Raw genomic sequence first — 57,671 nt, forward strand, 5'->3', positions numbered from 1 at the left:
GCCGCATCCACCACCTCATCAAAACCTTCCACTGCGGGCCCGGCGGCTGGACCGAGAGCCAACACCCCGACGGCACCATCACCCTCACCGCCCCCACCGGCCGCACCTACACCACCACACCCGGCGGCCGCCTGTTCTTCCCGCAACTCGGCACCGCGACCGCCGAACTCCCCACCATCGACATGCCACCACCGAACCCACACCGAACACTGGCCGCCCCCAGACGATCTCGCACCCGGGCCCAGAACCGCGCCTACCGCATAGCCCACGAACGCGCACTCAACCGAGCCCACATCGACGCCGACCCACCGCCCTTCTAGGTGGGCGGAGGATCGGCAGCTGACGGGGCGACGGTTCAGCGGCGCGGCGCGGGCATCCGGGTCGCGACGTTGAAGCGGTTCCAGGCATTGATGGTCACGGCCATCGCGATCACCTGGGCCAGTTCCTTCTCGTCGAACACGGCGGCCGCCTTGGCGTACACCTCGTCGGACACGTGACCGTGGTGCAGCTCGGTGATCGCCTCGGTCAGTTCCAGGGCGGCCCGCTCGCGATCGGTGAACAGATCGCCGGCCTCCTCCCACGCCGCAACCAGGGCCAGGCGCTGCTCGGTCTCGCCCTGCTTGCGCGCGTCGGCGACGTGCATGTCGAGGCAGAACGCGCAGTGGTTGATCTGCGAGGCTCGAATCTTGATCAGCTCGCCGATCGTCGGGTCGACGTCCTTGGCGGAAGCGTTGGACAGCTTCATCATGCCGTCGTAGATCTCCGGCGACACCTTGTAGATGTTGAGTCGGTCGATGGCATGTCGGTTGTTCAGTGTCTGCGTCATGCCGATAACGCTAGGCCGCAAAAGGCCCACAAACATGGTTCAATCCAGAAGTGACTTCATGGGCCAATACAGGTGCCCGGGACCTTCATCTGGACTTGCGCACAACCATTGCGCCCGGCACCCGCGGCGCCCGCGAGGCGCTGGTCAACGCCCTGCGTGACACCATCCGGTCCGGCCGCCTCACTCCCGGCGCCATGCTCCCACCGTCCCGGACCCTCGCCGCCGACCTCGGATTGGCCCGTAACACTGTCGCCGAGGCCTACGCAGATCTGGTCGCCGAGGGCTGGCTGGCCTCCCGCCAGGGCGCGGGCACCTGGGTGGTCAACTCCCCCGCTGCGGGCCCGCCGCCGCGGCCGCGCGGGATACCCGGCACCCCCACCCACAATCTGATGCCGGGTTCCGGCGATGTCGCGCAGTTCCCGCGCAGCGCCTGGCTCGCCTCGACCCGCCGCGCCCTGACCGGCGCCCCCACCGAAGCCCTGCGGATGGGTGACCCGGCCGGCCGCATCGAACTGCGCGAGGCTCTCACCGAATATCTCGGGCGGGTCCGCGGTGTGCGCACCACCCCGGACGAAATCGTCGTCTGCGCCGGCACCCGGCACGGCGTCGAGATCCTCACCCGCGTCCTGGGCGGACCGATCGCCGTCGAGGCATACGGCCTCTTCCTGTTCCGGGATGCCATCGCCGCCAACGGCGCGACCACCGTCCCGATCAACGTCGACGACGACGGCGCGGTGATCGGAGAACTGGACGCCACCGACGCGACCGCCGTATTGCTGACCCCGGCCCACCACTTCCCGCACGGGGTGCCGCTGCACCCGAGCCGGCGCACCGAGGTGGTGGACTGGGCCCACCGCACCGGCGGCTATCTACTCGAGGACGACTACGACGGCGAGTTCCGATATGACCGCCAACCCGTCGGATCGGTACAGGGCCTGGACCCGGACCGGGTCGTCTACCTCGGCTCGGCCAGCAAGAGCCTGTCTCCGGTGCTGCGCCTGGGCTGGATGGTGCTACCGGCCGAGCTGGTCGACCGGGCGCACGATGCGCTCGGCGGCCAACAGTTCTACGTCAACGCCCTGCTGCAACTCACCATGGCCGACTTCATCACCTCCGGCGCCTACGACAAACACATCCGCCGGATGCGGATGGCCTACCGGCGCCGCCGTGATCTGCTCGCCGCGGCACTGGAACCGTTCGACGTCGGCATCCGCGGACTGTCGGCGGGCCTGCACCTGCAGCTGACCCTGCCGCCGGGCACCGAGGCCGAGGTGATGCGGCGTGCCGGCGAGGCAGGCATCGGGCTCTCGGGACTGCGCGTGCTGCGCCACCCGGACGCCGGTCCCGACGTACCCGACGCCGACGGCATCGTCGTCAGCTTCGGCACCCCGGCCGAACACGCCTTCCCCGCGGCCGTCGACGCGTTGTGTCGTGTGCTCGGCGGCCTCATCCGGTGAGGGTGGCGAGCTCCGACTCCAGATTCCGGCGGGCCGCGGCTTCCCACAACCGGCGGCCCTGCGCGGTGCGATACAGCGACGGCGCCGCCAGCAACGCGGCGATGATGCGGGCTCGCCCGGCCCGGAAGTCGGCATCGGTGACATGGCCGTACTCGGCGCGCACCTTGGCCGTGTTGCTGCGATAGGCCGCCGGTTCCACGGCCAGCACCGCGAGATCGGCGTCGGAGAGCACCTGCCCGTTGCGATCGTCGGGCGCCGGATCGTGGTCGACGGTCATCCGGACCAGCCGGGCCACCTCGGCGACCAGGCCGGCATCCACGCCCAGGGCGGTGAGCTCGGCGGCGGCAAGCTGCGCGCTGTTCTCCTCGTCATCGGCAGCCCCGGCGTAGACCGCGTCGTGGAACCAGGCCGCCAGCCGTACGGCGTCGACATCGACATCGGCGGCATCGGTGCCGTCGGTCAATTCGTCGACCGCCTCGAGCACGCCCTGCAGGTGCACCCGATCGTGGTAGCGCCGGTGCGGCTCCGACCAGCGGGCCAGCAGCGCCGAGCCCGCCGCGTCCACGTCCGGCGAGGCGGTGTGGCGCCCGAGCAGCGTGCGCCACTGGAGGAGCAGATCGATCACGTCCCTATTGTTGCCCGTAAGCTGCCCGCGTGACCGCGACCCCGGACGATGCACCCTTGAGCCTGCGGGTCCAGGCGACGCGATTCATCCTCACCGGCGGCCTGTCGGCGATCGTCGACTTCGGTCTGTACGTGCTGCTGTTGGAATTCGGCCTGCACGTGAACCTGGCCAAGACGCTCAGCTTCATCGCGGGCACCACCACGGCGTATCTGATCAACCGGCGGTGGACGTTCCGGGCCGAACCCAGCAAGGCGCGCTTCATCGCGGTGATGGTGCTCTACGCGCTGACCTACGCCGTCCAGGTCGGCATCAACTATGTCTTCTACCTGCAGTTCGATGGCCGCCCCTGGCAGGTGCCGGTGGCCTTCGTAATCGCTCAGGGGACCGCCACGGTGATCAATTTCGTGGTGCAGCGCACGGTGATATTCCGGCTGAGGTGAATCTGCTCCGGTGGCCCGACCGGTATCGTCTGCCACTGACATGACTACCGAACTCCCCCTCGTTCCGCGCGCCCTCACCGGCTTCGGCCGCACCGCGCCGAGCGTGGCCCACGTGCTGTCGACCCCCGATGTCGACGTCATCGCCGACGCCGTCAAACGCGTCGCGGACGCCTCGGCGACGGATCCCTCGTACTTCAAACGCGGCATCGTCGCCCGTGGCCTGGGCCGCTCCTACGGTGACCACGCCTGCAACGGCGGCGGCATCGTCGTCGACATGACGCCGCTGAACCGCATCCACTCGATCTCGGCAGAGACCGCGATCGCCGATGTGGACGGCGGTGTCAGCCTGGACCAGCTGATGAAGGCCGCGCTGCCGTTCGGTCTGTGGGTCCCGGTGCTGCCGGGTACCCGGCAGGTCACCGTCGGCGGGGCGATCGGGTCCGACATCCACGGCAAGAACCACCACAGCGCGGGCAGCTTCGGCAACCATGTGCAGTCGCTCGATCTGCTGATGGCCGACGGCGAGGTGCGCACGCTCACCCCCGATGGCCCGAGTGCCGAACTGTTCTGGGCGACCATCGGCGGAAACGGGCTCACCGGCATCGTAGTCCGCGCCCGGATCGCCATGACCCGCACCGAAACCGCCTATTTCATCGCCGACGGCGTAGCCACCGGCGATCTCGACGAGACGATCGCCGTGCACACCGACGGCTCCGAGGACAACTACACCTACTCCAGCGCCTGGTTCGATTTGATCAGCCCGCCGCCGAAACTGGGCCGCGCCGCCGTCAGCCGTGGCAGCCTGGCCAAGCTGGATCAGTTGCCGCCGAAACTGGCGAAGAATCCGCTGAAATTCGATGCGCCGCAACTGTTGAAGGTGCCCGACATCTTCCCGGTCAGCGCGATGAACAAGCTGTCCTTCACCGCGATCGGCGAGGTGTACTACCGCCTGGGCGGCACCTACAGCGGCAAGATCATGAATCTGTCGCAGTTCTACCACATGCTCGACCTGGTCAGTGGCTGGAACAATGCCTACGGACCAAAGGGTTTCGCCCAGCACCAGTTCCTGGTGCCACCCGATGCCCTCGACGAGTTCAAGGCCATCATCCGGTGGATCCAGACCAGCGGCCAGTACTCGGCGCTGAACGTGTTCAAACTGTTCGGCCCCGGTAACCGGGCGCCGCTGAGCTTCCCGATGGCCGGCTGGAATGTCGCGATGGACTTCCCCATCAAATCGGGCGTTAACGAGTTCCTGAACGAACTCGACGACCGCGCAATGGAATTCGGCGGCCGGGTGTACACCGCCAAGGATTCCCGGGTGAGCGCGGAGAAGTTCCACCGGATGTACCCGCGCATCGACGAATGGATCACCACCCGCCGCACGGCGGATCCGCACGGCGTGTTCGCCTCCGACATGGCCCGCCGCCTCGAGTTGCTCTAGCTCCGCAGAAAGGTTCTACCCCTCCATGATTGACGCGACCGGTAACCCTCAGACGATCCTGCTGCTGGGCGGAACTTCCGAGATCGGCCTGGCGATCGTCGAACGCTACCTGCGCGACGCCAAGGCCAGGGTGATACTGGCCGATCTGCCCGGCTCGCCGCGCAAGGCGGCCGCGATCGCGCAGCTGGAAGCGGCCGGCGCGAAGTCGGTGCAGTACCTGGACTTCGACGCGTTGGACACCGCCGCCCATCCCGCGGTGATCGAGGCCGCCTGGGCCGACGGCGATGTCGACGTGGCGATCGTCGCGTTCGGCATCCTCGGCGATGCCGAGGAGCTGTGGCAGAACCAGGCCAAGGCCGTGCTGACCGCCCAGATCAACTACACCGCCGCGGTGTCGGTCGGGGTGCTGATCGGCGAGCGGATGCGCGCGCAGGGCTTCGGCCAGATCATCGCGATGTCCTCCGTCGCCGGTGAGCGGGTGCGCCGCTCCAACTTCGTCTACGGCTCCACCAAGGCCGGCCTGGACGGGTTCTACCTCGGCCTCGGCGAGGCGCTGCGCGAACACGGTGTGCACGTCCTGGTCATCCGCCCGGGACAGGTGCGCACCACCACCACCCTGGAGCACTGGAAGGCCACCGGCGCCAAGGAGGCGCCCTTCACCGTCGACAAGGAGGACGTCGCCGAACTGGCGGTCGCCTCGGCGGCCAAGGGCAAGGAACTGGTCTGGGCGCCGGGACCGGTGAAGTATCTGATGGCCGTCATCAGGCACATCCCGCGGCCGGTCTTCCGCAAGCTGCCGCTCTGATGACCCTGGCGGCCAGGACGGCCGGCCAGATGCTGGCCGCGGCCGGCACCGCTGCGGTCCTGACCGTGATCGCCCTGTTGGCGATCGCCCGCGTCGAATGGCCGGCCTACAACTCGTCGAACCAACTGCACGCGCTCACCACGGTCGGCCAGTTCTTCTGCCTGGCAGGAGTTTTCGCCTCCGGAGTGTTATGGCGCCGTGAACGCCGGCTGCTGGCGCGCATCGTGTCGGTGGTGTTCCTGTCGGCCTTCTCGGTGGTGACGCTCGCCATGCCACTGGGCGCCACCCGGCTCTACCTGTTCGGCATCTCGGTGGACCAGCAGTTCCGCACCGAGTACCTGACCCGGCTGGCCGACAGTGCGGCCCTGCACGACATGACCTATATCGGCCTGCCGCCGTTCTATCCCGCCGGGTGGTTCTGGATCGGCGGCCGGCTGGCCGACGTGACCGGGATACCGGCCTGGGAGATGTTCAAGCCCTGGGCCATCATCTCGATCACCGCAGCGGTCGCCGTCGCGCTGGTGCTGTGGACGGCGCTGGTGCGCTTCGAGATCGCGCTGGCCGTCACCACCGCGACCACCGCGGTCACGCTGGCCTACACCTCCGCCGAGCCGTACGCCGCCGTCATCACCGTGCTGCTCCCGCCGGTGTTCGTGCTGGCCTGGTCCGGGCTCAAACGCGCCGGCAACCAGGGCTGGGCAGCCGTCGTCGGCGTCGGGCTGTTCCTCGGGCTGGCCGCGCTGTTCTACACCCTGCTGCTGGCCTATGCCGCCTTCACCATCACCCTGATGGCGCTGCTGCTCGCGATGACCACTCGCAGCATCGCCCCGCTGATCCGGTTGGCGGTCATCGCCGTGATCGCCGGCGCGCTGGCGCTGTTGACCTGGGCGCCCTACCTGCTGGCGGCGCTGCGCGGCACGCCCGCGGACTCCGGCACCGCGCAGCACTACCTGCCGATCGACGGTGCCGAGCTGACGTTCCCGATGCTGGACTTCACCCTGCTGGGTGCGCTGTGCATGCTCGGCACCATCTGGCTGGTGGTGCACGCCCGCAGCGGGACCAGAGCAGGTGCGTTGGCCGTCGGGGTGCTGGCCGTCTACGCCTGGTCGCTGCTGTCGATGCTCACCACCCTGGTCGGAACCACCCTGCTGTCCTTCCGGCTGCAGCCGACGCTGTCGGTGCTGCTGGCCGCCGCGGGCACCTTCGGGTTCATCTGGCTGACCCAGGTGGCCGTCGCCCGCTACCAGCACCCGGGCCGGCACGTCGTCGCCGTCGCGGCCACCATCGGCCTGATCGGCGGGCTGACGTTCAGTCAGGACATCCCCGATGTCCTGCGCACCGATATCAACGTGGCCTACACCGACACCGACGGATACGGCGAGCGCGCCGACCGCCGCCCGCCCGGCGCCGAGCAGTACTACCGGGCGCTCGACGAGCGCATCCGGGAGGTCACCGGCCGTCCCCCGCACGAGACCGTGGTGCTGACCGCCGACTACAGCTTCCTGTCCTTCTACCCCTATTACGGGTTCCAGGGACTGACCTCGCATTACGCAAACCCGTTGGCGCAGTTCGAGGCCCGCTCGGCGGCCATCGAGAGCTGGGCGCTGCTGACCACACCCGACCAGTTCGCCACCGCGCTCGACCAACTGCCCTGGCCGGCCCCCACGGTGTTCCTGATGCGCCGCGGCGGACCGGACAGCTACACCCTGCGACTGGCCGCCGACGTCTACCCCAACCAGCCGAACGTGCGCCGCTACCAGGTGTCGCTGGACCCGGCGATCTTCGACGACGGGCGCTGGGATGTCTCGACCGAGGGACCGTTCGTGCTGGCCATCCGGAAACCACAGGCCGGTGGTTGATGGCCGGACAACTACCATCTAGCTCCGTGAACGACACGGCGACCAATCACCGCACCGTCCGTCTGGTCGCCATCATCGCCGGGCTGCTGGGCACCGTCCTGGCGATCGCCACCCCGTTCCTGCCGGTCACCCAGACCACGGCCACTCTGAACTGGCCGCAGAACAACACGCTCGACAGCGTCGACGCGCCGCTGATCGGGTATGTCGCCACCGATCTGGACATCACCATCCCGTGCAGCACCGCCGCCGGCCTGACCGGCGCCCGCAATGTCCTGTTGTCCACCGTGCCCAAGCAGGCTCCCAAGGCCGTCGATCGCGGCCTGCTGATCGAGCGTGTCAACAATGAGTTGCTGGTCATCGTGCGCAATACGCCCGTGGTCAGCGCACCCCTGATCGACGTGCTCAGCCCGGACTGCCAGGAGCTCAGATTCACCGCGCACGCCGACAAGGTGACCGGTGAATTCGTCGGGCTGGTCCAGGGGCCGGAGGATTCCGACCCGGGTGAACCGCTGCGCGGCGAGCGCGGGGGCTATGACTTCCGGCCACAGATCGTGGGCGTGTTCACCGATCTGACCGGGCCCGCGCCGCCGGGCCTGGAGTTCTCGGCCACCATCGACACCCGCTACAGCAGCTCACCCACCCCGCTCAAGACCCTGGTGATGGTGCTCGGCGTGCTGATGACGATCGCCTCGCTGATCGCCCTGCACCGCCTCGACGTCGCCGACGGCATGCGGCACCGCCGCTTCCTGCCACAGCGCTGGTGGTCGGTCACCCGGCTGGACGCACTGGTCACCGCGCTGCTGGTGTGGTGGCACTTCGTCGGCTCCAACACCGCCGACGACGGCTACATCCTGACCATGGCCCGGGTCTCCGAGCACGCCGGGTACATGGCCAACTACTACCGCTGGTTCGGCACCCCGGAGGCGCCGTTCGGCTGGTACTACGACCTGCTGGCGCTGTGGGCGCACGTCTCGACCGCCAGCATCTGGCTGCGGCTACCCACCCTGCTGATGGGCCTGGCCTGCTGGTGGGTGATCAGCCGCGAGGTGATCCCCCGCCTCGGGGCGGCGGTCAAACACAGCACGGCCGCCGCATGGACCGCGGCGGCCATGTTCCTGGCCTTCTGGCTGCCGCTGAACAACGGTCTGCGTCCGGAGCCGATCATCGCGCTGGGCATCCTGCTGACCTGGTGCTCGGTGGAGCGCGGGGTGGCCACCAGCCGACTGCTGCCGGTGGCGGTCGCCGTCATCATCGGTGCGCTGACCCTGTTCTCCGGCCCGACCGGGATCGCCGCCGTCGGCGCCCTGCTGGTCGCCATCGGACCGCTCAAGACCATCGTGGCCGCCCACGTCTCGCGCTTCGGCTACTGGGCGCTGCTGGCCCCGGTCGCCGCCGCCGGCACCGTCACGCTGTTCCTCATCTTCCGCGACCAGACCCTGGTCGGTGAGCTGCAGGCCAGCTCCTTCAAGTCCACCGTCGGCCCCAGCCTGGCCTGGTTCGACGAACACATCCGGTACTCGCGGTTGTTCACCACCAGCCCGGACGGCTCGGTGGCGCGCCGCTTCGCGGTGCTGACCCTGCTTCTCGCACTTGCCATCTCGATCGCCATGACGCTGCGCAAGGGGCGCATCCCGGGCACCGCGATCGGGCCTGCGCAACGGATGATCGGCATCACCGTCATCTCGTTCCTGTCGCTGATGTTCACCCCCACCAAGTGGACGCACCACTTCGGGGTGTTCGCCGGCCTCGCCGGATCCATCGGCGCGCTGGCCGCGGTGGCCATCGCCGCGGCGGCGATGCGCTCCAAGCGCAACCGGACCATCGTCACCGCGGTGATCCTGTTCATGACCGCCCTGTCATTCGCCACCGTCAACGGCTGGTGGTACGTGTCGAACTTCGGCGTCCCCTGGTCGAATGCGTTCCCGGCGTTCAGCTTCGGGTTCACCACCATCCTGCTCGGATTCTCCGCACTCGCCCTGCTGGTGGCCGCGTACCTGCACTTCTCCGGCCGCCCGGCGCGGGCGCGGCCGTGGACCCGATTCACCGGTGCGCCACTGGCCGTGGTCGCCTGGGCGGTGGTGCTGTTCCAGGTGGTCTCGCTGACGATGGCCGTGGTGATCCAGTACCCGGCGTGGACGGTGGGTCGCTCCAACCTCGAGGCGCTGACCGGTAAGACCTGCGGGCTGGCCACCGACGTGATGGTCGAACAGGACCCCAACGTCGGCATGCTCACCCCGGTCGACGAGCCCGTCGGCGAGGCACTGGGGGCGGTGACCGCCGACGGCTTCCGCCCCAACGGCATTCCCGCCGACATCGAGGCCGATCCGGTGATGAACCAGCCCGGGGACAGCAACTTCGCCGACTCGCAAGACAGCGACGAGACCGGCAGCGAACCCGGCACCGAGGGCGGTACCACCGCCGCGGCCGGCGTCAACGGCTCACAGGCGCGGCTACCGTACAACCTGGATCCGGCCCGCACGCCGGTGCTGGGCAGTTGGCGGGCCGGCCCGCAGCAACCGGCCAGACTGCGGTCGGCCTGGTACCGGCTGCCACCGCGCGACGAGCGCGGCCCACTGCTGGCGATCGCCGCCGCCGGCCGGTTCGACGCGGGCGAGGTACTGGTGCAGTGGGCGACCGACGAGCAGGCGCGTAACGAGCAGGCCGGTGGCACAATCGGTTTCGCCGATGTCGGCGCGGTGCCCGCCTGGCGCAACCTGCGTGCCCCGATGTCGGCGATCCCGGACGAGGCCACCCAGGTGCGGCTCGTGGCCACCGACGACGACCTCTCACCGCAACACTGGATCGCCGTCACCCCACCCCGGATCCCGGAGTTGAGCACGCTGCAGGATGTCGTCGGCTCGGACGATCCGGTGATGCTGGACTGGCTGGTCGGGTTGGCGTTCCCCTGCCAGCGGCCGTTCTTCCACAACAACGGCGTCACCGAGGTGCCCAAATGGCGCATCCTGCCGGATCGCTTCGGTGCCGAGGCGAACTCGCCGGTGATGGATTACCTGGGCGGCGGTCCGCTCGGCATCACCGAGCTGTTGCTGCGGGCCACCCCGGTGCCGACCTACCTGCGCGACGACTGGTTCCGCGACTGGGGTTCGCTGCAGCAGCTGCGCCAGTTCTATCCGGACGCCAAACCCGCCGAACTGGAACTGGGCACCGCCACCCGCAGTGGGTTGTGGAGCCCGGCACCGCTGCGTCCGTCCTAGCGCGCGGCCGAGCTGATCAGAACTGGCTCGCACCGCCGTCCACGTAGACCTCGGACCCGGTCATGAACGTGCTGGCCTCCGACGCCAGGAAGGTGATCACCCGACCGATCTCCTCCGGGCTGGCCCGCCGCTTCATCGGGACCGTGGCGGTGAGGTCGTCCAGGGCGTCGTCGGCGCCGACGAACAGGCCGGCCAGCCCCGGCGTCTGGGTCAGGCCCGGCGCCACGACGTTGACGCGGATTTCGCGGTCGACCAGTTCGGCGGCCCAGCTGCGGGCCAGGGAGCGGATCGCGGTCTTGGACGCGGCGTAGACACTCGTCCCCGGTGATGCCTTCACATCACCGGCGGACCCGCACAGGATCACCGAGGCACCGGCGTCGAGCAGCGGCAGCGCGGCCTGCACCGTCAGGATGATCCCACCGACGTTGGTGTTGAAGGTGTCGGCGTAGTGCTTCCAGGTGATGTCGCCGAGCGGGGCAACCTCGGCGATTCCGGCATTCGCGAACACGATGTCGAGCCGGCGGCCGCCGGCCTCGATGGTCGAGACCACCCGGCCCAGATCGGCCGCGTCGGTGACATCGGCGCGGATGACGGTGGCGTGAGCTGCGCCGATGCCCTCGGCAGCGGCGTCGAGTGCGTCCTGGCGGCGGCCCACCAGGAACACGTGAGCGCCCTCCCGGGCCAGGGCCTGGGCCGCGGCCAACCCGATTCCCGAGGTGGCGCCCGTGACGAGTGCGGTCTTTCCGGTCAGTTCCGGCATGTCGCTCCTGTTTTGTACCGATCAGTTAGGAACTGGACCATACCAGTTCTGTACCGATCGGTAGAGTCGGGCCGGCGCGATTCGACGCGAGGCTAGGATCGCGTCCATGGGCGCAGAACAACGCAACCCCGGCGGTCGTCCGCGCGGGTTCGACGAGGACCACGCCCTCGCCGCGGCCACCGAGGTGTTCTGGCGCCTGGGCTATGAGGGTGCCTCGATGACCGAACTGACCCAGGCGATGGGTATCAACAAACCGAGCCTGTACGCGACCTTCGGGAGCAAGGAAGAACTCTTCGTCCGCGCCCTGGAGCGTTACCGGCGCAGCTACTTCGAGGAACTGGGCACGATCCTGCGACACCCCACCGCCTACGGTGTGCTCGAGTCCTATCTGCGCTCCACCGCCGGGGCCGTCCTGGCCCGCGACGTCCCGGGCTGCCTGTCCATCCAGGGCGGTCTGGCCTGCGGACCGGCCAACGCACGCATACCCCTGCTGCTCGCCGAGTACCGCCGGGGGATCGAAGATGCTGTGGCCGAGGCACTTTCGGAGACCGAGATCGCCGGGGCGCCCGGCGTCGACGCCGCAGGCCTGGCCAGGTTCGCGGTGACGATCGGACAGGGCCTCGCGGTCGACGCCGCCGCCGGGGTACCGCAGACACGGTTGGACGCCACGGTCGATGTGGCGCTGGCCGGGCTGGCCGGCCTGCTGGGCCGCGCGAGTTAGCGCCTGCCCTGCAGGATCGCCTCGATGTTGCGTTCGGCCAGCGCGGTGATCGACATGTACGGATTGCAACCGATGTAACCGGGCACCAGTGACGCGTCGTTGACGTAGAGGTTCTCATACCCGTTGACCCGGCCGAAGGCGTCGGTCGCAACCCCGCGGACGCAGCCGCCCAGCGGGTGAACGGTGTTGGGCGCGAACGCCTTTCCTTCGAAGAGATCATCGCGGTAGTCGACGCCGTTGGCCTGGGTGACGCGGTCGAACACCAGCCGGGCACGCTCGATGAGGTGGTCGGTGTGACTCTGCGGCCAGTCGATCGAGATGGCATCGGCGGTGCGGTCGTAGCTGATCACCGCGCGGTCGCCGGTGCGCACCATGGCGTAGTAGCCCAGCGCATTGGTCTCGATGGGCAGCGGCAGCGAGAACATGCTGGCGTACACCGGATTGTCCGGATCGGCCCGGCCGTCCAGGTTGATCATGCCCAGCAGCGACTGCTGGGTGCCCACCGGGTTGGCCTCGGCGGTGTTGTGCGCCACCATGATGTCGCCGTTGTTGCCGTACCCGTTGCCCACCTCATCGGAGAGGTCGGCCAGGTCACCGTTCTCCCGGGCACGCAGCAGCAACTCCGCCGTCCCCAGCACGCCGGCGGCCAGATACAGCTGCTCGCAGCCGATCTCACCGCGGGAGAGCTCCTTGCCCCACCGGTCGATCTCGCGGGTCGCGACCACGTACTCACCCGAGGGCTCGCGGCGGATGCCGGTCACCTCGGTCAGCGATCGGAGGGTCACCTTGCCGGTGGCCAGCGCCGCGGCGATGTAGGTCTGGTCCACGCTGCCGAACCGGCCGTGGTTGTTGCCGTACTGGCACTCCCAGTCCAGCGCCGACAGCGGCACCTGACCGGCCGCTTCCTGCATCATGTAATCGAACGAGTAGGCGCTGCCGTTGTAGTCCACGCCGTACCCGGCGGCCTCGGCGTAGCTGCGCCCGACGCGGGCGTACTGGAAGTACGGGGTCTGCTCGAACCAGCCCATGTCGCGGTAGCTGATCTTGAGTGTCGCCTTGGCCCGCTCGACGTAGGTGCCCAGGAACTCGGTGGGATCGATGTCCGGGAAGGCCACCCGGACCTGATCGGGGGTCGGGATGGCGGCGATGGCCGCGTTCACCATCGAGCCACCGCCGACGGCGATGCCCCGGAACACGTCGTGCGCGCCGTAGGTCACCTTGTCGCAGATGCCCGCCTGCATGGGCTGCGCGCCCGGGTTCTGGGCGGCGACGGCGTTCACCGAGACCCCGCGGAAAGACGGCACCAGGCTCGGCGGCACATCGCGGAACCAACCCGCCCGGGTGTCGGCGGGCAACATCTTGGAGAACCGCTTGCCGTCCTCGTCCGGGGTGTCCCACAGCCGACCGCGTTCCAGGATCAGCGTGTCGACGCCGGCCTCCCCCAGACGCAGCGCGCTGACCCCGCCGCCGTACCCGCTGCCGACCACGATGGCCTGGTGAAACGGCCGGTCGGGGGGTGGGTTGGCCGGATCGGATCGCTGGCAGGCCGCGACTGCGCCCGCGCCGGCCGCCACACCCAGTGCGGCGCCCAGGAACCGTCGTCGTGTCAGCAATGTCCCGCCAGCCTCACAGCAAAATCCTCATTCGTTATGGCTCCGTGTTTGCACAGCTCTCAGAACCAGGTTAAATAGGCGTTTGTAACCGGTTCATCCCCCAGCTTGCAAGGATACGAAGTGCTCGACCCAAAGACCGGCGCAACGCCCAGGTGGCGAGATGCAAAGCGGTATTTGTGGTTATTGGGTGCCGTCGTCCCGGGCCTGGTCGGACTCGCCTGGATCCTGGTGCAGCTGACTGGTACGCCGGCGTTCTTCTGGATCGGCCCGATGATGGCCTTCATCGTGGTTCCCATCCTTGACCAGCTAATTGGCACCGACGACGGTTATCTCTGCGAAAGCACACTGGAACAGCTGGAGAACGACCCGTTCTACCGTTGGGCCAACTTCCTCTACCTGCCCGGCCAGTATTTGTCGCTGATCTTCGCCTGCTGGCTGTGGGCGGGCGGCGGGTGGCTCACGATGAGCGTCACCGACAAGATCGGCCTGATGATCACCGTCGGCATCGTCGGCGGTATCGCCATCAACGCCGCCCACGAGTTGGGCCACCGGCGCGCCACGCTGGAGCGGCGGCTGAGCAAGATCGCCCTTGCGCAAACCGGATACGGACACTTCTTCGTCGAGCACAACCGCGGCCACCACCTGCGGGTGGCGACACCGGAAGATCCGGCCAGCGCACGATTCGGCGAGAGCATCTTCGGCTTCATTCCGCGCTCGGTGCTCGGCGGTCTGCGCTCGGCCTGGCAACTGGAGGCCGTCCGGCTGGCCAGGGCCGGCAAGTCGACCTGGTCACCGGCCAACGACATCCTCAACGCCTGGCTGATGACGGCGGCCCTGTTCGCCGGGCTCATCGTCTGGTTCGGCTGGATGATCACGCCGTATCTGGTCGGTCAGGCGGTCATCGGCATCTGCCTTCTTGAGACCGTCAACTACCTGGAGCACTACGGCCTGCGCCGGCAGCGCACCGAGGACGGTCGCTACGAGCGCGTCGGTCAGCGGCACAGCTGGAACAGCAACACCCTGATGGCCAATGTGTTCCTCTACCACCTGCAGCGGCACTCGGATCATCACGCCAACCCGCACAAGCGCTATCAGACGCTGCTGCCGTCGGACCAGGCCCCGCAGCTGCCGACCGGGTACGGCAGCATGCTGGTGCTCGCCTGGTGCACCCCGTTGTGGCGCCGGGTGATGGATCCGCGGGTGTTGGCGCACTACGGCGGTGACGAACGTCTCGTCGCCGTCGAACCCGATTGATCCGCACGCGGGTCACGGGGCGGGACACCTAGGCTCGTCGCTTACTGTTGAACCTCGTGCCCAGTAGGTCTATCCGCTTCCTAGCCATCATCGCGGGCCTCGTCGGCATGGTGCTCTGCGCGCTCGCGCCGCTGCTGCCGGTCCGGCAGAGCACGGCGACCATCCAATGGCCCCAGGCGGCCGGAGCCGACGGGTTCGTCGGTGACGTGACCGCACCGCTGGTGTCGGGGGCGCCGCGCTCGCTGGATGTGACGATCCCCTGCCAGGCGATCGCGTCGCTGCCCGAAGACGGTGGTCTGGTGTTCTCCACGATCCCGCCGGGCGGGATCGACGCCGGTCGCAACGGTCTGTTCGTCAACGCCAACGCCGACGTCGTCTACGTCGCCTTCCGTGACACGGTCGCCGCCGTCGCCCCGCGCGACGCGGTGAACTCCGGCGCCTGCGGGGCGCTGCGCATCTGGGCCGACGTCAACGCCGTCGGCGCCGATTTCGTCGGGATCGACGGCGCGGCGGGCACCCTGCCGGTCGACAAACGTCCACAGGTGGCGGGGGTGTTCACCGATCTGCGGGTGGCACCGGACTCCGGGGTGCAGGCCCGCATCGACATCGACACCCGCTTCATCACCAGCCCTACCGCGCTGAAGCTGGCCGTCATGGTGCTCGGCATCGCCGCCGTCCTCGGCTCGCTGGTCGCGCTGGCGCTGCTGGACCGCACCGCAGGCCGGCACGTGCCCAAGCTGAACCGCCGACGCACCGGCTGGGCCACCTGGCTGACCGATGCCGGGGTGATCGGGTCACTGCTGATCTGGCACATCGTCGGACCCCAGACCACCGATGACGGCTACAACCTGACCATCGCGCGGGTCTCCGGCGAGGCCGGCTACCTCACCAACTACTACCGGTACTTCGGGGCCAGCGAGGCGCCGTTCGACTGGTACCAGAGTGTCCTGGCCCATTTGGCCACGATCAGCACCGCGAGTGTCTGGATGCGGTTGCCCGCCACCCTGGCCGCGATCGGCACCTGGCTGATCCTCAGTCATTTCGTGCTGCCCCGCCTCGGCGCCCGGTTGGCCCGCAACCGGGTCGCGGTGTGGACCGGCGGTGCGGTCTTCCTGGCCGCCTGGTTCCCGTTCAACAACGGACTGCGCCCGGAGCCGCTGATCGCCTTCGGTGTGCTGCTGGTGTGGATGCTGGTGGAGATCTCGGTTACCAGGCGCACCCTGCTGCCCACCGCGCTGGCCATCGTGGTCGCGGTGTTCAGCGTGACGCTGGCGCCGCAGGGCCTGATCGCGCTGGCACCGCTGCTCGTCGGGGCGCGCGCCATCACCCGGGTCGTCGCCGAGCGCCGGCCCGCGCAGGGGTTGGCGGCCCAGCTCGCGCCGCTCGGTGCCGCCGCGGCGGTGCTGTTCGTCGTCGTGTTCCGCGATCAGACGCTGGCCACCGTCGCCGAGTCCGCGCGCATCAAGTACACCGTCGGCCCGACCATCGCCTGGTACCAGGAATTCCTGCGGTACTACTTCCTGACCGTCGAGGACAGCGTCGACGGGTCGATGACCCGCCGGTTCACCGTGCTGATCCTGCTGCTGTGCCTGTTCGGTCTGCTGATGGTGATGCTGCGCCGCGGCACCGTGCCCGGCGCGGTGAACGGTCCGGTGTGGCGGCTGATCGGCACGACCGGCATCGGCCTGCTGCTGCTGACCTTCACCCCGACCAAATGGGCCATTCAATTCGGCGCCTTCGCCGGCCTGGCCGGGGCGCTCGGTGCGGTGACGGCCTTTGCCCTGGCCCGGGTCGGCTTGCACAGCAGACGCAATCTCGCGCTGTATGTGACCGCGCTGCTGTTCGTGCTGGCGTGGGCGACCTCGGGACTCAACGGCTGGTTCTACACCGGGAACTACGGGGTGCCGTGGTTCGACAAGCAGCCGGTGATCGTCGGCTATCCGGTCACCACGATCTTCCTGGTGCTCGCGATCGCGGGCGGATTGCTCACCGCCTGGCTGCACTTCCGCATCGACTACGCCGGGCACACCGAGGTCGCCGACACCGGCCGCAACCGAGCGCTGGCCTCGACCCCGCTGCTGGTGGTCGCCGTGATCATGGTGGTGCTCGAACTCGGCTCGATGGTCAAGGCCACCGTCGGGCGCTACCCGGTCTACACCACCGGGTCGGCCAACCTGTCGGCACTGCGCTCGGGCCTGTCGGCCGACAGCTGCGCGATGGCCGATGCCGTCCTGGTCGAGGCGGACACCAATGCCGGCCTGCTGCAACCGGTTCAGGGTCAGCGGTTCGGCCGGTACGGGCCGCTCGGCGGTGAGAAGCCGGTCGGCTTCACCCCGAACGGTGTCAGTGACTCACTGGACCCGCCCGAACCGGTGGCCGCCAATCCCGGCACCCCGAACTCCGACGGCCCGGTCGACAAGCCCAACGTCGGCGTCGGCTATGCCGCCGGCACCGGCGGCGGGTACGGCCCCGAGGGCATCAACGGTTCGCGGGTGTTCCTGCCGTTCGGTCTGGACCCGGCCACCACCCCGGTGATGGGCAGCTTCGACGAGAACACCGTTGCGGCCAAGGCCACCTCGGCCTGGTACCAGCTGCCGCCGCGTACCCCGGACCGGCCGCTGGTGACGGTCGCCGCGGCCGGTGCGATCTGGTGGTACGAGGAGGACGGGTCGTTCAATTACGGCCAGTCACTCAAGCTGCAGTGGGGTGTGCACCGACCCGACGGGTCCTATGAGGCGCTCTCCGAGGTGCAGCCGATCGACACCTTCATGCAGAACGCCTGGCGCAACCTGCGTTTCCCGCTGGACTGGGCACCACCGGAGGCCAACGTCGCACGCATCGTCGCCGATGATCCCAATCTCTCCGAGGACCAGTGGTTCGCCTTCACCCCGCCGCGGGTGCCGGTGCTGCAGACCGCGCAGGAGTACCTCGGTACCGACACCCCGGTGCTGATGGACATCGCGACGGCGTCGAACTTCCCGTGCCAGCGGCCGTTCGCCGAGCATCTCGGGGTGGCGGAGCTGCCGGAATACCGGATCCTGCCGAATTTCAAGCAGATGGTGGTGTCGTCGAACCAGTGGCAGTCCGCCCAGGACGGCGGACCGTTCCTGTTCATCCAGGCGCTGCTGAGGACGTCGACGGTGCCGACCTATCTGCGTGACGACTGGTATCGCGACTGGGGCTCCATCGAGCGCTATCTGCGGGTGGTGCCCGCCGAGGATGCGCCCGACGCGGTCATCGAGGAAGGGACGCGAAACGTGTACGGCTGGAACCGCGGCGGACCGATCAGGGCGCTGCCGTGAGCGAGCGGGCGAGCGAACCGAAGAGCACGAGCGAGAATGCGCGTGACGTGAAGATCGCCCGCTGGGTGGCCATCATCGCGGGCCTGCTGGGCACCGTGATGGCCATCGCGGTCCCGCTGCTACCGGTCACCCAGACCACGGCGACGCTGAACTGGCCGCAGAACGGTCAGCTGAACAACGTGACTGCACCGTTGATCTCGCAGGCGCCGGTGAGCCTGACCGCGACGGTGCCCTGCTCGGTGATCGAGGGCATGCCTGCCGACGGCGGCCTGGTGCTGGGTACCGCGCCCGCCGAGGGCCGTGACGCGGCGCTGAACGCCATGCTGGTCAACGTCTCGGAGGACCGCGTCGACGTCATCGTCCGCAATGTGGTGGTGGCCAGTGTCGAACGTGACCGGATCGGTGGTTGTTCGTCGATCGAGATCACCTCGAATCACGATGGCACCTACGCCGATTTCGTCGGACTCACCCAGGATTCCGGGGATGACGTGGGCGCACCCCAGCGCACCGGTTACCCCGATCCGAACCTGCGGCCGGCCATCGTCGGGGTGTTCACCGACCTGACCGGGCCCGCGCCGCCGGGACTGTCGCTGTCCGCCGAGATCGATTCGCGCTTCACCACCCAGCCCACCGCGCTCAAGCTGGCGGCGATCGTGCTGGCCATCCTGTCGACCTTCATTGCGCTGCTGGCACTCTGGCGACTGGACCGCCTCGACGGCCGCCGGATGCAACGACTCATCCCGACCCGCTGGCGGACCATCACCGCCGTCGACGCGGTGGTGGTGGGCGCGTTCGCGCTCTGGTACGTCATCGGCACGAACTCCTCCGACGACGGCTACATCCTGCAGATGGCCCGGGTGGCCGAACATGCCGGCTACATGTCGAACTACTTCCGCTGGTTCGGCAGCCCCGAGGACCCGTTCGGCTGGTACTACAACGTGCTGGCGCTGATGTCGCAGGTGAGCACCGCGAGCATCTGGATGCGGCTGCCCGATCTGATCTGCGCGCTGGTGTGCTGGCTGCTGCTGTCGCGAGAGGTGTTGCCGCGCCTCGGCCCTGCCGTGATCGCCAGCCGTCCGGCGCTGTGGGCCGCGGGCCTGGTGCTGCTGGGCGCCTGGATGCCGTTCAACAACGGGCTGCGTCCCGAGGGCCAGATCGCCACCGGCGCCCTGATCACCTACGTGCTGATCGAACGCGCCGTCACCTCCGGCCGGCTGACCCCGGCCGCACTGGCCATCATCTCGGCCGCGTTCACCCTCGGTATCCAGCCGACCGGGCTGATCGCGGTCGCCGCTCTGGTCGCCGGCGGCCGGCCCATCCTGCGCATCATCATGCGCAGGCGCCGTATCGTCGGCACCTGGCCGCTGCTGGCCCCGCTGCTGGCCGCCGGCACGGTCATCCTGGCCGTGGTGATGGCCGACCAGACGCTGGCAACGGTGTTGGAAGCCACCAGGATCCGCACCGCGATCGGCCCCAGCCAGGAGTGGTACACCGAGAACCTGCGCTACTACTACCTGGTCCTGCCGACGGTCGACGGTGCGATCTCACGCCGGTTCGCCTTCCTGTTCACCGCGATGTGTCTGTTCCCGGCGCTGTTCATGATGTTGCGGCGCAAGCGCATCGCCGGTATCGCACGCGGGCCGGCCTGGCGACTGATGGGCATCATCTTCGCGACCATCTTCTTCCTGATGTTCACGCCCACCAAGTGGATTCACCACTTCGGCCTGTTCGCGGCCGTCGGCGGCGCCATGGCGGCCCTGACCACCGTGATGGTGTCCCGCACGGTGCTGCGCTCGGCCCGCAACCGGATGGCGTTCCTGGCGCTGGTGCTGTTCGTGCTGGCGTTGTGCTTCGCATCGGTCAACGGCTGGTGGTACGTCTCCAACTTCGGTGTGCCGTTCAACAATGCGGTACCCGCGTTGGGCGGGGTGTCGGTCAGCACGGTGTTCTTCGCGCTGTTCGCGATCGCCGCGCTGTGGGCCTTCTGGCTGCACGTGTCCGGTACCGGGGAGTCCACGCTCGTCGACCGGCTGACCGCGGCGCCCATCCCGTTGGCCGCGGGCTTCATGGTGCTGGTCTTCATCGCCTCGATGGCCATCGGTGTGGTCCGCCAGTACCCGACCTACTCCAACGGCTGGGCCAATATCCGCGCCTTCGCCGGTGGCTGCGGGATGGCCGACGACGTACTGGTCGAACCGGATTCCAACGACGGTTTCCTGCGGGCGCTGCCCGGTGACTACGGACCGCTCGGCCCGCTCGGCGGGACCGATCCCAGCGGCTTCACCCCCGACGGGGTCCCGGAGCGCATCATCGCCGAGGCGATCCGGCTGAACTTCTCCCAACCGGGCACCGACTACGACTGGTTGCAGCCCGAGCGATTGACCCGGCCGGGGATCAACGGATCCCGGGTTCCGTTGCCCTACGGCCTCGATCCGGCACGGGTGCCGGTCGCCGGCACCTACGCCACCGGTGTGCAGCAGGAGAGCCGGCTGGCCTCGGCGTGGTACGAGCTGCCCGCCGCTGATGATGCCCATCCGCTGGTGGTCGTCACCGCCGCGGGCACCATCACCGGCACCAGCGTGGCCGAGGGTCTGACCACCGGGCAGACCGTCGAACTGGAGTACGCCACGGCGGGTCCGGACGGTGCACCGGTGCCGGCGGGCCGCGTCGCTCCCTATGACATCGGCCCGACCCCGTCCTGGCGCAACCTGCGCTACCCACGGGCCCAGATCCCGGCCGATGCGGTCGCGGTGCGGGTGGTCGCCGAGGATCTGTCACTGGGCCAGGGCGATTGGGTCGCGGTGACCCCGCCGCGGGTGCCCGAGCTGCGCTCGGTACAGGAGTACGTCGGTTCCACCCAACCGGTGCTGATGGACTGGGCCGTCGGCCTGGCGTTCCCGTGCCAGCAGCCGATGCTGCATGCCAACGGGGTGACCGAGGTACCCAAGTTCCGCATCTCGCCCGACTATTTCGCCAAGTTGCAGAGCACCGACACCTGGCAGAACGGTCTGGAGGGCGGTCTGCTGGGGGTCACCGACCTGCTGTTGCGGGCGTCGGTGATGTCGACCTATCTGTCCCAGGACTGGGGCCAGGATTGGGGATCGCTGCGCCGCTTCGACACCATCGTCGACGCGCAGCCCGCGCAGATCGAACTGGGCACCAGTACGCACTCGGGTCTGTACTCGCCCGGAGAGATCCGCATCGGGCCGTGAGCGTGCGCCTGGGCCGGGCCGTCGTGAACCGGGTGGTGGAGACGTCGTTCTCACCCCGGTTCGCGATGTTCGGCGACACCCCCGCGGGCGCCTGGGCCGAGAACGCCGACCTGTTGGTACCGACGTTCGCCGACCTGGATGCGGGCACCTGGCGGGTGGCCATCCAGACCTGGGTGCTCGATGTCGACGGGTTGCGAATCCTGATCGACACCGGGGTGGGCAACGGTAAGCGCCGCCCCGCGATCCCGGTGCTCGACGGTCTGGATACCGGGTTCCTGGACGCGCTGGCATCCGCCGGTGTGCATCCCGACAGCGTCGATGTCGTCGTGAACACCCATCTGCACAGCGATCACGTCGGCTGGAACACCCGCGCCGCCGGTACGGGCTGGGTGCCCACCTTCCCGAACGCGCGATACCTGTTGCCGGAGGCGGACTTCCGGTTCTTCGGGCCCGACGGGCCGGGCTGCGACGCGGCCGCCCGGATCGTCTTCGACGACAGCGTGGCCCCGGTGTACGAGGCCGGCCAGGCCGAATTGTTCAGCGGTGAGCATCAATTGAGCGAATCGGTGTGGCTACGCCCGGCCGCCGGACACACGCCCGGCTCCGCGGTGCTGTGGTGCGACGCCGGCGCCCCCGCGGTGTTCGTCGGCGACCTGACCCACTGCGCCATCCAGATCCCGCGCCCGGGTGACGCCTGCGCCTTCGACTGTGATGCCGCGCAGGCCACCGCCACCCGCCGGCGGGTGTTCACCGAGGCGGCACGCCACCGGGCCACCGTCATCCCCGCGCACTACCCGGGCCACGGCGGCGCCACCCTGGTGGCCCGCGGTGATGCGTTCTGCGTGGACGACTGGCTGGACATCGAACCGATCTAGGATTCAGCCGCCGTCAGAGGTGCCCGGCGGCGTCCTCGTAGGACCCGGTGGGCGCCGCGTCGTCGAGGGTGTAGACGCTGTGCACCACACCGGTCCGGAATGCGGTCGAGCTCAGCAGTTTCAGCGGTAGCGCGTCCCCGTCGCGGAACAGCCGGTCACCGGTGCCCACCACGATGGGGTGGACCAGCAGATGCAGCTCGTCGAGCAGGCCGGCGGCCAGCAGCTCGCGGACCATCGACACCGATCCGGCGATGGCGATGTCACCCCCCGGCTGCGCCTTCAGCGCCCGCACCCCGGTGATCAGATCCCCGTGTAGCTGTTCGGAATTGCGCCAGTCATACCCAGTCCCGGGCCCGAAGTGCAGCTCCCGGCGGGACACCACGATCTTGCGGGTGTCGCCGAGCTTCTTGGCGAACTCGGCATCCTCACCGCCGTCGGCCTCACGCTGCGGCCAAGCGCCGATGAAGCTATCGTAGGTGCCCCGGCCGAGCAGGATGGTCTCCGCCGAGCCCAGCTGGGCATCGACGGCTGCGCCCATCTCATCGTTGAAATACGGGAAGTGCCATCGGTCTGGCGCATCCACCACTCCGTCGACGGAGATGAACAGGCCCGCAGTCAAACGTGTCATGCCGGTTCAGACCGGCGGGCGCGGGAAAACTCATCGCGTCGCGGTACCCCCTCGCGAGCGACCGCGAACTGCCCACGGGCAACGGCGTGTCGTGTGCAGACACGGTCGCTCGCGGGGTCGCTACAGCGGGGTCAGGCCGTGCTTGCGGAGCACCTTCTTGACGGGCTGCTTGTCGCGCAGCAGCCGCAGCGACTTGCGGATCAACAACCGCGTCTCGTGGGGTTCGATGACGCCGTCGATATAGCCGCGTTCGGCCGCGGTCCACGGCGTCGCCAGGTTCAGGTTGTAGCCCTCGATGAAGTCGGCGCGGATCTTCTGCACCTCGGGCGCAGTGGGATCGGGGAACCGCTTCACCAGCAGCTGCGCTGCGCCCTCGGCGCCGATCACCGCGATGCGCGCGGTCGGCCAGGCGAAGTTCAGATCCGCCGAGAGCTGCTTGGATCCCATCACCGCGTAGCCGCCGCCGTAGGCCTTGCGGACGATGATCGTCACCTTGGGCACGTCGGCCTCGACGATGGCGTTGAAGAACCGGCCACCGCGCTTGATGATCCCGCCCTCTTCCTCGGCGACGCCGGGCATGGCGCCCGGGGTGTCGACGACGAAGACCAGCGGCAGGTTGAACGAGTCGCAGAACCGGATGAAACCGGCCGCCTTGTCGGATGCCTCGTTGCCGACCGCGCCGGACATGTGCATCGGCTGGTTGGCGATCACGCCGACGGGGCGGCCGTCCACCCGCGCAAACGCGGTGATCATCGACGGGCTGCGCTGATCGGAGATTTCGAAGACGTCGCCGTCGTCGAAGATCCGCAGCAGGATCTCGTGCATGTCGTAACCCATGTTGTCCGAGTCCGGCACGATGGTGTCGAGTTCCAGGTCGTGCGCGGTGATCTCGGGCTCCAGGCCCGGGTTGACGATCGGTGCGTCGTCGAAGTGGTTGGCCGGCAGGAAGCTCAGGTAATCCCGGACGTACTGGTACGCCGCGGCCTCGGATTCGACGACCTTGTGGATGTTGCCGCGCCGGGCCTGTACATCGGCGCCACCGAGCTCGTCGAAGGTGACGTCCTCACCGGTGACGTCCTTGATGACGTCGGGGCCGGTGATGAACATGTAGCCCTGATCACGCACCGCCACAACGAGATCGGTCTGGATCGGTGAGTACACCGCGCCACCGGCGCATTTGCCGAAGATCAGCGAGATCTCGGGCACCAGGCCGCGCAGCATCTCGTGGCGGCGGCCCAGTTCGGCGTACCAGGCCAGTGAGGTCGCGGTGTCCTGGATACGGGCGCCGGCCGAGTCGTTGATGCCGATGATCGGGCAGCCGACCATGGCGACCCACTCCATCAGCTTGGCGACCTTGCGGCCGAACATCTCACCGACCGACCCCTGGAACACCGTCTGGTCGTGGCTGAACACCCCGACCGGGCGACCGTCGATGGTGCCGTGCCCGGTCACCACACCGTCACCGTAGAACGCGTTCGGGTCACCGGGCGTGCGGGCCAGGGCGCCGATCTCCAGGAAGCTGCCCGGGTCCAGCAGCGCGTGGATGCGCGCGCGGGCGCTCGGGATGCCCTTCTTGTCGCGGCGGGCCTTGGCCTTGTCGTCACCGGGATCCTTGGCCAGCTCCAGCTTTTCGCGCAGCTCGGCCAGCTTCTCCGCGGTGGTCGCGGTCTTCGGCTGTACGGGAGTTTCCGTCACTGGTTCCCCTTCTGGCTCGCTTCGATGCGGTTGATGGCCTCGCTCAGGTGAGCGCCGACCTTGGCGATGATCGGCTCGTCGATGGCCTGGATGTGCTCGCCGCCGATCTGCACGACCTCCAGATCGGAGACGGCCTCACCCCAGCCGCCGTCGGGCTGGCGGGTGGCGTACGCCGGCTCGAAGACGATGGCGTCATCGTGGTACCGGTCGGCCATGTAGAGCGTGACGTGCCCGTCGTAGGGCTGCAGCTCGATGGTGTCCAGCGCGCGGTTGTCCAGATACGAGGTGCGCTGGTGCTCGATGATGCCGCCGGGGATCTGCACCCCGCTCTCGGCGACGATGTCCAGCACGTACTTGACCTGGCCCTCGTCGTCGAGCTTCTCCAGCTCCTCGTACGGGATCTCCGGGATCTCGACGTTGAAGGTGCGCTCGGCGAACCGGGCGTAGCGGTCCCAGCGGGCCCGCATGCCCTCCTGGCTCTGGTCGATCGGCACGCCGGGGCGCACGCAGTCGATCAGGCCGACGAACCGGACATCGGCACCGGAGCGCTTGAGTCCGATCGCGCAGGCATACGCCAGCGCGCCACCCAGCGACCAGCCCGCCAGCACGAACGGGCCCTTGTGCAGCTCAAGGAGCTTGGGCACGTATTCGGCGGCGCGCTCCTCGATGGAGCCCTCGACGCGTTCGATGCCGTACACCGGGATGTCGGCGGGCAGCCGCTTGATCAACGGCTCGTAGACCACCGTCGACCCACCGGCGGGGTGGAACACGAAGAGCGGCACCGCGCTCGAGCCCTCGGTCGGCGGACGCAGGGTCCGGACGAACCCGTCGACCAGGCCGTCCTCGAGCTGATCGCGAACGTGGGTGGCCAACTCCTCGATGGTCTTGGCCGCGCGCACCTGATCGACGCTGATCGGGCCTTCGGCCCGCTCGGACAGCCGGGTCGCCAGCTTGACCGCGGTCGCCTCGTCCACGGCGGGCAACTCGTTGAAGATGCCGCCGGGTGATTTCCCGGTGACGATCGCCCACGTCGCGAAGGTGACCCGCTCGGCGGCATCACGCGGGGGCACATCGGCGCCGAGCGCCTCGGTGACGGCCTCCTGGGTGAGCACCTTGGCGGCGGCCGCTGCGGCCGTTGCCTTGGCCGGCTCGGCCGAATCAGCAACAGCCGGTGCGGCCGTGGCCGGTCCGCTCGGATCGGTTGGTGGCGGCGGGATCTCGATACCCACCTCGGCAAGGGACTCGGTGGTCTCGTCGGCCTTGTCCGCGAGCGGATGACCGGCCTCGGCCAATTTGGCTTCAAGCTCGGCAACCGTCGTGGCACCGCCCATGAGCTCCGCCTGCGCGGCGGCGATCTCCTCGGCGGACTGACCCTTCTGCGCCTCGGCCAGCTCGCCGACCTCGTCACGGTGCTCGATCGCGTATTGGATCAGCTTCTCCACCGCGTAGAGGTTGGCGTCGCGCACCGCGGTCAGCTGGATCGGCGGCAGATCGAAGTCGTACTCGACCCGGTTCTTGATGCGCACCGCCATCAGCGAATCCAGGCCCAGCTCGATCAGCGGCACCTCCCACGGCAGATCCTCGGGCTCGTAGCCCATGGCGCTGCCGACGATGGTGCCCAGTCGCTGCGCGACGGTCTCACCGGACTCCGGGTTCCACTTGGCGAAGTCCGAGCCGAGATTGGCACCCGCGGTCAGGTTGTCGGCCTCGAAGGCGGGGGCGTCCTCGGGCTGCTCTTCGACCGGTGCCGGTGCGGCTGTGGAGATCTCGGCGACGGTCCCGGCGCCGACGGCGGCCGGCAGGGCGCTCTGCTGACCACCACGGGTGACGATCGCGTCGTAGACCAGCGTGAACGACTCGTCGATACGGGCGTGCACCTGCACCGACGCACCGCCGGGGTGGCGCGTCAGCGTGGTCACCAGCCGGGACTTGTCCGCGGGCACCGCACGCTGCTCGGCGGCCGTCAGCACGGCGTCGGGAAGCACCTGCGCCGCAGCGGCTTTCACCAGTCCGGCCAGATCAGCCGGGCCGTTGGGTGCGTACTCCCAGACGTGCCTGCCGTCCGGGGTGGCCACATGGGTGCCCGGCGCGACGACCGAGCTGTCCCCGGTGAAGCGGGCGTCGAGCCAGTGCTCCTTGCGCTTGAACCGGGTCAGCGGGATGTCGGCGAAGTCCAGCGCGCCGGCCAGGCCACGGTTGCGGCGCGGGAACAGCGAGCGCGGGTCCAGGTCGTGGCCGTGGACATACAGGTGCGCCATGGCCGTGGTCATCGAATCGACTTCGTCCTGCTTGCGCGCCAGCGTGGCGATCAGCTGCGCATCATGGAGCCCAGCGCTGGCCGTCGTGAGCCCGACCTGCATGAGCGCCACCGGGTTCGGGGCCAGCTCGAGGAAGGTGGTGTGCCCGTTGTCGACGGCGTTGCGGATGCCGTGGGTGAAGTAGACGCTGTGCCGCAGTCCCTTCTTCCAGTACTCGACATCGTGGATCGGCTCGGCGCCGGCCCGGATGAAGGTGCCCTCGTGGACGGTGGAGAAATAGCCGGTCTGCAGCGGCTGCGCCTGGATACCCTGGATCTCGGCGGACAGCTCGCCGAGCAGCGGGTCCATCTGCTGAGTGTGGCTGGCGCCCTTGGTCTGCAGCTTGCGCGCGAACTTGCCCTCGGACTCGGCGCGCGCGACGATCGCGTCGATCTGCTCCGGCGGCCCACCGATCACGGTCTGGGTCGGGGCGGCGTAGACGCACACCTCCAGGCCGGGGTAATCGGAGAAGACGGTCTTGATCTCGTCGGCCGAGTACTCGACCAGCGCCATCAGCCGGATGTACTCACCGAACAGCATGGCCTCGCCCTCACCCATGAGGTGGGCGCGCGAGCAGATGGTGCGGGTGGCGTCGGCCAGCGACAGCCCACCGGAGAAGTAGGCCGCGGCGGCCTCGCCGAGCGACTGCCCCACCACCGCACCGGGTGTGGCGCCGTGGTGGCGCAGCAGTTCACCGAGCCCGATCTGCAGCGCGAAGATGACCGTCTGCACGACCTCGATGGGGTACTCACAGGTTTCGCTGGTGTAGTCGATCGCGTCGTCGAGGATCAGCTCGACCACCGAGTAGCCACGCTCGTCCTGGATGTGCGCGTCGACCTTGTTGATCCACTCGGCGAACACCTCGTCGCGCAGATAGAGGTCCTTGCCCATCTTGCGGTGCTGGGCACCGAATCCGGCGAACACCCACACCGGGCCGTTCGTGACGGGGCCGTCGGCGGCCAGCACCAGCGGGCTCTGCTTCCCCTCGGCCAGCGCGCGCAGGCCCTTGACGGCCTCGTCGTGGTCGTGGGCCAGCACCACCGCGCGGGAGCGGCCGTGGTTGCGTCGCGACAGCGAACGGCCGATCGACTCCAGCGAGGAGGCACGGCCGGCCTCGCTGTCGACCCAGTCGGCGAGCTCGGCGGCGGCGGTGCGCTTGCGCGAGGTCAGGAAACCCGAGACGAACAGCGGGACAAGCGGTTTCGCCGGCTCGGCGGCGGCGAGGGCGGCGCGGCCCTCCTCGATGAGACGCTGGGCCTCCTCGGTCAGGCCCGGCAGTTCGTAGTTGTCCTCGTCGTAGGCCGGGTACTCGGGTTCGTCTTCGACGAACTCGCCGTACTCATCCATCCGCCGGCCCGACGGCTGCACGGTTTCGGTCTCGGCCTCGGCGGGCTGCTCCTCTGCGACAGGGGCTTCGGGCTCGACCAGATCGGTGGCGAGCACCTCGCGCAGCACCAGGTGGGCGTTGGCGCCACCGAAGCCGAAGCCGGACACACCGGCGATGGCGTGTCCGCTGTAGCGCGGCCAGTCGGTGACGGTGTCGTTGACCTTGAGGTGTTCCTTGTCGAAGTCGATGTAGGGGTTGGGACCGGCGTAGTTGATCGACGGCGGCAGCTTGTCATGCTGCAGCGACAGTGCCATTTTGGCCAGGCTGGCCGCGCCGGCAGCCGACTCCAGGTGTCCCACATTGGATTTGACCGCACCGAGCAGGGCGGGCTTGTCATCGGCACGGCCCCGGCCGACGACCCGGCCCAGCGCATCGGCCTCGATCGGGTCACCCAGGATGGTGCCGGTGCCGTGCGCCTCGATGTAGTCGACGTCGCGGGGGTTGATCCCGGCGTCCTTGTAGGCCTTGCGCAGCACGGCTTCCTGGGCGTCCGGGTTGGGGGCCAGCATGCCGTTGGAGCGACCGTCGTGGTTGACCGCGCTGCCGGCGATGACGGCGATGATCTCGTCACCGTCGCGGCGGGCGTCGGAGACCCGCTTGAGCACCAGCATGCCGCCACCCTCGGAGCGGGCGTAGCCGTTGGCGTCCGAGGAGAACGACTTGCAGCGGCCGTCCGGGGCCAGCACGCCGCCGACCTCGTCGAACCCGATGGTGACCAGCGGGGTCACCATGGCGTTCACGCCGCCAACGATGGCGACGTCGATTTCACCGGAGCGCAGTGCCCGCACACCCTGGTGGGTGGCGACCAGCGAGGAGGAACACGCGGTGTCGATGGACTCCGACGGCCCGCGGAAGTCGTAGAAGTAGGACACCCGGTTGGCGATGATGGAGCTGGTGGTGCCGGTGATCGCATAGGGGTGCGCGGTCGTCGGGTCCGCGACGGCCAGGAACATGTAGTCGTTGTTCGAACTGCCCACGTACACACCGACATCGCCGCCGCGCAGGCTCGACGCCGGGATACGGGCGTGCTCGAGCGCTTCCCAGGTGAGCTCGAGGGCCATCCGCTGCTGCGGATCGATGTTGTCGGCCTCCATCTTCGACAGCGCGAAGAACTCGGAGTCGAAACCCTTGATGTCGGAGAGGTACCCACCACGGGTGTGCGCCTTGGCGACCCGCTCGGCGATCCGCGGTTCACCGAGGAATTCCGACCAGCGGCCCTCGGGCAGATCCGAGCTGGCGTCGCGGCCCTCCAGCAGGGCGGCCCACATCTGCTCGGCGCTGTTCATCTCGCCGGGGAAACGGGTGGCCAGGCCGACGATCGCAATGTCCTCGACACCGGGTTCGCGGGTCCAGTCCTCGTCGGCGTCGAGCACCGGCTCGGGCTCACCCTCGATGATGACGGTGGCCAGCGCCTCGATGGTCGGGTTGCGGAACACCACGGTGGCGGTCAGCGTGACACCGGTCAGGTCCTCGATATCGCTGGCCATCGCCACCGCGTCGCGGGAGGCCAGACCGAGCTCGATCACCGGGGCCGTCTCGTCGATCTTGTCGGCGGGCTGGCCGGTCGCGTTGGCCACCCAATTGCGCAGCCACTCCCGCATCTCGGCGACGGTCATGTCGCCGCGGGCCGGGGCCACGGCGTCCGAGGCCGACCCGGAAACGGCCGGGAGGTCACCGGCGGGTTGTGAATTGTCTTGCGCTTCAGTCATTTTCACTGTTCACTTTCGCCGTCGTGCGGCCTGGGTGGCGCGGTGAGGAACTGAACGTGCCTCAATCCGTCTCGTCGGGGAAATCGTTGGCGATCTTGCCGCTGCGCAGGCTGCCGTCCAGGTAGCCGGACCGGCAGGCGCGACGGCCGATCTTGCCGCTGGAGGTGCGCGGGATGGCACCGGCCGGGGTCAGCAGCACGTCACGGACGGTGACGCCGTGGCGCACCGCGATCGCGGCGCGGATGTCGTCGATGATCGGGCCGAGTTCCATCTTGTGCGAACCGGGTGCGCGCTCGGCGACGATGACCAGCTGCTCGGAGGTGTCCTCCGGATCGAACTTCAGGCCGGCGTGCGAGTCGTCGAAGACCTCGGCGGGCAGCTGGTTGGCCGGCACCGAGAAGGCCGCGGCGAAACCGGTGCGCACCGCCTTGGATGCCTCCTGCGCCGAGTACTCCAGGTCCTGCGGGTAGTGGTTGCGGCCGTCGATGATGACCAGGTCCTTGACGCGACCGGTGATGTAGAGGTCGCCGTCATAGAAGGCGCCGTAGTCGCCGGTACGCACCCAGGTGGCGTCCTCGCCGGCACCCTCGGCATGCGAGGGGCTGGTGCGCGACTTGAGCAGGTTCTGGAACGTCGCCACCGTCTCGTCCGGCTTGCCCCAGTACCCGGTGCCCATGTTCGGGCCGCTGATCCAGATCTCGCCGATCTGGCCGTCGGGCAGCTCGGTCGCCGATTCGGCGTCCACGATCACCGCCCACTCGGAGACGCCGACCTTGCCCGCCGAGGCCTGCGCGACCGCCTTGGGCGATTCCGGGTCGACCTCGACGATGGTCCCGGTGTTCAGCGCATCCCGGTCGACGCTGATGATCTTCGGTTCTTCCGAGGAGGGCGTGGTCGAGACGAACAGGGTGGCCTCGGCCAGACCGTAGGACGGCTTGATGGCCTTGGCCGGGAAGCCGTACGGACCGAACGCCTCGTTGAAGCGGCGCACGGTGGCCGCCGAGATCGGCTCGCTGCCGTTGAGCACGGCCTTGACATTGGACAGGTCCAGCGGCGGCTCGCCGTCCTTGGGCAGGCCACGCGCGGCGGCGTGGTCGAAGGCGAAGTTCGGGGCCACCGAGATGACGCCGCCGGTGTCGTCGGGCTTGCGGGCCATCTCGCGGATCCACCGGCCGGGCCTGCGCACGAAGGCCGCCGGGGTCATGAAGGTGAAGTTGTGCCCGATCATCGGCGACAGCAGCGCGGTGATCAGACCCATGTCGTGGAAGAACGGCAGCCAGGACAGGCCGCGGTCGCCCTCCTCGGCTTCCAGCGCCTCGATGATCTGGACGATGTTCGTCGCGAGATTGAGGTGGGTGATCTGCACACCGGTCGGGATGCGCGTCGACCCCGAGGTGTACTGCAGGTAGGCGACCGTGTCGACGGTGACCTCCTGCGGCTCCCAGGTGGCAGCCACCTCTTCGGGCACGGCGTCGACGGCGATGACGCGCGGACGCTGGTTGGCGGGCCGGCTGCGGAAGAACTTGCGCACGCCCTCGGCGGCCTCGGTGGTGGTCAGGATCGCCGAGGGCTTGCAGTCGTCGAGGACGGCGTGCAGGCGGCCGACGTGGCCCGGCTCGGACGGGTCGAACAGCGGCACCGCGATGCGGCCGGCGTAGATGGCGCCGTAGATGGAGACCAGATAGTTCAGGTTCTGCGGGCTCAGGATGGCGACGCGGTCGCCGACCTGCGTCACCTGCTGCAGGCGGGCCGCGACGGCGCGGTTGCGGGCACTGAACTCCGCCCAGGTGAGCTCGCGGGCGATACCGTCCCGCTCGGTCGAGAAGTCCAGGAAGCGGTAGGCCAGCTTGTCGCCGCGGACCTTGGCCCAACGCTCGACGTGGGACACGATGCTGGCGTTGTCAGGGAACTTGATCTGACCGTTCTTGATGAACGGGTTGTGGAACGGCATCAAATACTCCTGTCAAAGCACACTGCTCATGGTCGCCCCCGAACCCGAGGGATCGTACCGGTGCGGTCGGCCCGAGCCTGCGCCCGGCGACACGCCACTCTTAGTTTTCTCTTAATGTTAAATGTTCGATTCGCGCAGGCCAAATCTGGTTACCGGCGAGTCGCCTACGAGGTGAGCGTGCTCACCCGTGTTTGGGCTCGGGCGCGTTCTGCAGCAGATCGCGCGCCCAGTCCAGCGTCCACTGGGTGGACGTCCGGCCGTTCATCTGCCAGAACTGCGGAGTGTTGTACAACGCGTGGACCGGACCCGCCGTGCTGCCGAGCAGCGCGTTGATGGTCGCCGGCAGGTTGGTGATGGAAAACGCCGACTCGGGCGCCGCGCAGATCAGGTCACCGGTCGCGCACACCTGGTAGGTCCGGTTGTCGAGCGCACCGAAGCCGCCGTCGCGCGGACCGGTCATCGCCAGCCCCATCGCGGACAGCATCGGCACCTCGTGCAGCGTGATCTCGGCTCCCTGCCCGGGCGGGTTGGGCTCCAGGTTCTGACCGACCCCGTCCTGGCGTCGGCCGTCGGCGATCAGCGTCACGCCCAGCACCAGGTCCTGGTCCACCGGACCGCGACCGTTGCCGATATCACTGGCGAGGTCGCCGGCGATGACCGCGCCCTGCGAGAAACCGACCAGCACGTAGCTGGTCAGCGGGCAGCGGTTGTTCATGTCGGTCAGCGCCCGCACCGCGGCGTCCTTACCCTCGGCACGGCTGTCGTTGTAGGACATCTGGCCGTCGGCCGAGAACGGATTGTGGAACTGGGCGGTGTACGGGACGGTGTAGATCTCCACCCGGTCGGTGCCGAACTCGGCGCGCAGCGGATTGGTGACGTTGAGCAGCAGCGCGATCGGGAATTGGGTCGGGTTCAGCGGATCGAGCTGCCGCGAGGACTCCCATGTGCCCGGGATCGACATCAACTGGACGTCCGGGCAGCTCGCATCCTGGAACTCCGGGCGCGGCTTACCGGTCGGCGGCACCGCGGTCGGCACATCGGTCGGCTGACCGCCAGGAGTGGCGATCGGCGGGGTGTCGGGCTGGCGCAGCCACACCACGACACCGGCCACCAGCACCGCCACCAGGACGGCGACCGCGACGGCAGCCGCCAGGGCCAGGATCCGGTGCCGTTTGCGTCGGCTGTTGTTGGCCATGCGTCAGTTACTCCAGGGTGGTTCGTGCGCTGCGTCAGCAGAGCCGTTCGGTTGCGATGCGAATGTAGTCAGCGGTCGCCGTGTTGACGTCACCGACCTCCGGGGCAATCGAGCTGACGTGGGTGTCGTCGAGATCGTTGCGCACCAGCGGCAGCACGAAATCCCACACCGCCTGCTCGGACTGCTTCGCCGCGCGGGCCTGGCAGACGTAGGCCCCGATGCTCAGCGCCATCAGATCCTCCGACGGGTGCACCCCGGCGTCGACGAGCGCGTCCAGATAGGACTGCTGCCGTGGCGTCACGGTGAGGTGCTCGGTGTGCCCGCCGGCCCGGCTGGCGCCCATCATCCCGTCGGTGCGGACCACCGAGGACTCCTCGGCGGGCATGCCGATGGTCGTCAGGGTGCTGTCACCGACCGTGCAGCCGCAGGACATGGCCGCGACCGAGGCGAGCATCACCGGGGTCAGCGAGATGACCGGCCACTTTGCCAGACCCGCGGGAGACCGTCCGTTGCGCTGCACCATTCCACGGTACCGGCTGTCCGGCCGGGTCCACGGAACGTGATCAAACCGTCAGCGGATGGCCGCCACCAGGTCACCCGACAGTGCGCCGAGCTGTGGGGCCCAGTTGCCCCAGTCGTGCTGACCGCCGGTCGGGAAGTCGAAATGACCGTTGCGACCACCCAGCGAACGGTAGTGCGAATAGAAGGTGCGGTTGCTGCCCTGGGCCTGCGCGCAATCGTTGATCATCGCCACCGGGTCACTGCAGGTGGTGGTCTGCGGGCTGAAGATCCACAGCCGGGTGTTGTTGTCCACCAACAGCTGCGCGTGCACATCGGGGTCGTGCCACTTCCACCGGCCGAACTGCACCGGGCCCCACATGTTGTGCGTGTCGACACCGCCGTACTGCGCCATTCCCGCGGTGATCGCGCCGTTCTCGAAGGTGCGTGACGGGGTCAAAAACCCCGACATCGAACCCGCGTAGCGGAACCGATCCGGGTGGAAGGTGGCCAGCATCAGCGCACCGGTACCGCCCTGCGCGGCGCCGACGACACCGTGCCCGCTGGGTGCCAGGCCCTTGTTGGCGGCCAGCCAGTTCGGCAGCTCGGTGGCCAGGAAGGTCTCCCACTGCTTGCTGCCGTCCTGCTCCCAGTTGGTGTACATGCTCCACGCGCCGCCGGCCGGTGCGGCCACCGAGATGCCCTTGCCGGCCAGGGTGTTCATCGCGTTGCCCGCCGTCACCCAGTTGCTCACATCGGGGGCGGCGTTGAAGGCGTCGAGCAGGAAGACCGCGTGCGGGCCGCCGCCCTGGAAGGCGACCGGGATGTCGCGGCCCATCGCCGCCGACGGCACCATCAGGTACTCGACCCCGTCGGCCCGGGCAGTGGTGTCCGTCGTCGCCGACACCGTCCACAGGCCCAGCGCCATCAGCATCGCGTACGCAAGAGCCTGCAGCCTCATCTGACCCACCTCGTCTTCGCTAGCGCTCGTCCCCGCCGCCCGGGTTGTAGTGAATCACATCACCGCGGCGACAGTGCCCGGAACTACTGTGCGGCCGGTGTCGCCCCGAGCACGCGCTGGATGTCCGGCTTCATGGCCTGCAACTGCGAACCCCAGTAACCCCAGCTGTGAGTACCGTTCTCCGGGAAGTTGAACACGCCGTTGGTCCCGCCCGCCGCGATGTAGGTGTCGCGGAAGGTCTTGTTGGTGCGCAGCGTGAAGCTCTCCAGGAACTTGGCGTTGAACAGGTTGCCCGCGCTGGCACCGGCGTCGAGTTCGGACGGTTTGCCGTTGCCGCAGAAGATCCAGATCCGGGTGTTGTTGGCGATCAACTTGTTGATGTTGACGTAGGGATCGTTGCGCTTCCAGGCAGGATCACTCGACGGTCCCCACATGTCCTCGGACTTGAACCCGCCGGCATCACCCATGGACAGTCCGACCAGCATCGGCCACCACCCCTCGGACAGGTTCAGAAAGCCCGAGAGCGAGGACGCGTACGGGAACTGTTCGGGGTGATAGATGGCCAGGGTCAGCGCGGCCGAGCCGGCCATCGACAGCCCGATCGCGGCCCCGCCGGTGGGCTTGACGGCCTTGTTGGCCTGTAGCCAGGCGGGCAGTTCCTGGGTGAGGAAGGTCTCCCACTTGTAGGTGTAGGTGCCGTTCTTGCCCTTGGCCGGCTTGTACCAGTCGGAGTAGAAGCTGGACTGGCCGCCGACCGGCATGATCACCGACAGGCCCGAGCCGTGGTACCACTCGAACGCCGCAGTGTTGATGTCCCACCCGTTGAAGTCGTCCTGGGCGCGCAGACCGTCGAGCAGGTAGACCGCCGGGGAGTTCTCGCCGCCGCTCTGGAACTGGATGCGGATGTCGCGACCCATCCCGGCCGAGGGCACGTCGAGGTACTCGACCGGAAGGCCGGGCTGCGAGAACGCCGCCGCACCCGCCGAGCCGCCCACCGCACTCACCAGGCCGGGCAGTACCGCGGCCGCCGTGGCGGCGACCAGCAGACGGCGTGACGCAGCGCGCATCAACTCGGCGAAAGTCATGTGTTCTCAAGATCCCATCTGTTGTGGCCCCGGGCTCGAAGGCCCGTGTAGTCAACCACAACCGGCTGGGGATCGGCGCTGTCAACGAACCAGGGTGGCGATCAGATCTGGCTTCAGCGCTTGTAATTGGGCTCCCCAGTAGGCCCACGAGTGGTTGCCCGCGGACGGGAAGGTGAACGTCGCGTTGGTGCCACCGGCCTGGGTGTAGCGCTCCTGGAACTTCTTGTTGCTACCGATCGCCAACCCCTCCAGGCTGTCGGCATTGAACTTCTGGGCCGGGTCACCGTTGACATCCAGCGGCGTGGAACCCCCTGGCGCACAGTAGATCCACAGCCTGGTACCAGCGGCCACCAGTTTGCCGACCTGTTCGACCGGGTCGTTGCGCTTCCAGGCCGGATCCCACGGCGGGCCCCACATGTTGTCCACGTTGTACCCGCCGGCGTCGAGCATCGCGACCCGGATGGCCTGCTTCATAAACGCCGTGGACGGGTTGAGGAAACCGGATAACGCTGCGGCATAACGGAACTGGGCGGGGTGGTAGGCGGCCAGGATCAGCGCGGCACCACCGGCCATGGACAGCCCGACCACACCGTTGCCGGTCGGCGAGATCTGCTTGTTGGCGGCCAGCCAGTCCGGGAGCTCGCTGGTCAGAAAGGTCTCCCACTTGAAGGTGTAGGCCTGGTTGTTGAACGAGGAGGGCGAGTACCAGTCGCTGTAGAAGCTGGACTGCCCACCGACCGGCATCACCACCGACACCCCGGAGTCGTGGAACCATTCGAAGGCCGGGGTGTTGATGTCCCAGCCGTTGTAATCGTCCTGGGCGCGCAAGCCGTCGAGCAGGTAGACCGCGTGCGGTCCGCCGGGCTGGAACTGCACCCGGATGTTGCGGTTCATGGCGGTGGAGAACACGTCCAGGTACTCGACCGGCAGGCCCTCCCGGGAGAAGGCCGCGGCCGTCGGCGCGGGGATCGCGGCCACGGTCGCCAGCGCGACCAGCGCGGCCAGCGCGCCCCGTAACAGGGCCAGGGGCTTGAGCATGCTGTGTGTGTCCGTCCATCTCATCGTCGGACGCGGCTGACCGCCGAGTCACCAGGCGATAGCGCGTTGCGGGCGTAGTGGGCCACGCTGATCTATCGGCCCAACATAACCGCGGCGTTACCGCAGCCGCAAAACACTTGTTAGCTGGGTCACGGTCCCGTCGCGGGCAGACCGGTGTACTCCGGCGTCTTGGGCGGCGGAATCTCCAGGCCGCAGCGGCGCAGTTCGAAGAGCGGCACCCGGTCGATGCGGTAGCTGCCGAAGTCCATGGCATGGATGACGTTGGACAGGAACCGGCGCGGGCCCAGCGGGGCGCGGACGGCATTCAGCATCGCCTCGGTGTCAGGACATTTCAGCGCGGCCTCGGCCTGGGCGATCCACTCCTCGTCCAGGTACGGCGGGATGTACGGACGTTCCTTGAGGAACGGTCCCTCGGCCACCGCCCAGTCCGGGAACAGGTTCTTGTCATGGCCGATGCGCGCGTCCTCCAGTCGCGCGGTGTGCGCGGCCAGCGGGTTGGTCAGACCGATCTGATCGATCACCCGGACGTCCAGGCCGACGTTCATGCCGAGCATGCCCATGTTGGTGAAAAATACTGTGTGCGGCCCGGTCTCGCCCGGCGGACGGGGCTTGTCCGGCGGCGGCGGGATGGCCGGGACGACATCCCACACGTCGTAGTTGCCCGACGGCAGCAGCAGCGCGCCGTCGGGGGTGTTGCGCAGCGCGACCAGCACCGCGCGCATCCGCGGATAGTCCAGGTAATCGGCCGCGGTCAGCGGGTGGGCGTGCCCGGTGGCCTGGGCATAGAAGCGCCGCTCGTCGACGATCCCGGTATAGGTGACGCGGGTGGCGTCCGAACCCATCCCCGGCGAATTCGCCGCCCACACCGCCCATCCCGCGACGGCCAGCCACAGCAGGCTCATCGCACCGGTGACCAGATAGCCGGTGCGCGCGGTCAGACCCGGCCGCTGCGGCAGCGCGATCGGGATGACCGCGACCGGCGCGAGGACCAGGAACAGCGCGGTCAGCAGGACCCGGCCGTGCATGAAGTCGCCACCCTGGCGCACCCAGTAGACAGCCTGGATCACCCCGCTGGCGACAATGAAAACGACGGCGGCCGTGGGGTTCTGCAGCATCCGGGCCAGCCGGTTGGCGGCCGGACCCGGCGGCGCGGTCCGGGTCTGCCCGGGGCGCGCCCACACCAGCAGCACCGCCAGCACGATCAGTAGCACCAGCGGCACCCACAGCAGATAGGGCGAGTTCAGGTTGTTCAGGTAGATCAGACCCTGCGACCACTTGGCGCCGGAGGCGTCCTTGGCGATCGCGGTCTGCGGCACCAACAGGCCGTAGTAACCCATCCGGAAGATCTGGTAGGCCACCGGAAGTGCGCCACCGGCAGCGACGATCAGCAGCCGCCGGCGCCAGCCCGCGGCGGCCAGCACCATCATGACCAATGCCACACCGCCGACGAGTGCCAGTTCCGGGCGGACCAGCACGCTCAGGCCGGCCACGAAGGCCAGCGCCGCGGTCAGTACCGGCCCGGTGTCGGCACGCGCCTGCGACCACCGCACCAGCAGCCACCACAACAGGCCGACGTAGGCCAGCACCAGACCGTTCTCCAGGCCCGAGGAGGCGAAGTCGCGGGCCGGCGGGACGGCGATGTAGACGAGCACGCCGGCCGGCAGCAGCAGGGCACGCCGGCCGGCCAGCGCCGGCGCGTACAGCCGGGCGGTGCCCAGCATGACCAGCACCACCCCGGCCACGCTGAGGCCGAGCGCGAGCGCCAGCGCGACGTACTCCAGCCGCACCGGGCCGGCGATCCAACTGGCCGCGGTGATCAGATAGGTCCACAGCGTGGACGTGTTCGATTCGACGCGCTCACCGGCGTTGAAGACCGGGCCGTTGCCGGCCAACAGGTTCCGCACGGTGCGCAATACGATCAGGCCGTCGTCGGCCATCCAGCGGCGCTGCCAGGCACCCCAGCCGAACAGTCCGGCCGCGACCAGCACCGAGAGCCACAGGCTGATCCGCACCGATGCGCTGTAGCGGATGGCGGGCCAGCCGGTCAGCCGCGCGGTGGTGGCGGCGCCGAACCGGTCAACTGAAGTAGGCAGCCGCACCGACGGTACCGATCAAGGCCAGGGCGAGCACCTGCAGCACCCGGTCCCCCAGGGCGATCTCCTCGGGCTCGCCGGCATGGCCGCCGTCGATGTCGACCGCGTACCGCAGGATCGCGATGGTGAAGGGGATGATCGAGACGGCCCACCAGGACGCCGAGCCACCGTCGCGCTCGAAGGCGAACAGCGCGTAGCACAGCACCACCGCCGTGGCGGCCAGCGTCCAGACGAACCGCAGGTATCCGCTGGTGTAACTCTCCAGCGATTTGCGGATCTTCGCGCCGGTGCGTTCGGCCAGCTGCAGTTCGGCATAGCGTTTGCCGGCCGCCATGAACAGCGAGCCGAACGCCATCACCAACAGGAACCATTGCGACAGCTGGATTCCCGCGGCCACACCGCCGGCGATGGCCCGGATGAGGAAGCCCGAGGACACGATGCAGATGTCGATGACCGCCTGGTGCTTGAGACCGAAGCAGTAGGCGAGCTGGATGACGATGTAGACACCGATGACCACCGCGAGGTTCGGCGACACCAGCCAGGAGATGACCAGCGCGGCCGCCCCGAGCAGCACCGCCAGGACGTAGGCCAGCGATTCGGGCACCACGCCCGCGGCGATCGGACGGTACCGCTTGGTGGGGTGCGCACGGTCGGCTTCGACATCGCGCGCGTCGTTGACCAGATACACCGATGAGGCGGCGAGACTGAACACCACGAAGGCCAGCAGCACCTTGACGAAGACATCGCGATAGTCCTCGACGACGAAGCGGTCATCACCCAGGGCCGCCACCGGAGCGGCGAAGACCAGGATGTTCTTCACCCACTGGCGGGGGCGCAGCGCCTTGATGATCCCGGTCGCCAGATTCTTCGGTGGCGCGTGCGTCGGGTGAGGTTCTTCGCTCACAGTGCTGGTTCCTTTCGGGCCGCCGTGCGGTCCGCGACAACGTCGACAGTTCGGGCGACAGCCGCGCCGACCGCCACTCCGGTCAGCACGTCGGTCGGGTAGTGCACGCCGAGCACCAGGCGCGAGAGCGCCATCGGCGGAATCAGCAGCCACGGCAAGGGCAATCCGGTGGCCCGGCCCAGCAGGATCGCCGCGGCGGTGGTCGAGGTCGCGTGCGCCGACGGGAAACTCAGCGTGCTCGGGGTGCCGACGTTGACGGCGATGGCCGGGTGGTGCGGACGCTTGCGCTTGACCACCCGCTTGATGACGACGGCCGCCGCGTGTGCGGCGAAGGCGCCGGCCCCGGCGGTCAGCCACACCCGACGACGCTGCGGTTGCAGCGCCGCGCCCAGCACCGAGACGCCGACCCAACCGGCGCTGTGCTCACCGAAATGCGACAGCGCCCGCGCACCGGCGAGCACGCCCGGGCGGCCGGCCAGCCCGGCCTGGACCGCGACCAGCGCCGCCTCCTCGGGCGCCAGATCCGCTGCCACGTCAGGCCTGTTCCAGCGCGGCGGGTGCCGAGCCGGACGGGAGCAGGACCTCTTCCCACCGCGTGGTGCTGGTCAGTTCGGGCAGCGCGGCGCGATAAACCTTGCGCATCCTGTTGAACTTACGGAACAGCTGCACCTGGCGCTTGAGCGACTCGCGCAGCAGTTCGGACATCTTCTCCCGGTCCCGCTGCCGGTACACCACGCCGCGGCCGTCGGCGGTCGTCACGGTGACACCGTCGACGACGCACAACGAGAACCAGCGGGCGTCCTGGGTCGCGACGTTGATTTGCGGCCGCACATGGTGCTCGGGGTCGTGGGCCGAGAGCTGGTGCAGTACACCGCGGGTCAACCGCACCGTGATGGACACCGGATTGGTGGGGATCTTGACCTTGCGGCGCCAGCGCTTGTCCGACGGGGCGGGCAGCACGGTCGCGCTCTCCAACACCACTGCGTCCGGGAAGTCCTGACGCATCTTGCGCACCTCGGGCAGTGCCGACTCCAGGATCGAGAAGATGTGGTCGGGGCCGGCCAGGAAATCGTCCATCGCCTTGTTCTGGATGGCGACGGTCGAATACTCAAGGCACAGCAGGTGTTTGACGGTCGCCTTGAAGTGGCTGGCGATCAGCCCGCCGATCTTGCCGTCCCAGTGCAGGGCGGCCACCACCAGCCGGTTGCGCAGATGGAAGTAGGCCTGCCAGTCGATGGCGTCGTCCTTGTCACTCCAGGCCATGTGCCAGATCGCCGCGCCGGGCAGGGTGACCGTCGGATAGCCGTGCTCACCGGCGCGCAGGCCGTACTCGGCGTCGTCCCACTTGATGAACAGCGGCAGCGGCTGGCCGAGCTCCTGGGCGACCTGGCGCGGGATCATGCACATCCACCAGCCGTTGTAGTCGACGTCGATACGGCGGTGCAGCAGCCGGCTGCGCTCGTGTTCCTCGGCATTGAGCGGGTACTTGGCGAAGTTGTGGTCGTACTCGGTGTTGATCGCGCCGGTCCACATGAAGTTCTCGGAGTCGACCATCTCGCCCATCACGTGCAGATGGCTGGGCTCCTGCAGGTTGAGCATCTGGCCGCCGACCAGCGTTGGCACTTTGGCGAACCGGTTGAATGCCAACGCCCGCAGGATCGAGTCGGGCTCGACGCGGATGTCGTCGTCCATGAACAGGATCTGCTCGCACTCGGTGTTCTTGAGCGCCTCGTACATCACCCGGCTGTATCCGCCGGAGCCGCCCAGATTGGGCTGGTAGCGCACCGAGAGGCGGTCGCCCAGCGCGGCCGCGGCGGCCTCGAAACCGGGATGGTCCTTGGCCTGCCGGGTGCCCTGATCGGACACGATGACCGCGCTGATCACGTTGTCCACCAACGGGTCCGAGGTGAGCGCCGACAGTGCGCTGACACAGTCGGCCGGCCGGTTGAAGGTGGGGATGCCGATGGCCACGTCAGCCCGGCCGGGCGCCTGCTGCGGGGCGTACCAGCCCGCGCTGTGCACCGTGACCTTGGTGTCGGTGGTGATGTCGAACCAGATCCAGCCACCGTCCTCGAACGGTGCGAGCTCGACCTCGAACTCGGTGACGGCCGGGGTGTCGTCGACGCTGGAGGCCTCGGTGCCGCCGACGGTGATCCGCGCGCCGGTCGCCTTGGACCGGTAGACGTCGATACGCGCGCTGCCGGTCAGTTCGACGCGCAGCACCACCGATTCCAGGATCGACCAGCGCCGCCAGTAGCTGGCCGGGAAGGCGTTGAAGTACGTGGCGAAGGAGACCTCTGACTCGGCGCCGATCTCCAGGGTGGTGCGGGTCGGCGCGTGCGCACGGCGGGCGTTGGTCTCGGATTCCTCGATGTAGAGCTTGCGCACGTCCAGCGGCTCACCGGGACGGGGGAGGATGATCCGCGACAGCAGGCTCACCGCGCGCGACTCGGTCGAGTCGAGTGCTCCGGATGGGATGTCGCTCATGATGGGTTACTGCCTTCGTCGTCGGCATTCAGCGCCACCCCGTCACGCAGGTGCGGAGCCAGAATGTTGTCGTACATGTTCAGCGCACTGGCGATGGCCATGTGCATGTCGAGGTACTGATAGGTGCCGAGCCGGCCCCCGAAGAGCACCCGGGCCGCGACGGTCTCGGCCTTGGCGCGCGCACGGTATCCGGCCAGCAGCGCCCGGTCGGCGTCGGTGTTGATCGGGTAGTAGGGCTCGTCGTCGTCTTCGGCGAAGCGGGAGAACTCCCGCATGATGACCGTCTTGTCGGTCGGGTAGTCGCGCTCGGGATGGAAGTGCCGGAACTCGTGGATACGGGTGAACGGCACGTCGGCGTCGTTGTAGTTCATCACCGGGGTGCCTTGGAAGTCCCCGGTCGGCAGCACCTCGGTCTCGAAGTCGAGCGTGCGCCAGCCCAGTCGGCCGTCGGCGTAGTCGAAGTAGCGGTCCAGCGGCCCGGTGTAGACGACCGGCGCCTGCGGGCTCTCGGCCCGCAGTTGCTCACGCACGTCGAACCAGTCGGTGTCCAACCGCACCTCGATGCGGTCGTCGGCGGCCATGTTCTGCAGCCAGGCGGTGTACCCGTGGACCGGGAGTCCCTCATAGGTGTCGTTGAAGTAGCGGTTGTCGAAGTTGTACCGCACCGGCAGCCGATTGATGATTGCGGCGGGCAGTTCGGCCGGGTCGGTCTGCCACTGCTTGGCGGTATAGGCCTTGACGAACGCCTCGTACAGCGGGCGGCCGATCAGCGAGATGGCCTTCTCTTCCAGGTTCTGCGCGTCGGCGGTGTCGATCTCGGCGGCCTGTTCCTTGATCAGTGCGCGCGCCTCGTCGGGGGTGAAGTAGCGCCCGAAGAACTGCGAGACCAGACCCAGCCCCATCGGGAACTGGTAGGCCTGGCCGTTGTGCAGGGCGAACACCCGGTGCTGGTAGCCGGTGAAGTCGGTGAACTTGCGCACGTAGTCCCACACCCGCTTGTTGGACGTGTGGAACAGGTGGGCGCCGTAGCGGTGGATCTCGATGCCGGTTGCGGGGTCCGGCTCGGAGTAGGCGTTACCTCCTATATGGGACCGCCGCTCGACGACGAGCACCCGCTTGCCGAGTTCGGTGGCAGCCCGCTCGGCGATCGTGAGGCCGAAGAATCCGGATCCGACGACGATGAGGTCAAAGCGGTCGGTGGGCTGGCCAGGAGATTGATCGGTCATCGGCAGCAAGGGTATCCGACCGGGCCCCGCCGACCCGAAACGTGTGACATGCCCGGCCGAACCGGCAGGTCGCGATTCGCTCACGATTCAGCATCGTCACTCTAGACCCACGAGTCACAGCAGTACCATCAAACACGTTGGCAGCGCGTCGGTTACCCGGGCACGAGAACCGCCGCGACGCCGGCTCACCACCCGCCTGCATTTTCAGATGAACCCAGAAAACACGTAGTCCATGTATTGAGGAGACTTCCGTGCCGAACCGACGTCGACGCAAGCTCTCGACAGCCATGAGCGCAGTCGCCGCCCTGGCCGTCGCAAGTCCAGTCGCCATTGCCGCCGTATCCGAGATGTCTGAGGTCAAGGAACCTCAGCATCGCGAGTTCACCCATGCGGCGGTGATCACCGACCTTCCGATGGAACTGTTCTCGGCGCTGTCCCAAGGCCTGTCGCAGTTCGGCGTCAACATGCCGCCGATGCCCACCAGCCTGCTCACCGGCTCGCCGGCCGCGAGTCCCACGCTGGTCTCCCCCGGCCTGGCCTCGCCCGGCCTCACCTCGCCGGGGCTGACCTCGCCGGGGCTGACCACACCCGGACTGACCGCCCCCGGTCTGACCACACCGGGATTGACGACCCCGGAGCTGACCACGCCCGGTCTGACAACCCCCGGTCTGACGACCCCCGGTCTGAGCACGCCCGAGCTGACAACCCCCGGGCTCACCGCACCCGGATTGTCCACCCCCGAGCTGAGCACCCCCGGGCTGAGCATCCCGCCGGTCGGCGCGTCCGGTCCGTCGCTGTCCCCGGGTGCCCTGTCGCCGGCATCGCTGACCGACCCGGGGCTGACCAGCCCGGTCGGCCTGACCGATCCGGCCCTCGGCGGGATCGGCCTGCCCGGTGAGATCCCGATCGCCGCGCCGATCGGCCTCGACCCGATGGCCGGCACCTACCCGATCCTGGGTGCCGACCCGTCACTGGCCGCGCCCGTCGCGGCCCCCGGTGGCGGCGGCCTGCTCGGCACCATCAACAGTGCCGCCGAGCAACTGGGCGCGGGCCAGGCCATCGACCTGCTCAAGGGCATGGTGATGCCGGCGATAATGTCCGCGGTCAAGAGCGCGGCCCCGGCCGCCGCTCCCGCCGCGGCTGCCGCGCCGGCCGCAGCGGCTCCGGCGCTGGGTGCGGCCGAGGCCGCCACGGGTGCCGCCGCCGCAGCGGCATCCGCAGCCGGGGCGTAATCCGCAACGACAGACCCTTCACCTGACGGCACCGCAGAAGCCACATCGGCTCTGCGGTGCCGTTATGTGACGCGCGTGTCGCAACATGAGTAACAGTAAGCACATACGTAACATCTGCTTGTGCCGCGCCGCCGTTCCACACCCTCGCTACTGCTGTCCGCAGTGCTGGGGACGGTCGCGATCCTGCCCTGGGCGATCACCGGAATCCCCGACGAGCAGCCCCCGGCGGACACGGCCATCACCCAGCAACCGCTGAGCGGTCTCGGCACCGGAGAGACCATCCGCGAGATCCATCAGGACACCCCCTTCTCGCTGGTCGCGCTGACCGCCGCGGATCTCGACGGCACCACGGCCCGGGTGCGGGCGCAGCGCGCCGACGGCAGCTGGGGACCCTGGTACCAGGCCGAGGCGCTCGACGGCGTCGGCCCTGAGAAGCCCGACACCCACGGCACCGAACCGGTCTTCGTCGGACGCACCACCACCGTCCAGATCGCAGTCTCCCGGGCGCCCGCCCCGGATCAGAAGGCCGGCCCGGACCTGGGCTACATCCCGGCCAATGTCGAGCAGCGGCTGCCGATGAACGTCAACGCGGTACTCATCAGCCCACCCGAGGCGCCGGTCGACATCCAGATCCCGCCACCCGCCGCGGTCACCGTGCCCGGTCAGGCTCCCCAGATCATCAGCCGCGCCCAGTGGGGCGCGAACGAGTCGCTGCGCTGCGGCGCACCCATCTACGACCGCGGGGTACGGGCCGGCGTCGTCCACCACACCGCGGGCAGCAACGACTACACCCCGCAGGATTCGGCGGCCATCGTCCGGTCGATCTACGAGTACCACGCCCGCACGCTGGGCTGGTGCGATATGGCCTACAACGCCCTGGTCGACCGGTACGGACAGGTCTTCGAGGGACGCGCGGGCGGGATGGACCGGGCCGTGCAGGGCGCGCACACCGGCGGGTTCAACTCAGACACCTGGGGCGTGGCCATGATCGGCGATTTCAACGCCGAACCGCCCACTCCGATCCAGCTGCGCACCACCGGACGGCTGCTGGGCTGGCGACTCGGACTGGACCGGGTGGACCCGCGCGGCACCGTCACCCTGACCTCCGCCGGTGGCAGCTTCACGCTGTTCCCCCGGGGCGCGACGCCCACACTGCCCAACATCTTCACCCACCGCGATGTCGGCAACACCGACTGCCCGGGCGCGGCCGCCTACGCCCAGATGGGTCTGCTGCGCGATATCGCCGCCCGGTTCAATCAGCCGCCGGGCCAACAGGATCTTGTCGACTCACTGCGCGGCGGGGCCATCTTCACCAAATGGCTGGCCCAGGGCAGCGAGAAGGGGCCGCTGGGCATGCCGACCTCACCGGAGTCCTCGGGCTTCGGCAGTGCGCGCTATGCCACCTTCGACCACGGGGCCATGTACTGGTCGCCGGAGTCGGGTGCGCAGCCGGTCACCGGGGCCATCTACGAAGCTTGGGGCACACTGGGATTCGAGCGTGGCGCGCTGGGGTTGCCGACCAGCGCCGAGATTCACGAACCGCTGTGGATCAAGCAGAACTTCCAGCACGGCACGCTCAACTTCGATCGCGAGGACGGCACCGTCACCCGGGTGATAGACGGTGTGCCCCATGATGTTCCGGCCGCGGACCACTCCCCCGTCCAGCTGGAGCGGTTCACCCCGATCAGCGCCGGGAAGCTATAGCCACCAGCGTTCCAGTACCCGCGCCAACCCGTCATCGGTGTTGGGTGCGGTGACCTCGTCGGCCGCGGCGATGGCCTCCGGATGCGCGTTGCCCATCGCCACTCCCAGCCCTGCCCAGCGCAGCATCGGGATGTCGTTGGGCATGTCGCCGAAGGTGACGATATCGGCGGCCTCGATGCCGAGCGGACCGGCAACCTCGGCGACACCGGTGGCCTTGCTCAACCCGCTCGGCAACACCTCGATGAGGCCGTTGTTGGTCGAGTACGTCAGATCATCCTCGCTACCGATGTGCGGTGCGAGCGCAGCGGCCATGTCCCCGGACAACGCACCGGCCTTGCGGATCAACAACTTCACCGCGGGCGCACTGAGCAGATCCACCAGCGACACCTCGGTGTTGTCCGGGTTCAGCCAGGCGTGCTCGTAACCCGGCGAACTGACGAACTGCGGGGTCGCCGCGTCGTGGGCACTGCGGCCCACCCGCTCCACCGCGAGCCCCACCCCGGGGATGATGCGGGCCGCCGTCTCGGCGAGCCGGGTCAGCGCCTCGACCGAGAGCGTGCGGGCCGACACGATGCGGTCGGTCGCCGAGTCGTAGATCACCGAACCGTTGGCGCACACCGACATCGGGGCGAAGCCGAGCTGCTCGACGACCGGCGGAACCCACCGTGGGGGACGTCCGGTGGCCAGTACGAACTGCGCACCGGCCTCAACCGCGGCGCGCACCACGGCGACGGTGCGCGGGGTGACCCGCTCGTGCTCATCGAGCAGCGTGCCATCGACATCGGTGGCGATCATCGCGGGCAGCATCAGGCGCGCCCCGCCCGGCGCCGGGCCGCCTCGGCCTCGTCGAGCAACCTGGCCTCATCCGGCGTCGGTGCCGCCCCGCCGAGGCGCCGCGGCACCCAGTGCGCACCGGCGGGGTGCGGATAGTCGTCCTGGACCCGGTGTAACAGGGTGGTCATCGCCGTCCTCAGCTCGATCATGGTGTGCCCGGTGTCCGGTCCGGCGGTCAATGCCGGCCCGGCCTGCACGGTGACAGGAATATTGTTGCGGCCCAGAACTTTCGGGTGATCTTTCGTCCAAATCCGGTGCATACCCCAGACGATCAGCGGGATGATCGGCACCTGCGCCTCCCACGCCATCCGGGCCGCGCCGGACTTGAACTCCTTGAGTTCGAAGCTCCGGCTGATGGTCGCTTCCGGGTATACCCCGACAAGTTCACCCGCACGCAACTGCCGCACGGCCACCGGATAGGACTCGGCGCCGGACTGTCGGTCGACCGGGATCGTCCCGGCGCGGGTGATGAGGAAGTTGACGAACCGCACCTCCTTCATCTCCGCCTTGATCATGAAGCGCATCCGTCGGCGACGTGCCGTCGCCGCCAGCGCCGCGGGCAGGAAGTCGACGTAACTGGTGTGGTTGATGGCCACCACCGCACCGCCGGTGGACGGAATGTGCTCCAGACCCCGGAAGGTGATCCGGGTTCCGGTGACACGAACTGCGGCCCTGCCGGCGATCTCCAGGCTGCGAAAGACCGGTTCCATCGATGTGTCTACTCCGGCGCCTCACCGGACTGCTGCGCCGCGCGTCGGGCCGCCTTCTCGGCGGCCTCTTCCATGTCCATCCGGTCGGCCTCGGCCAGCGTCGGGGCGCCGCCGCCGAGGCGGTGCGGCACCCAGAACTCGCCGGCCGGGTGCGGTCCGTAGTCGTCCTGCACCTGCTCCAGCAGGTGCTGCATGCGGTGCCGCAGCAGCGCGGTGAGCTCGGCGGGCGGCAACGTGGGATAGATCGGTTCACCGACCGCGACCGAGATGGGCACCTTGGGCCTGCGCATGTTCTTCGGATGGCCCTTGGTCCAGATGCGCTGGGCACCCCAGATGATGTGCGGGATGATCGGCACGTCGGCGTCGATGGCCATCCGGGCCGCGCCGGATTTGAGCCCCTTGATCTCGAAGCTGCGGCTGATGGTGGCCTCCGGATAGACCCCGACCAGTTCGCCGGCCCGCAATGCCGCGCACGCGGCGGTGAAGGAGTCCGCACCGCTGGCGCGGTCGACCTCGATATGCCGCAGCTTGCGCATCACCGGTCCACCGATCCGATGATCGAAGACCTCTTTCTTCGCCATGAAGCGGACCTTGCGGCCGCGGCCCTGCTTGTAGGCGGGCAATCCGGCGAAGGTGAAGTCGAAGTAGCTGGTGTGGTTGACCGCGATCACCGCACCGCCGGTGACCGGCAGGTTCTCCACCCCGGTCACGGTGAACCTCAAGCCCTGCAACCGCCAGACCAGACGGGCGGCTTGGATGACAGTTCCGTATACCGGCTCCACAGGAGTAAGACTAGTCACCGGCCCGCCGCGCAGGGCGAAGAGCATGCCGGCCGGCGTTAGACTCGTATCCGGGCAACATACCGCGAGAGAGGCTATTCGTGCAGGTCACAAGCGTCGGACATGCCGGTTTCCGGATAGACACGGAGGCCGGCAGCATCCTGTGCGACCCATGGGTCAACCCGGCGTACTTCGCGTCCTGGTTCCCGTTCCCGGACAACTCCGGCCTGGACTGGGACGCCCTGGGCGACTGCGACTACCTCTACGTGAGCCACCTGCACAAGGACCACTTCGATCCGGTCCTGCTGCGGGCGCACGTCAACAAGGACGCCACCGTGCTGCTGCCGGACTACCCGGTGCCGGATCTGCGCCGCGAACTCGAGGCGCTGGGATTCCACCGGTTCGTGGAGACCACGGACTCGGTCAAGCACCGGGTCAGCGGCCCCAAGGGCGATCTGGACGTGATGATCATCGCGCTGCGTGCCCCGGCCGACGGCCCGATCGGAGATTCCGGGCTGGTCGTCTCCGACGGCACCACCACGGCGTTCAACATGAACGACGCCCGCCCCGTGGACCTGGAACCCCTGGTGTCCGAGTTCGGGCACATCGACGTGCACATGCTGCAGTACTCGGGGGCCATCTGGTACCCGATGGTCTACGACATGCCCGCACGCGCCAAGGAGGCGTTCGGAACCCAGAAGCGGCAGCGCCAGATGGACCGGTGCCGCCAGTACATCGCGCAGGTGGGCGCCACCTGGGTGGTGCCGTCGGCCGGCCCGCCGTGCTTCCTGGATCCCGCCCTGCGCGACCTCAACGACGACCACGGCGATCCGGCCAACATCTTTCCCGACCAAGTGGTCTTCCTGGACCAGATGCGCCGCCACGGCCACCAGGGCGGCCTGCTGATGGTTCCCGGTTCGACGGCGGATTTCACCGGGACACAGTTGAATTCGCTCGCCCACCCGATCGACGACCCGGAGACGGTGTTCACCACCGGCAAGGCCGACTACATCGAGGCCTACGCCCAGCGCCAGGCTCCGGTGCTCGCCGCCGAGAAGGCATCCTGGGCCCCGGCCGAGGGCGAGCCGCTGCTGGAACCGCTGCGGACGCTGTTCGAGCCCATCATGCTGGCCTCCGATCAGATCTGCGACGGCATCGGCTATCCGGTGGAACTGCGCATCGGCCCGGAGACCGTGGTCCTCGATTTTCCCAAGCGGGCTGTGCGCGAACCGATTCCGGATGAGAAGTTCCGCTACGGATTCGCCATCGCGCCGGAACTCGTGCGCACCGTGGTCCGCGACAACGAACCGGACTGGGTGAACACCATCTTCCTGTCCACCCGGTTCACCGCCTGGCGGGTCGGTGGATACAACGAGTACCTGTACACGTTCTTCAAGTGTCTGACCGATGAGCGCATCGCCTATGCCGACGGCTGGTTCGCCGAGGCGCACGACGACAGTGCCTCCACGACAGTGGCCGGCTGGGAGATCCAGCGGCGCTGCCCGCACCTGAAGGCCGACCTGTCCAAGTTCGGGGTGGTCGATGGCAACACGCTGACCTGCAATCTGCACGGTTGGCAGTGGAACCTGGACACCGGCCGGTGCCTGACCGCGAAGGGTCATCAACTGCGGACGACCCGGTTATGAGTGCGCCGCAGTCGGTGTCACCGGTCTACGACGACGGTATGGTGCTGCTGGATCGCCAGGCGATCACCCTGCGCCGCTATCACTTCCCGTCGGGGACCGCGAAGGTGATCCCGCTAGGCGCCGTCCGCTCCTACCGGGCGGAGTCCCTGGGACTGTTCACCGAGCGCTTCCGGATCTGGGGAAGCACCGATCCGCGGCGCTGGATGCCGCTGGATGTGTGGCGGCCCATCAAATCTACCCTGGTGATCCTGGACGTGCCCGGCACCCAGCCCGCGCCGGCGTTCACGCCGCTGCGCCCCGCCGAGTTCGTCGCCGTGCTCGACGAACTGCTCGGCGGCTAACGCAACCGCATCACCGTCTGCTCCAGCAGCCACTGTGCCGCGCGGGTGGCCGACCGGGTGGCGGCCGTGGCGGCCCGCTGCAGACCGGTGGGCGGATCGGCGGGCCGCACCCGCACCTCGTCGCCGACGGTCAGCACTCCGGATTCCAGCACGTCGGCGTAGACACCGAGAAACCGGTCGGTGCGTTCGGCCAGCGCCCGGGTGATGGTCTTGTCCAGGTCGATACCCGGCTGCGGCCGGGTGGGAACCACACACCGGATGGTCGGGATGGTCACCCGCAGCCGGGCCGAACCGATGCCCAATTCGCCACCCACCCAGGCGGATTCGGGGAACTGACGGTCGTCCTCGGCGATATCGATCAGCACGTTGGGCCGGAACCGGCGCACATCGAGTGGTTCGGGGCCGCCGCTCAGGTGCCGCAGGCTCGCGGTGCTCATCACGTGCACCGGGCCGAGGTCGACGAAGGTGCCCGGCGGGGTGGAATACCGTGCCAGGGTGATGATGTCCCTGGTCGAGAACACCGAGGTGTCCGGCAGCGCCTCGCTGTCGGTGAGCCCGAAGTCCTTGCGCACCTGGGCGGGACGGTAGTTGTCCAGCGATCCCGACACCGTCATCCGGTGCTGGCTGGTGTCACCGAGGACGGGCAGCGCGGTCAACCGCATCGGCCGGCCCGCCAGGTCGGAGAGCGCCGCGTGGATCCCCGGATCGTCACTGGTCAGTTCGCGGCCGTCGGGAAAGGTGATCGCCACCGCGGGCACGTTGCCCGGGCCGGCCCGCTCATCGGGTTCGACGAGATAGCGGGCGGTGCACCCCAGCAGCGCGGGGACCCGGCGGGCCGAGGCGGTGACGCCCTTCTCGACATCGCGGACCGCCCACAACCGGTCCGCGTGCACGCCACGCCGGTCGATGCGCACCCGCTCCACCCGGCCACCGCCCATGGACTTGACCGGGAAACGCCACAGCTCACCGACGGCAGGCATGGTCGTCGCTAGCCCGAAACCGTCTGCCGCAGTTCCGAAGCCGCGTCGGAGGCGGTGTCGTAGACGCGCACGATCGCCTCGTCACCGGCGGTCAGGTAGGTCGACTCGCCGAGCGCGGTGTATTTGGTGGCCCCGATGCCGATCAGCACGTACTCGGGATGCCCGGCGGCCACCATGAGGGCGCCGACATCCTCCAGCGGCGTGTCATCGGAACCCTTCTGGTTGGCCAGCCGCTCGGTGATCCAGTCCAGCAGCACCTCGCCGTAATACGAGTAACCCAGCAGCGGGCTGTCCACGCCGTATTCGTGCTCCTGGCCGTCGGCGCTGTGCAGATAACAGACCAGCCGCAGCGTCGCCGTGGGGCCGTCCGGCGTCAGGTCGCCGATGTCGAAGAACTGGCGCGCAACACCTTTGGAGGCCGATCCCCAGTTCTTCTTGTCGCTGATCTTGCGCGCGCCCGGGCGCCGGATCGAGCAGTCGTTGAACGCGCCGAGCGCGAACGGCTCCAACGATGCGACGGTATCGCCGTTCCAGCGCACCCGGCAGGCCAGCCCGACCTCGGGCTCGATCTGCAGGTTCAGTGGCTCGTCGCTGGCCGGCAGGGTGATGGTGTCCTGGGACAGCGGGAACTCACCGAGCTGCCCGTCGTGACCGGGGGCGTACCACGGGAAGATGCCCTTGGGCGCCGAACCCTCACTCGTCACGTTGGCGAAATCGACTGCCTCGCCGGCCTGTTCGAGGTGCCCGGCGAAGTTGCCTGCCACCCCGAAGCCGAACCAGCCGCGCAGTTCGTCGATGTCGATGTCGATCACGGTGTCAGGACCTCCGTACCTACGTAGGGCACCAGCGCCGGGGGCACCCGGACGCTGCCGTCGGGCTGCTGATGGTTCTCCAGGATGGCGACCAGCCACCGGGTGGTCGCCAGGGTGCCGTTCAGGGTCGCGGCGATCTGCGGCTTGCCGCTCTCGTCGCGGTAGCGGGTGGACAACCGGCGCGCCTGGAACGTCGAGCAGTTCGACGTCGAGGTGAGTTCACGGTAGGTGCCCTGCGTCGGCACCCAGGCCTCGCAGTCGTACTTGCGGGCCGCCGATGAGCCGAGATCACCTGCGGCGACATCGATCACCCGATAGGGCACGTCGATCGCGGCGAGCATCTCGCGCTGCCAGCCGAGCAGCCGCTGATGTTCGGCCTCGGCGTCCTCGGGTCGGCAGTAGACGAACGCCTCGACCTTGTCGAACTGGTGCACCCGGATGATGCCCCGGGTGTCCTTGCCGTAGCTGCCCGCCTCCCGGCGGAAGCACGACGACCAGCCGGCGTACCGCTTGGGCCCGTCGGACAGGTCGAGGATCTCGTCACTGTGGTAGCCGGCCAGCGGCACCTCCGAGGTGCCCACCAGATAGAGGTCGTCGGCCTCCAGCCGGTAGATCTCGTCGGCGTGCGCGCCGAGGAACCCGGTCCCGGCCATCACCTCCGGCCGCACCAGCACGGGCGGGATCATCAGCGTGAAACCGTTCTCGGTGGCCAGTCGGACCGCGAGCTGCAGCAGTCCCAGCTGCAGCAGGGCGCCGCGACCGGTCAGGAAGTAGAACCGCGAACCCGACACCTTGGCGCCGCGCTCCATGTCGATCAGGCCGAGCGACTCACCGATGTCGAGGTGATCGCGCGGGTTCTCGATCACCGGCGGCGCCCCGACCGTGTCGAGCACCACGAAATCGTCCTCGCCACCGGCGGGCACACCGTCGACGATGATGTTGGACACCGCCATGTGGGCCGCGGTGAACGCGGTCTCGGCCTCGGCCTGCGCCGCCTCGGCGCTCCTGACCTCCTCGGCCAGTTCCTTCGCCCGGGCCAGCAGCCCGGGACGTTCCTCCGGGGAGGCCTTCCCGACCGACTTGCTGGCGACCTTCTGGTCGGCGCGCAGGGTGTCGGCGGTCGAGATCGCGGCGCGGCGGGTGGCATCGGCGGCCAGCAGCGAGTCCACCAGGCCCGGATCCTCGCCGCGGGCACGCTGTGAGGCGCGGACCCGATCGGGATCGTCACGGAGCAACTTGAGGTCGATCACGGCGGTAACCCTACTTGCGGCGGACGCGGCCGGACTGCGCGGGCCACAACCACATAACATTACAAGTGCATCACTTGTCACACATCGTGACACGCCTGTCACAATGGGAGGCGATGTTGGACGCACCCGATCACCCGGAACCGTTTCTGGACGAGGCCCAGGCCTCGCCGAAGCCGGTCTCCCGCTGGCGCCGCGCACTGTCGGTGAGCAGCCCGCTCAGTCCCACGCGGCGCGCCCTGCTGCTGACCGCGCTCGGCGGATTGATGATCGCGGGCGTCATCACGGTGCTGCCGGACAGTGCCGCGGGCGGGCGGCTGGCCGGCCTGAACGCCGGGACCGGCGCGTTGGGTCTGCGCAGCAACAGCACCTTCGACAACGCCAAGAGCGGCGACTGCCTGAGCTGGCCCGAGCGCACCCCGGATGCGGCGCAGGTCGTCGACTGCACCACCGAACACCGCTTCGAGGTCGCCGAGTCGGTCGACATGCGGACCTTCCCGGGCACCGAGTACGGCCCGGATGCCGCGCCGCCGTCGCCGGCCCGCATCCAGCAGATCAGCCAGGAGCAGTGCCAGAGCGCGGTGCAGCGCTACCTCGGTGACCGTTTCGACCCCAACGGCCGCTTCACCGTCAGCCTGCTCTGGTCCGGCGAGAAGGCCTGGCGGCAGGCCGGCGAGCGACGCATGCTCTGCGGTCTGCAACTGCCCGGCGCCAACAATCAGCAGCAGGCGTTCCAGGGCAAGGTCGCCGACATCGACCAGTCCAAGGTCTGGCCGGCCGGCACCTGCCTGGGCATCGACCCGGCGACCAACCAGCCGACCGACATCCCGGTGGACTGCGCGGGCCCGCACTCCCTTGAGGTCACCGGCTCGGTGAACCTGGCCGAGAAGTTCCCGCAGGGGCTGCCGCCGGAGGCCGAGCAGGACACCTTCGTCAAGGACAACTGCGCCCGCGTCACCGAGGCCTACCTGGCACCGCTGGAGTTGCGCACCACGACGCTGACGCTGGTGTACAGCACGATCGCGCTGCCGAGCTGGTCGGCGGGCAGTCATCAGGTGTCCTGCAGCATCGGCGCGACGCTGGGCAACGGTGGCTGGTCCACCCTGCTCAACAGCGCCAAGGGCCCGCTGATGATCAACGGCCGTCCGCCGGTGCCACCGCCGGACATCCCCGACGAGCGGCTGACCATCCCGGCGATCCCGATGCCGCCGGTGGACACCTCCTCGCAGATCACCTACGACCAGAGCGACAGCAGCTACGACAGCGGCTCGAGCAGTGATTCCGGGAGCAGCAGCAGCGAGCAGACCGAATCCACCGAGCATCTTCCGGGGCAGTCCGCGCAGACCAGCGAGGCGCCGGCCACCGAGACCCCGGTGGGCGGCAACACCTTCCTCAACGGCCCACCCGTCCCCGTACTGCCGCCGCCGCCCGGCGCGCCGGCGGCCGGTCCGCCGATGGAGGGCGCCGCCCCGGTGCCGCCACCGCCCGGCGCTCCGGCACCCCCGGTGATCGTTCCGCCGCCCGGCCCGCCGGCCCCGTGACCGCGTGCCGGTGACCATGACCGCGCGGCGGTTCGACGAGCTGGTCTCCGACGCGCTGGATCTGATCCCCGCCGACTTGGCGGCCGCCGCCAGCAACGTGGTGTTCCTGGTCGAGGGCCGCCATCCCGAGGAGCCCGACCTGCTGGGCCTCTACGAGGGCATCGCACTGACCGAACGCGACTCGACATACGCGGGCGCGTTGCCGGATGCCATCACGATCTACCGCGACGCGCTACTGGAGATGTGCGGGTCCGAGGACGAGGTCGTCGAGGAGGTCGCCATCACCGTCGTGCACGAACTGGCCCACCATTTCGGCATCGACGACGAGCGGCTGCACGAATTGGGCTGGGGTTGACCGCCGGCGGGCCGACTTGCAGAACTCCCGGACACCGCGTGGGAACCACGGGCTGTCGGTGGCCGGTGGAACAATGACAGACATGAGCGGGACCTGTCGTGATTGCGAAGCCGGACACGAGCACTGCCACGGCACCGTGATCGTGCACATCGGCCTGCGCGCGGAATGCACCGAACCGGACTGCCCCACCCCGGAGGCGGCGCACACCTACACCATCGACTGTTTCGCGGTCGGTTGTGAATGCGCCGAAGAGGGGGCTGCTCAGCCCATGGGTCCGGCGTCGGCCTCGGCGGTCTGAGGTTCGGGCTGCACCTCGACGGTGAAGGGCGGCGTCGCCTCACCCCACTGCACACAACTCCACCGGCCGTCGGTGATCGGGCTGAGCACGACGCACTCGGTGTTGCTCAGGTGATTGTCGAAGGCGTAGCTGCTGTCGACCCCGGCCAGCACAGCCGAGACCAACCGGATGGCCGCGCCGTGGCTGACCACCACGATGTCGTCGGACCGACGCCGGTCGTCGAGATGGCGCACCCGTAGCTCGGTGAGCACCGGGACCGCGCGGTCCAGCACCTGCCTGCCGGTCTCACCGCCGGGCACCGGGACGTCGAGTTCGCCCTCGTGCCAGCGCCGGTATACCGCCTCGAACTCATCGATCGCCGCCTGGTCGTTGCGATTCTCCAGATCACCCACCTGGACCTCGTGGATGCCCTCCAGTTCCAGGGTGGGCAGGTGCAGCCCGGCGGCGATCCCGGCGGCCGTCTCCCGGGCCCGGGTGGCCACCGAGTGCGCGATGATGCCCACCGGATGCGACCAGTTCGCCGCGAAGGCGCGGGCCTGCTGGTGACCCAGATCGGTCAGCGCGGCCCCCGGCGGTCGGGTGTCGAGCCGCCGCTCGACGTTGCCATGGGACTGTCCGTGCCGTACCAGCACCAGTCGCCCGGTCATGCCGATCCTCCTGTCCGAAGCTGTTGTACCCACCGGCCCGCCTCGTCGACGCGCGGCGGCAGCGCACCGACTGCGGCGCCCGTCGGCCAGGACCCCAGGAACCGCACCTCGGCGCAGCGCCGGTGCAGGGCCGCCAGCGCATCGCCGACGGGCTCGTCATCGAGGTGACCGACCCAGTCCAGGAAGAACTTATAGGTACCCAGTTCCGTTCTGGTGGGCCGTGATTCGATGCGGGTGAGGTCGATGTCGCGGACCGACAGTTCGGTCATCGCGGCCACCAGCGCACCGGGAACGTTGTCCAGTCGCAGCACCACCGAGGTGCGGTCGGCACCGCTGCGCGGCGGCGGCGGGCCGGGGTTTCCGACCAGCACGAAGCGGGTGCGGGCGTTCGCCTCGTCGACCACACCGGCAGCCAGTTCGGCCAGCCCGTACCGTCGGCCGGCCAGCGCGGTGCTGACCCCGGCGTCGGCATGGCCGTCGGCGACATCCTTGGCCGCCGCGGCATTGGAGTTGGCCGGCACGACCTGCGCGTGCGGAAGCTCGGCGGCCAGCCAGTCGCGCACCTGCGCCGCGGCCACCGGGAAGGCGGCCACGGTGCGTACATCGGCGGGTGTGACGCCCGGCCGGGTGACGATGCTGAACGCGACGTCGAGGGTGTGCTCGGCGTAGATCTGCAGGGGCGAGCCGGCCGCAAGCCCGTCGAGGGTGGGCGACACCGAGCCCTCGATCGAGCTCTCGATCGGTACGCAGGCGTAGTCGGCGTCGCCGGCACGGACGGCCTGCAGGGTGGCGGCCGGGCTGTCATACGGCCGCGGTGCGATGTCGCCGCCGCCGGGTATGGCCTCGGCGGCCACCAGCGCCAGCATGGCCGCCTCGGTGAACGTCCCCTCCGGGCCGAAATAGGCGATGCGTGGCACGCCACAACCCTATCCGGCCGCAACGGCGCCACGGCTACGCCGAAAGGG

44 protein-coding genes and 1 pseudogene are annotated in these 57,671 nt (G+C 68.7%); 19 read left to right on the plus strand and 26 right to left on the minus strand.

The window, feature by feature from the left end:
• A pseudogene (locus tag BST17_RS19685) lies at positions 1-320 on the plus strand (HNH endonuclease signature motif containing protein); the annotation flags it as partial.
• A gap of 35 nt (positions 321-355) precedes the next feature.
• Here the strand turns inward: BST17_RS19685 and BST17_RS19690 are convergent.
• Positions 356-826 (minus strand): carboxymuconolactone decarboxylase family protein, encoded by a 471-nt coding sequence (locus BST17_RS19690; RefSeq protein WP_083060593.1) that lies wholly within the window; start codon positions 824-826, stop codon positions 356-358.
• 50 nt (positions 827-876) lie between these two features.
• Between BST17_RS19690 and pdxR the strand changes: the two genes are divergently transcribed.
• Positions 877-2,283 (plus strand): MocR-like pyridoxine biosynthesis transcription factor PdxR, encoded by a 1,407-nt coding sequence (pdxR, locus tag BST17_RS19695; protein ID WP_083060594.1) that lies wholly within the window; start codon positions 877-879, stop codon positions 2,281-2,283.
• Here the strand turns inward: pdxR and BST17_RS19700 are convergent.
• Positions 2,273-2,908, minus strand: coding sequence for an HD domain-containing protein (locus BST17_RS19700; protein WP_083060595.1), 636 nt, complete (start codon positions 2,906-2,908; stop codon positions 2,273-2,275). The genes pdxR and BST17_RS19700 overlap by 11 nt on opposite strands.
• Positions 2,909-2,937: 29 nt before the next feature.
• On the opposite strand from BST17_RS19700, the gene BST17_RS19705 reads away from it, so the two are divergent.
• The 5 genes from BST17_RS19705 to BST17_RS19725 are packed head-to-tail and all read left to right on the plus strand — an operon-like array spanning position 2,938 to position 10,668.
• Entirely contained in the window at positions 2,938-3,348 is a 411-nt protein-coding gene (locus tag BST17_RS19705; protein WP_083060596.1) for a GtrA family protein, read from the plus strand.
• 40 nt (positions 3,349-3,388) lie between these two features.
• A complete protein-coding gene (locus BST17_RS19710) occupies positions 3,389-4,789 on the plus strand; it encodes a decaprenylphosphoryl-beta-D-ribose oxidase (protein WP_083060597.1) in 1,401 nt (466 codons plus the stop codon).
• A 25-nt stretch (positions 4,790-4,814) separates the two neighbouring features.
• Positions 4,815-5,594: a decaprenylphospho-beta-D-erythro-pentofuranosid-2-ulose 2-reductase gene (locus BST17_RS19715; RefSeq protein ID WP_083060598.1), complete on the plus strand. Its 780-nt coding sequence runs from the start codon at positions 4,815-4,817 to the stop codon at positions 5,592-5,594.
• Complete coding sequence (locus BST17_RS19720) at positions 5,594-7,453, plus strand: galactan 5-O-arabinofuranosyltransferase (protein ID WP_083060599.1); 1,860 nt, start codon at positions 5,594-5,596, stop codon at positions 7,451-7,453. The genes BST17_RS19715 and BST17_RS19720 overlap by 1 nt, the downstream gene beginning before the upstream one ends.
• Complete coding sequence (locus BST17_RS19725) at positions 7,453-10,668, plus strand: arabinosyltransferase domain-containing protein (protein WP_083060600.1); 3,216 nt, start codon at positions 7,453-7,455, stop codon at positions 10,666-10,668. Before BST17_RS19720 ends, BST17_RS19725 begins: the two co-directional genes overlap by 1 nt.
• 16 nt (positions 10,669-10,684) lie before the next feature.
• On the opposite strand, the gene BST17_RS19730 is transcribed toward BST17_RS19725, so the two are convergent.
• Positions 10,685-11,428, minus strand: a complete 744-nt coding sequence (locus BST17_RS19730) for an SDR family NAD(P)-dependent oxidoreductase (RefSeq protein ID WP_083060601.1) — start codon at positions 11,426-11,428, stop codon at positions 10,685-10,687.
• 106 nt (positions 11,429-11,534) lie between these two features.
• Between BST17_RS19730 and BST17_RS19735 the strand changes: the two genes are divergently transcribed.
• The gene (locus BST17_RS19735) at positions 11,535-12,149 is read left to right on the plus strand and encodes a TetR/AcrR family transcriptional regulator (protein WP_083060602.1); all 615 of its coding nucleotides are present in this window, start codon (positions 11,535-11,537) and stop codon (positions 12,147-12,149) included.
• On the opposite strand, the gene BST17_RS19740 is transcribed toward BST17_RS19735, so the two are convergent.
• Complete coding sequence (locus BST17_RS19740; protein WP_083060603.1) at positions 12,146-13,762, minus strand: GMC oxidoreductase; 1,617 nt, start codon at positions 13,760-13,762, stop codon at positions 12,146-12,148. The two genes, BST17_RS19735 and BST17_RS19740, sit on opposite strands and share 4 nt — an antisense overlap.
• A 120-nt stretch (positions 13,763-13,882) precedes the next feature.
• On the opposite strand from BST17_RS19740, the gene BST17_RS19745 reads away from it, so the two are divergent.
• The 4 genes from BST17_RS19745 to BST17_RS19760 all read left to right on the plus strand — a co-directional run bounded on the left by BST17_RS19745 (position 13,883) and on the right by BST17_RS19760 (position 22,405).
• Complete coding sequence (locus tag BST17_RS19745) at positions 13,883-15,016, plus strand: alkane 1-monooxygenase (protein WP_083060604.1); 1,134 nt, start codon at positions 13,883-13,885, stop codon at positions 15,014-15,016.
• 107 nt (positions 15,017-15,123) lie between these two features.
• Complete coding sequence (locus BST17_RS19750) at positions 15,124-18,318, plus strand: arabinosyltransferase domain-containing protein (RefSeq protein ID WP_165762312.1); 3,195 nt, start codon at positions 15,124-15,126, stop codon at positions 18,316-18,318.
• On the plus strand, positions 18,315-21,530 hold the full coding sequence (locus BST17_RS19755) for an arabinosyltransferase domain-containing protein (protein WP_109750215.1): 3,216 nt from the start codon (positions 18,315-18,317) through the stop codon (positions 21,528-21,530). The genes BST17_RS19750 and BST17_RS19755 overlap by 4 nt, the downstream gene beginning before the upstream one ends.
• Positions 21,527-22,405 (plus strand): MBL fold metallo-hydrolase, encoded by an 879-nt coding sequence (locus BST17_RS19760; protein WP_109750216.1) that lies wholly within the window; start codon positions 21,527-21,529, stop codon positions 22,403-22,405. The genes BST17_RS19755 and BST17_RS19760 overlap by 4 nt, the downstream gene beginning before the upstream one ends.
• Positions 22,406-22,418: 13 nt before the next feature.
• Here the strand turns inward: BST17_RS19760 and BST17_RS19765 are convergent, their stop codons facing one another.
• The 14 genes from BST17_RS19765 to glf form a co-directional block, all read right to left on the minus strand.
• The gene (locus tag BST17_RS19765; protein ID WP_083060607.1) at positions 22,419-23,033 is read right to left on the minus strand and encodes a dihydrofolate reductase family protein; all 615 of its coding nucleotides are present in this window, start codon (positions 23,031-23,033) and stop codon (positions 22,419-22,421) included.
• Between the two features lie 120 nt (positions 23,034-23,153).
• Positions 23,154-24,728, minus strand: a complete 1,575-nt coding sequence (locus tag BST17_RS19770) for an acyl-CoA carboxylase subunit beta (RefSeq protein ID WP_083060608.1) — start codon at positions 24,726-24,728, stop codon at positions 23,154-23,156.
• Complete coding sequence (pks13, locus tag BST17_RS19775) at positions 24,725-30,028, minus strand: polyketide synthase Pks13 (RefSeq protein ID WP_109750221.1); 5,304 nt, start codon at positions 30,026-30,028, stop codon at positions 24,725-24,727. Before pks13 ends, BST17_RS19770 begins: the two co-directional genes overlap by 4 nt.
• 154 nt (positions 30,029-30,182) lie before the next feature.
• Positions 30,183-32,072 (minus strand): long-chain-fatty-acid--AMP ligase FadD32, encoded by a 1,890-nt coding sequence (fadD32, locus tag BST17_RS19780; RefSeq protein ID WP_083060610.1) that lies wholly within the window; start codon positions 32,070-32,072, stop codon positions 30,183-30,185.
• A gap of 181 nt (positions 32,073-32,253) precedes the next feature.
• A complete protein-coding gene (culp6, locus tag BST17_RS19785; protein ID WP_083060611.1) occupies positions 32,254-33,267 on the minus strand; it encodes a carboxylesterase Culp6 in 1,014 nt (337 codons plus the stop codon).
• A gap of 34 nt (positions 33,268-33,301) precedes the next feature.
• Positions 33,302-33,790: a DUF732 domain-containing protein gene (locus BST17_RS19790; protein WP_083060612.1), complete on the minus strand. Its 489-nt coding sequence runs from the start codon at positions 33,788-33,790 to the stop codon at positions 33,302-33,304.
• 48 nt (positions 33,791-33,838) lie between these two features.
• Positions 33,839-34,726: an esterase family protein gene (locus BST17_RS19795; protein WP_083060613.1), complete on the minus strand. Its 888-nt coding sequence runs from the start codon at positions 34,724-34,726 to the stop codon at positions 33,839-33,841.
• A gap of 83 nt (positions 34,727-34,809) precedes the next feature.
• Positions 34,810-35,811, minus strand: a complete 1,002-nt coding sequence (locus BST17_RS19800) for an esterase family protein (protein ID WP_083060614.1) — start codon at positions 35,809-35,811, stop codon at positions 34,810-34,812.
• Positions 35,812-35,892: 81 nt separating this feature from the next.
• The gene (locus tag BST17_RS19805; protein ID WP_083060615.1) at positions 35,893-36,849 is read right to left on the minus strand and encodes an esterase family protein; all 957 of its coding nucleotides are present in this window, start codon (positions 36,847-36,849) and stop codon (positions 35,893-35,895) included.
• Between the two features lie 149 nt (positions 36,850-36,998).
• Positions 36,999-38,918, minus strand: a complete 1,920-nt coding sequence (zomB, locus tag BST17_RS19810; RefSeq protein ID WP_234807744.1) for a terminal beta-(1->2)-arabinofuranosyltransferase — start codon at positions 38,916-38,918, stop codon at positions 36,999-37,001.
• A 28-nt stretch (positions 38,919-38,946) separates the two neighbouring features.
• Complete coding sequence (locus BST17_RS19815) at positions 38,947-39,867, minus strand: decaprenyl-phosphate phosphoribosyltransferase (RefSeq protein ID WP_083060616.1); 921 nt, start codon at positions 39,865-39,867, stop codon at positions 38,947-38,949.
• Complete coding sequence (locus tag BST17_RS19820; RefSeq protein ID WP_083060617.1) at positions 39,864-40,400, minus strand: phosphatase PAP2 family protein; 537 nt, start codon at positions 40,398-40,400, stop codon at positions 39,864-39,866. Before BST17_RS19820 ends, BST17_RS19815 begins: the two co-directional genes overlap by 4 nt.
• 1 nt (position 40,401) lies before the next feature.
• On the minus strand, positions 40,402-42,354 hold the full coding sequence (locus tag BST17_RS19825; protein WP_083060618.1) for a glycosyltransferase: 1,953 nt from the start codon (positions 42,352-42,354) through the stop codon (positions 40,402-40,404).
• Positions 42,351-43,580, minus strand: coding sequence for a UDP-galactopyranose mutase (gene glf / locus BST17_RS19830; RefSeq protein ID WP_207573680.1), 1,230 nt, complete (start codon positions 43,578-43,580; stop codon positions 42,351-42,353). Before glf ends, BST17_RS19825 begins: the two co-directional genes overlap by 4 nt.
• Before the next feature lie 251 nt (positions 43,581-43,831).
• Here glf and BST17_RS19835 point away from each other — a divergent pair, with 251 nt between their 5' ends.
• Complete coding sequence (locus BST17_RS19835; RefSeq protein ID WP_083060620.1) at positions 43,832-44,812, plus strand: hypothetical protein; 981 nt, start codon at positions 43,832-43,834, stop codon at positions 44,810-44,812.
• Between the two features lie 120 nt (positions 44,813-44,932).
• Entirely contained in the window at positions 44,933-46,516 is a 1,584-nt protein-coding gene (locus BST17_RS19840; RefSeq protein ID WP_083060621.1) for an N-acetylmuramoyl-L-alanine amidase, read from the plus strand.
• Here the strand turns inward: BST17_RS19840 and BST17_RS19845 are convergent.
• The 3 genes from BST17_RS19845 to BST17_RS19855 are packed head-to-tail and all read right to left on the minus strand — an operon-like array spanning position 46,511 to position 48,842.
• Entirely contained in the window at positions 46,511-47,323 is an 813-nt protein-coding gene (locus tag BST17_RS19845) for a Cof-type HAD-IIB family hydrolase (RefSeq protein ID WP_083060622.1), read from the minus strand. The two genes, BST17_RS19840 and BST17_RS19845, sit on opposite strands and share 6 nt — an antisense overlap.
• Positions 47,323-48,060, minus strand: coding sequence for a lysophospholipid acyltransferase family protein (locus BST17_RS19850; RefSeq protein ID WP_083060623.1), 738 nt, complete (start codon positions 48,058-48,060; stop codon positions 47,323-47,325). The genes BST17_RS19845 and BST17_RS19850 overlap by 1 nt, the downstream gene beginning before the upstream one ends.
• An 8-nt stretch (positions 48,061-48,068) precedes the next feature.
• A complete protein-coding gene (locus BST17_RS19855) occupies positions 48,069-48,842 on the minus strand; it encodes a lysophospholipid acyltransferase family protein (protein WP_083060624.1) in 774 nt (257 codons plus the stop codon).
• A gap of 98 nt (positions 48,843-48,940) precedes the next feature.
• On the opposite strand from BST17_RS19855, the gene BST17_RS19860 reads away from it, so the two are divergent.
• Both BST17_RS19860 and BST17_RS19865 read left to right on the plus strand, forming a co-directional pair.
• Positions 48,941-50,485, plus strand: coding sequence for a Rieske 2Fe-2S domain-containing protein (locus BST17_RS19860; RefSeq protein WP_083060625.1), 1,545 nt, complete (start codon positions 48,941-48,943; stop codon positions 50,483-50,485).
• Positions 50,482-50,826, plus strand: a complete 345-nt coding sequence (locus tag BST17_RS19865) for a hypothetical protein (protein ID WP_083060626.1) — start codon at positions 50,482-50,484, stop codon at positions 50,824-50,826. Before BST17_RS19860 ends, BST17_RS19865 begins: the two co-directional genes overlap by 4 nt.
• Here the strand turns inward: BST17_RS19865 and BST17_RS19870 are convergent.
• Genes BST17_RS19870 through serS form a run of 3 tightly spaced genes read right to left on the minus strand, consistent with a single transcriptional unit; the run spans position 50,823 to position 53,868 of the window.
• A complete protein-coding gene (locus BST17_RS19870) occupies positions 50,823-51,806 on the minus strand; it encodes an MOSC domain-containing protein (protein ID WP_083060627.1) in 984 nt (327 codons plus the stop codon). The two genes, BST17_RS19865 and BST17_RS19870, sit on opposite strands and share 4 nt — an antisense overlap.
• Positions 51,807-51,814: 8 nt before the next feature.
• Complete coding sequence (locus BST17_RS19875) at positions 51,815-52,618, minus strand: DUF5718 family protein (protein WP_109750217.1); 804 nt, start codon at positions 52,616-52,618, stop codon at positions 51,815-51,817.
• The gene (gene serS / locus BST17_RS19880) at positions 52,615-53,868 is read right to left on the minus strand and encodes a serine--tRNA ligase (RefSeq protein ID WP_083060628.1); all 1,254 of its coding nucleotides are present in this window, start codon (positions 53,866-53,868) and stop codon (positions 52,615-52,617) included. The genes BST17_RS19875 and serS overlap by 4 nt, the downstream gene beginning before the upstream one ends.
• A gap of 113 nt (positions 53,869-53,981) precedes the next feature.
• Between serS and BST17_RS19885 the strand changes: the two genes are divergently transcribed.
• From BST17_RS19885 to BST17_RS19895, 3 genes are all read left to right on the plus strand, one after another.
• On the plus strand, positions 53,982-55,406 hold the full coding sequence (locus BST17_RS19885) for a septum formation family protein (RefSeq protein WP_083060629.1): 1,425 nt from the start codon (positions 53,982-53,984) through the stop codon (positions 55,404-55,406).
• A 16-nt stretch (positions 55,407-55,422) separates the two neighbouring features.
• Positions 55,423-55,761 carry a metallopeptidase family protein gene (locus BST17_RS19890; RefSeq protein WP_165762313.1) on the plus strand — a complete coding sequence of 113 codons (339 nt, stop codon included), beginning with the start codon at positions 55,423-55,425 and terminating at the stop codon, positions 55,759-55,761.
• 82 nt (positions 55,762-55,843) lie between these two features.
• Positions 55,844-56,059, plus strand: coding sequence for a hypothetical protein (locus tag BST17_RS19895; protein WP_207573681.1), 216 nt, complete (start codon positions 55,844-55,846; stop codon positions 56,057-56,059).
• On the opposite strand, the gene BST17_RS19900 is transcribed toward BST17_RS19895, so the two are convergent.
• Both BST17_RS19900 and pheA read right to left on the minus strand, forming a co-directional pair.
• Positions 56,023-56,706: a histidine phosphatase family protein gene (locus BST17_RS19900; protein ID WP_083060632.1), complete on the minus strand. Its 684-nt coding sequence runs from the start codon at positions 56,704-56,706 to the stop codon at positions 56,023-56,025. The genes BST17_RS19895 and BST17_RS19900 overlap by 37 nt on opposite strands.
• Entirely contained in the window at positions 56,703-57,623 is a 921-nt protein-coding gene (pheA, locus tag BST17_RS19905; RefSeq protein WP_083060633.1) for a prephenate dehydratase, read from the minus strand. The genes BST17_RS19900 and pheA overlap by 4 nt, the downstream gene beginning before the upstream one ends.
• Between the last annotated feature and the right edge of the window lie 48 nt (positions 57,624-57,671).

Origin of the sequence: Mycolicibacterium bacteremicum (genome assembly GCF_002086115.1) — a bacterium.
In the GTDB taxonomy this organism is placed as follows: Bacteria; Actinomycetota; Actinomycetes; order Mycobacteriales; family Mycobacteriaceae; genus Mycobacterium; species Mycobacterium bacteremicum.

Excerpts from the sequence above, each read along its gene's own strand:
- BST17_RS19845 (WP_083060622.1), bottom strand. The coding sequence starts at position 47,323 with ATGCTGCCCGCGATGATCGCCACCGATGTCGATGGCACGCTGCTCGAT.
- BST17_RS19865 (WP_083060626.1), top strand. The coding sequence starts at position 50,482 with ATGAGTGCGCCGCAGTCGGTGTCACCGGTCTACGACGACGGTATGGTG.
- fadD32 (WP_083060610.1), bottom strand. The coding sequence starts at position 32,072 with ATGCCGTTCCACAACCCGTTCATCAAGAACGGTCAGATCAAGTTCCCT.
- BST17_RS19870 (WP_083060627.1), bottom strand. The coding sequence starts at position 51,806 with ATGCCTGCCGTCGGTGAGCTGTGGCGTTTCCCGGTCAAGTCCATGGGC.
- BST17_RS19795 (WP_083060613.1), bottom strand. The coding sequence starts at position 34,726 with ATGAGGCTGCAGGCTCTTGCGTACGCGATGCTGATGGCGCTGGGCCTG.
- BST17_RS19690 (WP_083060593.1), bottom strand. The coding sequence starts at position 826 with ATGACGCAGACACTGAACAACCGACATGCCATCGACCGACTCAACATC.
- BST17_RS19725 (WP_083060600.1), top strand. The coding sequence starts at position 7,453 with ATGGCCGGACAACTACCATCTAGCTCCGTGAACGACACGGCGACCAAT.
- BST17_RS19900 (WP_083060632.1), bottom strand. The coding sequence starts at position 56,706 with ATGACCGGGCGACTGGTGCTGGTACGGCACGGACAGTCCCATGGCAAC.
- BST17_RS19730 (WP_083060601.1), bottom strand. The coding sequence starts at position 11,428 with ATGCCGGAACTGACCGGAAAGACCGCACTCGTCACGGGCGCCACCTCG.
- BST17_RS19790 (WP_083060612.1), bottom strand. The coding sequence starts at position 33,790 with ATGGTGCAGCGCAACGGACGGTCTCCCGCGGGTCTGGCAAAGTGGCCG.
- glf (WP_207573680.1), bottom strand. The coding sequence starts at position 43,580 with ATGACCGATCAATCTCCTGGCCAGCCCACCGACCGCTTTGACCTCATC.
- BST17_RS19765 (WP_083060607.1), bottom strand. The coding sequence starts at position 23,033 with ATGACACGTTTGACTGCGGGCCTGTTCATCTCCGTCGACGGAGTGGTG.
- BST17_RS19720 (WP_083060599.1), top strand. The coding sequence starts at position 5,594 with ATGACCCTGGCGGCCAGGACGGCCGGCCAGATGCTGGCCGCGGCCGGC.
- BST17_RS19715 (WP_083060598.1), top strand. The coding sequence starts at position 4,815 with ATGATTGACGCGACCGGTAACCCTCAGACGATCCTGCTGCTGGGCGGA.
- BST17_RS19895 (WP_207573681.1), top strand. The coding sequence starts at position 55,844 with ATGAGCGGGACCTGTCGTGATTGCGAAGCCGGACACGAGCACTGCCAC.
- BST17_RS19805 (WP_083060615.1), bottom strand. The coding sequence starts at position 36,849 with ATGCTCAAGCCCCTGGCCCTGTTACGGGGCGCGCTGGCCGCGCTGGTC.
- BST17_RS19825 (WP_083060618.1), bottom strand. The coding sequence starts at position 42,354 with ATGAGCGACATCCCATCCGGAGCACTCGACTCGACCGAGTCGCGCGCG.
- BST17_RS19850 (WP_083060623.1), bottom strand. The coding sequence starts at position 48,060 with ATGGAACCGGTCTTTCGCAGCCTGGAGATCGCCGGCAGGGCCGCAGTT.
- BST17_RS19710 (WP_083060597.1), top strand. The coding sequence starts at position 3,389 with ATGACTACCGAACTCCCCCTCGTTCCGCGCGCCCTCACCGGCTTCGGC.
- BST17_RS19800 (WP_083060614.1), bottom strand. The coding sequence starts at position 35,811 with ATGACTTTCGCCGAGTTGATGCGCGCTGCGTCACGCCGTCTGCTGGTC.
- BST17_RS19750 (WP_165762312.1), top strand. The coding sequence starts at position 15,124 with ATGGTGCTCTGCGCGCTCGCGCCGCTGCTGCCGGTCCGGCAGAGCACG.
- BST17_RS19885 (WP_083060629.1), top strand. The coding sequence starts at position 53,982 with ATGTTGGACGCACCCGATCACCCGGAACCGTTTCTGGACGAGGCCCAG.
- pks13 (WP_109750221.1), bottom strand. The coding sequence starts at position 30,028 with ATGACCGTCGCCGAGATGCGGGAGTGGCTGCGCAATTGGGTGGCCAAC.
- culp6 (WP_083060611.1), bottom strand. The coding sequence starts at position 33,267 with ATGGCCAACAACAGCCGACGCAAACGGCACCGGATCCTGGCCCTGGCG.
- BST17_RS19890 (WP_165762313.1), top strand. The coding sequence starts at position 55,423 with ATGACCGCGCGGCGGTTCGACGAGCTGGTCTCCGACGCGCTGGATCTG.
- BST17_RS19735 (WP_083060602.1), top strand. The coding sequence starts at position 11,535 with ATGGGCGCAGAACAACGCAACCCCGGCGGTCGTCCGCGCGGGTTCGAC.